We start from the raw sequence: 57,671 nt of genomic DNA on the forward strand, positions 1-57,671 counted from the left end.
CCCCAATTATTCTTATTTGGCATGACTGCGGCCGTGTTTCAAATCACACAGCCGAGCTCATTTACCAATTCAGATAACCGGTTGGTGGCAGATGGTGAACAGCGCAATCGAGGCCTGGAGCTATCTACATTCGGTTAAGCTTTCAGCGGCGTGCGACTGCTCGGTGGGGTAACATTTATTGATCCAGAACAGACAAAAACACTCAATAGCATGAATGACCGTAAAGACGCTGTTGGAGTGCCAAAAGTAAGTGTCGTGATTAATGGTGAATATGATATTTTTGCAGTGCCAGGCTTAACATTGACCGGCCGCATTTCCTGTTTTGGCGAAGCGCAAGCCGATATCGCTAACACACAGAGCATCCCTGGCTGGACAACGGTTGATGCAGGTGCAAGATACTCCACCAAGATCTCGGGCAATAAAGTCACTTTCCGCGCCAACATCATGAACCTGGCGAATAAAGATTACTGGAACTCCGTCTCGCGCAGCTTTATCACCATGGGTGCGCCACGCACTGCATTACTCTCGGCCACCATTGATTTCTGACCTTTGCCCTTTAGTTGACCGTGCCCTTTAAAAGAATGGCAGCCTGCAGGTATCACAGGCTGCCATTTTTCGTTATCAGTCGCTAGACCTTAAACCTGATTACTTCAACTCCAACGTATCGCTCACAGACCTCAGCGCAGGTTTAATTGCGCCGTGATACTCTCCAGATCCCCCCCTGTGCCACGCCTTCTGCTAACTCATACTCTCCGCCAGGCTAAGGCCGTATTTGAAACTCATGCGGCTAGCCAGTCCGACTTGTAGACTGGTATTGGCAAGTCAGCCACCACCCTGCTCTGTGCAGCAGCGGTGCTAAAACGTACCCTCTGCTACCTTCACTACGATGCCACACATTTGAATAACACTTCGTTCACCCGAGGCCGGGTGGCCTGTTTGTCTTCCCATGCCAGCCTGGCTCCTATCCGGCTGAGTATAGTGTTATCACTATCCAGCCATGCTTTTGTTTCACCACTCAGGTGCAGGTCTTTATACTCTTGTACCTGGTAGATCACTTGTGCCTGTGGTTCAAAGGTCATGTGTTGGTTGAGTAAAAGTGGCAGGCCTGCCTGTAGGCTGGCTGTCACACCATGGCTTTTTATGGTGGCGCTATCGCCTCTGCTGATATTGCCTTGGCCATGGTTAAGCTGTAAGGCACTCTTGAGGTAAACCCCTTTGGGTAGTTGGCTATGCAGGTATACCCCACCCAGGTAAGTGGTATGGCTAAGGTTGCCTTCATCACGGTGTGTAGGGCTGCTCAGTTGGCCACTGGCATCACCATGACTATGCAACACTGAACCATATACCCCTAGCTTTTCTCATTACGCCAGAGGTCACTGCCCAAGTGCAGGCCGCTGATCCAGGCGCTATAGCTTGGGTTGACGTTGCCGTCAACGCCTGGCAGGCGTTCCTGGCTGGCGAATAGCCACATGGGGTGCTTGGCAGTAGCATCCGCAGTCGCATCTGAAGAGGTACCAGTTCTGTCCAAGGCCGTTGGCATCACCGACATGCAGCTTGTATTCATATGGCCCCGGCATACACCGGCTGCTTGAGTTTAAAACCATCCTTGGTGATTTGTGCGGTGGCGTCAGCCGTGCCCGCTGCCTCAACCACCAGCATGTCATCCCCCGTCGTCTGTACACCTAATCCGCCATGGTTGCGGATAGCGATAAAAGTAGTGCCGGTGACAGTACCGCCATCGCGGATAATGATCTTTCACCGGGTGTACTGCCATGATCCAGCACTTGATTAAGGGTGACGAGGCCATTCCGGCCATCAATTTTGTCTATACTCAGGGTCTTGGCAACAAAGCCAGTGCCGGGAGCGACGAAGTCGATATGGCCGGTGTCATTAAGGTGAAGCATATTTAGAGCAGAATTGGCGGTCATCTGCCAAGTGGTGGAGAGGTTGGCACCAGCATTTCCGCTGGTACTGCCAGGCTAGTAGTTGATGTAGCCTTGCCATTTGGTACCACTGCTAAATCGAGCCACACCACCAGATTCTACGATAAGGTTTACTAGCATGATGACATCAACACTTTTGGTAGCCGTCGACATGATGCCCCCATTTTGTACCGTGGTATTTTTTGAGGTACCTCCGGGCAGCACCCATTGAAATTCATCTGCTTCGACCACCGTGTTTTCTTCGCGGCCGCCATTATTGACGTATTAACTATTGAGGCTGTTATTAGTCCTCTGCCGCGCACTCTAGTATTAATCGCTGTGCCACTAACACGTTATATATCGCCATTCTCAATCACTGCGTTATCGACAGTTTGACCATCCGGCACATCAGAATCGGATGCCTGGGCGTGGTGACCGCTGAGACCAGAAACCAAAGCCATCAGAAGGCTTTTGACCCTAAAAGAATTATTTTTTGGAGAAGCAAACCCCTTTACTGACACCTGCTTTTTTTGGGGTGGGGTAAAATACCTTTATTTTTAAGATAGTTATCTGCGCTTTTTGCCATGGCTTGCGCCCTTTCAGATGTAAAAACTTAAGAATAAAACTCCAATCAAAGAGGCATTCTCAAACATCTGAAGGCATTGAAGCTGACAAAAACTGGCGCGTCGTAAACGCTTTAAAACTTACCCCTCATCACAAGGAAGGCAGATCCTGCAAAATCACATTACCTTACTAGCCCCATCCTCACCTAAAAACGCCATAAAACAAAAAGACCCAAGGCGTTAACCTTGAGTCTCTCTATAAATGGTGACCTCTCTCTGACTAGCATATGGGACGTTCACTGAGTGTTAAATATTGTCCATTTTTTGTACGGTAGGCATTTATCACTAGGCCCCTCAAACAAATCACTATGGCTGAATTTACAAATAATTTTCTTTTGATCAGGCTCATTGAGTTCCACATCTGAAATTAAGCCATTTTTATATCGTAAGAAAGTAAGCAAGCCCCCATCTTCCAACCAAACCTTTTGACATCCAGTAAAACTCTTAGGCACTGCATCCGGATACACATAAAAATCAATAGCATGTGTCGAATGTACTTTAGCTGACTTAGGAGGCTTATCTAATAAACAAGCATCAAAACTTTCATCAAAACCACAGCCACTTAATAAAAGTATCATGATTGATTGACATAAAACTAAACTTAACAATAGTGATTTACTATTCATCTCAAATTATTAATCGATATATCGCCATAATAAGGCACCGGTTGTTTTTTCTGGAATCGTAGTTCCGATCCTCCCGCAGTCAACCCAGTAACTCCTGGGGCTATTTTATATACATTCATGTTAAGATAATTTTTAAGCTCAGCAGAACTAACTTTATTCTTGAATAAAGTTAGTATATCTGTGGACGCATTTAATGCCTGTTCTGCGCCGGGAACATCTCGCCATGTTCCAAACATTGGTATTTTATCCATCACTCCATGTTTATCAGGAATCTGCTGATCGTAACTTTGGAAGCGTAAAATTGCTCCTTGTTCATTCCGAGTTACGTGAGATAGTGAGTAAGAGTCCTGAACCATATGTAAAATATTACCAACATAGAAGGGATTATTATCCTTAAGTGCCTTTTCGTACCAAGAAACGGCTTGGTTCACAATTAAATCACGCACTTCGGCATTTGTATAACCGCTTCCGTTTGGCGTCATGCTATGCCAAAATTGTTTTGTTCCATTATGTGACTCGTCCACGATAGAACCCGGCTTTCTTGATACCTCATTACTTAACAAGTTCCAGTAACTCGTCTCTCCCGGCTTATCTGATGGAACATCGGGCCAACGTACTCCTTTTTTCAACGCAGAGTCATAACGCACCCCGGCATTCTTTGCCGCCTCTTCGGTGATTGACTCGTGTACCCCACCAGCCCCCGAGATTTTAAAAACAGAGATTAAAGAATCGGTTGGGAAACCGAATGTATTTTCAAGCTTTGAATTCAAACTCGTACCGGTTGAGTCTGAATATCTCTTACCAGTCAATTGCACCGGGTTGATTAACTGTAAATTTGGCTCTCTCACTTCATTTGGTACGCCATCCATGGATGCATACAGCCCTCCATTTTTAACTGCAGAACGCTGAGGAGAGTCTGTCCATGTCACGTCCAATCCACCTTTTTGCACAGGTGACTTCATAATTTCTTCAGTCGATATAGCATTTTCTACCTGGTCAGCATTAAAAGATATGCCTACCCCTGTAGCTTGGCTAAGGATAATACCTTTAGATACATTATTAGAGTCTTGAGAGGCTTTTTGTTTTTTAGCCGCCTTAGTATTTTCTTCTATCGCGTTACTTTCTGCTCGATTCTGAATCAGATTTGTGACAGTATCGGTAGCCACCTGCTGCCAGTTGATCTTGCCACCTTTTATCACTAACTGAGAGAGTGCGAAAGAGCCTGCATCTACAGCAGCCCGACCAAAGTCAGCACCAAACGTCGTTTCATTCGGCTGTATCTGCCCTTGTGCATCAAACTTTGTGAGCCCTACCTGATTGGTTGCAAAAGCAGCAGCAGTTGCGCCAATTCCAGACACAGCAACACTGCTCCAGCTAAAGCCTTTTTGCGTGCCGGTGATATTGCCTACACCTTGGCCTATGACATTACCAACCGCTGCACGCACAGCGATGGCTGTGTAACCAGTCCCAACTACATTTTTGATTGCGTTACCAATCATGCCTGAAGGGTTAGTGGCAGGCCCCAGCAAGCCATCTGCTACCCCTGCAGTAGCAACGGATGTCGCAAAGCTCTTGAAGTCAAATCCCTGTTGTACACCCAGCGCATTGCCTGCGACTTGTCCGGCTAAGTTACCTAATGCTGCGCTGCCTAGCGCACCATAAGTACCATATGTCATGACTGTCACTGCAATGGTGACTGCAGCCACAATCAGCTGTGCGAATCCACCGCATTTCTCTTTCTTCTTGGGTGGCTCAGGTGCTGTAGGCAGTGTTGGATTAACATCTCCAATCGCCTCTCCTGGGTTATATACACGGTAAGTACCACTATTGTTATGGATATTAGTAACCTTGTTAGGGATCACTAATACTTGACCTGCCGTTAGTGTGCTTCCGCTGTCCAGACCATTGGCATCTGCAATCAGGTACCACATGTCTGCATCGCCCCACACGCTGCGCGCAATACTTTGCAGGTTATCACCGCTCTTGACTGTGTAAGCTGTTGCTGCAAAGCTAGGGTAGCTTGGACTGATAGGTTCATAGTTTTGGTCAAAGTCCGCACTGGAGATAGGCTTGAAATTCTTATAATCGATTTTTGCCTGTTGCCGTTTTGCCATGGCCTGTACATAGTCTGTACGCACATCACCACTATTGCCTACATCTCCAACACGCTTTCCATCTACATAATAGTAGCGTTGGACACGATTGATTTGCGTTGTGGTGCCAGCAACCTCATCTCTTGAAAGAATCAGGCCCTGTGCATCACTCACATAACGGAAACTACGATTCTCAAAGTAGTCGTATGCCCCTTTCAAATGACCGTTTACGTCATACTTTAAATCAGAATAGCCAGGTTTCCATGCCTGATTGCTGTTACCAAGTGCAGGGTTATATCCGTTTTCGGTGATCGTTAATTGTTTAGCCTCATCCCAGTATTGATATTGATAGGTGGTATTAACGGTTGTACTACCGTTCACACTCACAATTTTGGCCAATTGCCCGACACCCGCTGTCACCGCAGTACTCACTGTGTCAGAACTATCAGTGTAGTAAGTATAGTTAGTGGTGAAGTTAGTCGCCCCGTCCTTCCCAGTTTCTTTGATTACTCTACTATCTTTGTCGTAATCAATCGTTTTACTGTAGGTCTGGGCATTGCCAGCATTTCTTTCTACATAACTGGTCACGCGCCCTAAAACATCGTTCACACGACTGCTTCTAAGTACTGCGTTACTCTGATTACTTTCTTTAATGTAAACATTCTCTAAATACCCATCGTTGGTATAGGTATAGGTTTCGACACTTCCCCTTTTGGCATTAAATGCACTTACCCGCTGTCCGGCAACGTTGTACATGATAGACACACCATCGCTGTTACTTGCCGTAGTATTAGTGCCTGATGTACCAGTTGTGATTGTTGTGCCTGCAACGCCCCTGGTGCCACTGAGTGTCCCCATGGTGATTAGGAAGCGATTCATGCTGTCATATTTATACCAGTATGTCTGCTCTTGCGGACTGCCATTGGCACCGTCATGATAAATGCTCTTAACCATGCGCCGGTTTCCCACTGCATCATATTCATAAAGAATATTTGCCTTAGGATCCCCCATGCTAGTGATGCGATTCATTGCATCGTATTCAATAACAGCATACTGATAGGAGTTTTTCCCTCCGGCAGCTAAGTTGGATGCGTCATTAAGGCTGATATAGCCTTCAAAGGAGCGATTACCATCCTTATCGTATTCGTAATAAGTGTACATGCCCAAGGCTTTATCGTGTATGGCTTTGATATTGCCGTTGTTGTAGTAGCTATAAACAATATTTTGGCCGCTGTATTGAGAGCCTGATCCCAAGCTGGTCTGGCTTGTAAGCCAGCCTGCCTGGTTGTATACGTAAGTGAACTGATGTCCGCCTAAATCCTGGTGCCAAGTGACACGATTGAACGTGTCAGTCTTGTCAACCAAGGTGCGACCTGTTGCATCGATAGTGGTTTTCTGCCAGCCACCCACTGTTGCACCGCCAACCCCTACAATATTGTTGATATAGGTATAAGAATAATTGGTCTCGAAGTTGTTGGTTTCCAGTTTCATGAAACTGGTGGTTTTGGTGACGCGACCTAAACTATCGTAAAAAGTCTTCTCGGTATCGCCGTTAGCATTTTTATGACTGATACGATTATCAGCTACATCATAGGTATATTCATCAACGCTACGTATACCACTGCCACTACGCGCTTGATGTTCAACTTTAGTCAGCCGATTTTCTTTGTCGTATGTGTAGTCAGTGCGATGAATGGCATCTGCTACTGAGTTACTGAATCCAGTGGCGAGTTCATCAAACTCAGTACGTTTGTTGCCAAAAATATCAAAACCTGCCTTTTTAAGGCCACTATCGGCGTGTTTCTCTAAGGTGATATTGCCATCAGCGGTTGATCCTGCCCGCCATACTTGCGTATTGAGATTGCCATTGGCATCTTTCACCGCAATCACGCGACCAATCGCATCATAAATGTATTCTGTCGTTGGTGTAGCATTCGTATCCACCTCACCATTTTCTTTGGTGATGTTAACTTTAGGTGCGGTCTTTTTCGTCATTGCCCCCATGGTGTTATAGGTATAACTGGTTACATTGCCCCGACCATCTGTTTCACTGACGATTTCGCCAAACGCATTGTAAGCTTGTGAGCGTTTAATCTCGACTATAATGGGCGTTGAGGATGTGGCAGTATTAGTCAGCGCGCCTATACTGAAGTAACCTCCGCTATCCTTGCTCACCACCCCTGCAACTGTACGCAGGATCGCATTGCTACTGTCTTTAATATCAAACTGCACTTCATAGTTGTTACCATTGGCCATGCCACTTAGTCCCGTAGGATTAAGTACAAAACTACCGGCTCCGAAACCCGTGGTGGCAGTGTTGGCAGCAAAGCTAGTCGTTGGAGTGATCCAATCACCGCCAATGTCTTTCAGGCGGTACCGCATGACAACACTCGTAGCGTTTGCTCCCTGATTGATGAGTTGTAACCCAGAGGACATGTTACTAATAGATGTATTGCTGAAGATTGCCCTACCGACGTCTCTAAACTCGATTGGTGCTTGATCTGCCCGTGTTGGTGTAGCAGGGATACTTGTATTCAAGCTGCTGCTTTGCTGGTTCAATATTTGACCTGCACTATTGAGCGCAACATATTCATACTCATAGTTGCCAGCTGGTACTAGTGTCGCCAAATCAAATGCAAATAGCCCACCTATCCTGACGCTTGACATATTAGTCACGTTCGGCACAGCTACAGTGGTATACGGCTGATTAGTCCCCGCTGGCCGGTAAGAAAGTAAAATTTTGTCCGTACTTTTTGCCGAATCGCCTGGCACATAAGGCTGGTTAGCAATATACAACTTCTTAGGAACATTAAAATAGGCAGTTTGATTCAACCCGCCATTAAACGTTGGCGTAGCTAATAAAATATCTCCCTGTAGGCTGCTTTGTATCAGCCTCATGGTGACTGAAAGCGTGACATTCACGTCGTCGAAAGAGCCGATATAAAACGGTGCTAACTGACTTGAAAGGCCCCCCTCTTGCACGATGACTGTGGCATAGCGCGTGTAGCTTGCCCAATTCGTGGCTACCACAGTCATTTCAAGTCTTGTATTTCCAGGCAGACCTAAGGTCTCAGGGATAGTCAGTTTAGGTTTTAAGTAATAATCTTTGACGACAAATCCCTCTCTCTCGCGTCTTTCCCAATCAAACAACACAGATGCAGGGCCATAGCCTAAAGATAAGTTACCTCCGAGTATAGGATTTGTAGTGTAAGGTGTCCTACCACTAACATCGAATTCTGGTTGTATGGTTGTAACACGCTGATTCTTCTTATCATAGACACTATAGGTATACATTACCTGTTCACTTGACAGAGCGCGTATAGCACTTAAGGTCATGCTGCTCACATCCACCGTGCTGGTGATGGTTGCCGTGGCATTACCATTTCTATCGTTAATGTAGACTTTAGTTACACCGTCGCCCGAGTTAGACTTCCACACCTTACCTGCACGGTCATATACACTGTACTCATCCCAGCTTGTTGATGCTGGGGTGGCACCCGTGTAAGTACGCTTACCTGTGATCTGACTAAAGCTGTTGTACTGAACCTCCTGTATCACACCTGTACCTTGGTCAGTGGTCTTTACTTGGCGATTTAACGCATCGTACGTGTAGATAGTCACATCATCTACGCTATCCCCATTCGCATTCACCCTGCCCAGCAGCCTTTCTTTGGTCACATTGCCATTGAGGTCGTACTCATAGGTAGTCACTGCATTAGTGGCATCTTTCTCACTTATTAGACGGCCACCCACACCATAAGTATAGGTCGTGATCTGCTCATCCGTTTCAACCGCATTATCCCGGCCACGGCGCAACTCTCGGGTTAAATTGTTCAGACCATCGTACTCTTTATCTGTACGCGTTCTGACTGCATTGCCTTCAAAATCAGTAAACTGCGGATTGATGACGCTACGCTCACGACCCAGACCGTCAAACTCCCAGTTGGTAATAGCACTGGCTCCATCGGTCTTCTCAATGATGTTGTTTAAGCCATCGTATTTATAGCTGGTGGTTACATCTCTACGTACCGTCACACTGCCAGTAGGCGCAGCGTTACCGCTGGCATCACTCAGATTGCCCGTCACACCATCTACTTGACCATGCAATACATTGGCCACTGTCTCAGTACTGACCCGGTTCAGTTTGTCATAGCCGATAGTGGTGATACGGTCATCAGTGCTGTCAAGCGTGCGGGCCGTATTCAGCAGTTGAGTGAGGGTTGTAGCATTATTAATGGTCAGCGGATTGGTCGCAGCACTCTCTGGCCTGGTTGCATATCGCGTCTCTTTAATTATATTGCCATACACATCCCGATCCCAGATAATCGCATAGCCTTCCGCATCTACCTTGGCAACCACTTGCCCAGCCTTGTTATACCAGCTATAGGTCACATAGCCATTGGCGTCCGTCTGCCTGATGATATTACCCAGCGGATCATACTCAGTCTTAGTTGTGATATTGCTAGTGTCATCTGAATATTCTTGCGTCGCGGTGTTATACGTACCAGTGATGATGCCGCTGATTTTGGTTTCCGTCTGACGGCTTACCTTGTCATACTGATACTCAGTGACGCGATCATTAGCACTGTCGGTAATCACAAACACCGTATTACCGCCCAACGCCGATCCCACTGGCTGAATACTACTTGTCGCAGTCAGTGTTCCAGTGCCACTGGTCTGGATTTTATTGGCGTATTTGGTTTCTTTACTTATATTGCTTAGAGCACCATATTCCCAGACGGTATAGCTACCATCTGCCTTGGCACTGGCTATACGACGGTCTTGTTTGTCGTAGTAAGTATAAGTCCAGTTACCATTGGCATCCTTTTCAGCAATGACATTGCCACGGGCATCATAAGTCTTCTGCGTGATCGCAGGCGCACTCACACCGGTGGTGGTTTGTACACTCTGGTTTGTTCTCTCCAGACGACCCAGCTTGTCATATCCGTAAGCGGTCGTGCGGGTGGTCAATGCACCATCAGCTTCAGTCTTGTTGACTAGGTCACCAAGCCAGTTATAGTTGAAGGTGTTTTTAAGGGTGATGTCGCCTGTGTTAGTTGAGTTTCTAACCAGGATGCCACCAAAGCTTTCCGCCTTCTTACGACTTTGCTTGTCATAAGTGTAGGTAGTGACCAAACCATTACGTGCGGTGTATTTTTCCACATCGCCAAAGGCTGTATAGGTATATTCCTCAGTGTAGTAATCTGCTGTGACAGTGCTGCTAGTCGCCCCTATCCAGGTCTTGACGAAGCGTTTTTGACCCAGCTTATCGTACTCAAAAGTCTGCTTCTGGTCCTTGGTTATATCAATCGCTACGTACACACCATCCGTCGGTGGAGTGCCACCCACCTGTATCTTCGCATTTATACTTAGCGTGCCCGTACCAAACGTCTGAATCTTGCCCGCAAATCGCAAGACCTGGGTCACATTCCCCAGCCCATCATACTGCGTCTGCGTCACCGCCTCTTCAGGGTCCACCTGCAAGGTGACACGTCCTGCGCCATCGGTGAAGAAGTAACCCGCGTTACCCAACGCATCGGTAACTTTCACAATGTAACCGGCTGCGTTGTATTCTGTCTTGGTTTTATTGCCCAAAGCGTCTATGGCTTCAACCTTGCGGCCAGCCTTATCAAAAGTCTGCTGCGTGATACGCGCATCGGTTGTGTTATAGGCTTCGGTCATCTTGACCTGATTGCCTAATGCATCATAGTCATAATGTGTGGTGACGGTTTCTGCTGAACCTGCAGCACGGGTTTCATCTGTTAACCGGTTATTCCTGTCATAACCATATTGCGTAACCTGATCATTACCACTGGTTGCTGGCGCAGGTGCTACGCCAATCGCCGGCAACGTCGTCAACGCTGTTGCGTATTTGGTTTTCTTGATGACATTGCCGGAGACATCGTATTCCAGGCGAGTGACATACTTTTCTGCGTCAATACTGTAAGTAGCACGATTAGCAGCGTCATAGACGGTTTGCTCAATACGGTCAGCAGTATTGTTTGAAACATTCGGCGCTCCGCCTGTCTCAGAGATACCAGCCGCCTTGGTCGCATAACGTGTACGTTTCACTACATTGCCATTGGCGTCGTACTCATTACGTGTGACAGACCATTCGGCATCGGTGGTATAAGTCAGGCGATTGTCCTTGTCATAGCCATAGCGCGTGACTCGGTCATCATTGTTGTCAGAGATATTAACCGTTGCACCGACTGGAGTCCCCTGCAAGCTGCTCAGGGTTGCTGCTGTCAACGGGTTTCTAAACGCACGGGTCTTGATCAGGTTGCCATTGCCATCATAGAAGTTTCGTTCGACATAGCCCAGGGCATCTACCGTATATTCCAGCCGGTCATTCGCATCATAGGTATAGACAGTCTTGTTACCACTCGCATCCGTCTTCAGTACAACATTGTCGTTCTGGTCGTAGATATACTTGGTGGTCAGGTTGAGTTTGTCATTGCCTGGATCCACAATGTTCTCAATCAAGCGGCCTAACTTGTCATATTTGTATTGGGTGTTGCGGGCGGAATCCGTGTCGTAACCTTCAACCAACGTCAGCTTCTTGCCCCTGGCATCATAGGTATAACTAGTCTTCAGATTGAGTCCGCTTGCATTCGCTGTGGTGCCTGTCAGTACAGTGAATGCATTTGAGTTCGGGATGGTAGTCGGATCTGTGGTGACTAAGGTGAGTTGACCCTTCTTGTCATAATCCATCTTGGTCCAGACACCCTTAGCATCTTTAGTCCATATCTGGCGGCCCTGTGCATCATAGAGGTAGCTGGTGACTAAGTTGAGGCCAGATGGATTAACGCTGGTCGGATCTATGGTCTTGCTGAAGACACGGTTGACCGCATCATAACTATATTGTGTGACTGTGCCTTTGGCATCCTTAGTCTGGTACACACGCCCGGCTTTGTCGTAAATTGTCTCACTGGCTAGATTGAGTTTATTGGCACCACTATCTTCTGTGGTGAGGGTGAGCTGCCCATCTGTATTGTATTTATACGTAGTGACGCTGCCACCTCCATCACGGACTTCAACTACCTCACCAAAATGATTCCGGATGGTCACCACACTTATACCCTCAGGGGTGGTCATCGTCATACTACGGTCAGTTGCGTTGTAGCTCCAATTAGTGATGTTGCCTCTTGCATCCACTTGACTCACTTTGCGGTCAAACGCATCGTAAGTCACTGTAGTGTAGTTACTTAACGCATCAGTAGTTGTTACAGTACGGCCTAAGCGGTCGTAGATGAAATTGGTCAGATTGTTACGCCCATCGGTCGTCTGGATCACCCGTCCATACGCATCATAAACTGCTTGGGTAATGCGGTTGATGCCATTAGTTTCGGAGTAATCTTCTGTGGTCTTGCCAAGTAACCCTCGACGGTCATACTCGTAGCGGGTAACGACAGTATTCGTACCCTCTGTCTTGTCTGTACGATCTTTGATCTCACCGAAGGCGTTATAGCTACGGCTATTAACGTTCAGCAGTTCATCAGTTGTGCTGATCAGCTGCCCTCGCTTGTCATAGCCTAGCTGAATATCGCTCGCACCACCGTTCTGCAACGCAGTGATCGTGGCCGCAGGAATCGCAGCCAATCCACCGTTTAAGTTTGCTAATGTCGCCGCAGAAATACGGATATTGTAGCGACGTGTTTTAATAACCTGATCAAAGCTGTTGTATTCCGTACCGGTCACTTCACCCAACGGATTGATCGTGTAGATCAGCTTGCCTTCTTTGTCATAGTAATACAGGGTCCTGTTACCAGTGGCATTTATGCCATTAGGTTCAACTTTGTTAATCAGGCGGCCTGCGTTGTCGTAGATATAGCGTGTACCATATGTGTTCCATATACTGTCTACCTGGGGCTGTTGAGGTGTAGATCCCAGAGCCAGTAACGCAATCACACCTTCACCACTCAACTCGGCAATCAGGTTACCGCGGCTGTCATAATTTCGCATAACTGCACGCTGATTTTGTGATGACCCGCCATACTCCCCTTTCAAAGTAATTAGCAGATTACCCACACTATCATATGCGTAACGAGTCAGCAGCCCATCAGGTTGGATATCCTTGAGCGTTAGTTTTCCATTCATGTCATAGGAATAGGAGACACTATAGTCATCAGCTCTTCTTTCAGGTCGAGTCTGAGCAATAGTATTACCCGCCCAATGAAAAACCCTGGTCCCATAACGTATTTCCTGAACTTTATTACCCGACAAATCATATTCATATTCAGTAAGATAGTTTTCAGCATCCACTACCCCTACAAGCCGACCACTTGCATCATAAATATACTTGGTGGTCAGGTCCCCAAGAGTGTCTTCGTCCGCAGAGAAAACGATATTTCTCAGCGAAGCTAAATCCTCAACTCCCCAGTTAGTTGACGCAATCTTTGGGGCATAGCGGATTTTCTCAAGCTGACGACCTGCCTGGTCATAGATGTATTCGGTCAAGTAACCTTCCGCATCCAAAGTACCTACCAACTCGCCATCTTTGTCATACAGGTTACGGCTGACCCGGTCATTGCTACTGTCTGACACAGAGAGGGTATTACTGTTAGATGGCAGTATCTCAGTCGTTGCTGCATTAATGGCATTCAACTGGGTAGTACTCAATGCATTCGCATATTCAATGGTCTTCAACAGGCGACCCGCACCGTCATACTGGTACTCAGTCACATAACCCAAGCCATCAATTTCTTTTGCCAGGCGACCGGCGGCATCATAAAGCTTATGCGCGATACGGTCATTGGCGGCATCTTTAATTCTGATGCCACTAGTGGTTAGCATGTTAGTCAGTGCAGTAGCAGCACTAAGGGTGGCTGTTACAGGTTTGTTATATTGAATGGTGCGGATGACCTGGCCATTTGCGTTATATACCCACTCGGTCAGGTTCTTGTTCTCATCGATCTCACCTACCTTGCGGTTTGCACTGTCGTACAGGTAATAGGTGATGTTGCCTAATTCATCGGTCACCGTGCGCAGGTTGTTTAGCTTGTCATAAGCGTAGCTGATGGTACCCAGGTTAGAAGTACTGGCCTCGGACTTCTGTACCGACATCAACCTGCCTGCCAAGTCATAGGTGCTTGTAGTAACCAAACCATTGGCCAGAGTCAACGTGATTTGACGATTGCCTTCGTTATAGGCAGTCACAGTAGACACACTTCGAGCTTCCAATCCGGTAGAGTCGTACTGCTTACTCACGGTCAGGCGGTTCAGCCCATCGTAGCTGTAGCTGGTCAGATAGTCATTGACTGTACCCGTAGCCGTACCACGCGGGTCAATCTTCTGGCGCAAGTTACCTGCAGAATCATAGGTGTACTGCGTTACCATCTGGCCGCTGGTTAGACCGACACCTGTGCTTGCATCTGTTGCTGTATAAGTTTTCTGCTGACTGATTTGCCCTAAAAGATCGTACACATAATCAGTACGCTGCAATTTGCTTAAGTCCTGACTATTAACCCAGCTCACCAAAGCAAGTTCCTGTGGCATCATCTGCATCTGCAAATTATCCACACGGATGGTATTCGTAGTTATAGAGGCAGAAGCCGCACCAGGTCCATTGAAGGTCTGCATGGAGAAACTTGGGTTACTGCTACCCAGATTGATTTGACTAGCATAACCAGTCTCTCGGGGTTGACCTTTCTCGTAGAAGTAGAGTGTGCTGTCGCCATTGCTTTCAGTCACAGCTTCAACAACATAGGTGGTGTTGGCCTTTACTGTACCGATGGGGGATGCATAAGAGTTACCGCCAATCCGAGTATCTAGTTGTAAAGAGCTACCATGCAAGGTCACCCATTGACGTCGATAATCAGGAGTTAAATATTGACCGGCAGTGACACCAATACTCAGCAAAAACGGACTTAATGCTTGGGTCGTGACTTCTGCGGTAAATCGCGTACCCAATGGCTGTGACGCCGTACTAAGAAACGGATAGGTAGTTGTCGTTTGACGCTTGGAGCTCACCTGCAGGGCACCACTGACCAGCGCATATCCATCCGGGAGAGGAGACTGAATGAAACCATCGGCATTGCTACTGAAGTCTTGCGATGAACTTGCAAGCGCACTCACATCAAACGTCCCTGCCGCATATTGCAGGGTACTCTCTACCTGACCATTGCTGTTATAGCGGTACTCGGTCACCCGACCTTCTGGGCTGATGCTAAAACGTAATTGGTTCTTGCCATTGGTACTGTATACATAGTAGGTAGTTTGCGCGCCACTTGCTGCCAACACACTATCACTGACATTGGCGTCAGGCGTTGTATAGGTCGTCTGGCTTAATAACTGATTGTTAGCGCCATAGGTCTTAGTGACCGTATTACCCAGGTTGTCCTGGCTGCTTACCTGGTTACCTTTGGTATCGTAAGTGTATTTGGTCCAGTGACCGCGGTTATCGGTGACCTGTACTACATCACCATTGCTGTTGTAAATGTAACTGCTATTCTGTCCACTCTGTGAGGGGCCTTGCAGGTTAGTGAGCTGACCATTGGCATCATAGGTGAGTGTAGTCACCTGACTTACGTTCGCATTATTGGTCGTAGTAATCGTAGTGCTGGAGCTGCCATAACTGATTATGGTGGTGTGACTCTCACTACTATCGCTAGCAGTGTAATCCTTAATCCCGGTGACACGGCCTGAACCGTCATAACTGAAGCCTACTTTAGTGCCGTCACTGTTGCTGATACTGGCTATTTGCTTGCTGGTACTGTCGACATAAGTATAGGTCGTGACATAGGTCTTGCTGTCGCCAGCTGTTTCAGGGGTTAAGTCTGTGGTGACTTGCGATAATCTATTATTGCCGTCATATGCGTAACTGACGCGCGAGGTTGTGACGCTTCCCTGAATAACGTCAATGCGTACAAGCTGCTTGTTATTGTTGTAGATTAACTTGGTGACCTCACCATTCTCTGTGGCCACCGTGTCTATCAGGTCAGTGAGGCCAGTTGTCGTGTTATAACTGTAGGTGAGCCTGTTATTGTCCAGATCAGTAACCGTGGTTATACGCCACTTGCTGGTGCCACTGACTGTGGCGTCTGATGTGCTATAGCTCTCGGTGATCCGGCTATCACCATCTTGCCAGGTCCACACCTTGCTGGCGGAATTATAGCTTAAGGTATCGTAACTACCAGAACCATCTTTACTGATGTATTTACGGCTGACGTCATCATAAGTATAAATAGACGTCGTGCCATCCCCACTTGTGCGGGTGATCGTACTGCCAGCTGTATTGACACCACTACCTGTTAATCCTGATATTTGGCGATAGAGAGATAACTGCCAGTTGTCGCCATTATCGAAGTCCAACGTCCCCTTGCTATTATAGGTCTGGTAGACCCCGATATCAGGACCACGGCCTATCAACAACTCATCCTGGCGCTGGATGATCAGGTTGCCGTTACTGGCATTCACATAGGCGTTCCCTGCAGCTCCTGGTAACTGACCTATCCCTAACTGACCTGCCTGGCCCAATACACTTGCAGAGCTATTACCAAGGCCAACACCATTACCAGTGACTAATGCAACCATACCAACACCTTCCGGATTATTGTTTATCAGTGATCAAGTCGTGCAACACAACACACAACTTCTCCTCTATCAAAACAACTTATCCAGACTTTTTTGAAAATGTTTAGCGAAATATAGAAAATTTTATAAAGAAACTATTTTTACAAAATATTGAGTTACACTAATTCACCAAAAAAATCATTCAAAGTATAGACATGAGTCACGATCAATATCAGCGCTACCTTAATTTTTTGGAGTCCGATCCAAACAACCTTCACTTGATCAGTGAAGCCGCGGACTTAGCACAATCGTTAGCGAAACTGGAAGAGGCGATTGTACTGTGTGACAAAGGGTTATCTATAGAACCAACTTCAACAAGATTACTTTCTGTTAAAGCATTGAGTCTGTTATCGTCAGGTAATATTGATGAGGCTTTGAAGCTGTTTGAGATACTTAATCAGCAGGAGCCTGATAGTCCTGTCATTCGCTACAACCTGGCATATTGCCTGGCGTTAAAACAAGCACCGGCAGCAGCACTTAACTTGCTGAGTGATGCAATTGATCACTATGCAAACCTTCCGCAAATGACACATTTGCAGATTCGCATGCTGTATGAAGTTGAAGAATTAGATCAGGCAATTGATATTGCCAAGCAGGCATTGGAGATTAACCAAGCGGACGGCAAAGTGCACGAGTTACTGTCTTCACTTTACGTAGATAACAATGATTTTTCTGCTGCTGAAACACATGCGGCGTTGGCATTGCAATCCAACCCAGCCTTTGCACTTGCGCATACCAGCATGGGTACTGCAGCATTAAGTAAACAGGACGACTTGCGGGCATTACAGCACTTTGATCAGGCTTTGCAATTAAATCAAAAAAATGGCCGCGCATGGCTGGGCAAGGCCATGACATTCATGATGCAAAATAAGCTACAAGAAGCAGAACAAAGTTTTAACACAGCCATTGAACATATACCCCAGCATTTAGGCACTTACCAGGCGCTAGCCTGGTGCTACATTAGTCAAGGCAATCTGTTAAAAGCGGAACAAACCGTAAAGAAAGCTTTAGAGATTGATGATACATTCTCGGAAAATCATGGCACATTGGCTGTGCTAGCCGTGATGCAAGGTCAACTTCATTTAGCACAAACTGAAATGCAAATCGCTTTACGCCTGGATCGATCTTCCTTCTCAGGCAATTATGCGCGAGCGCTCATTGCGCAAGCGAATGGCAACACAGATGAAGCGAATCAGATTATTGACAATATTTTGGATAACCCGGACATTATCAATAATTTGAGCCTGAGGCAGTTTATTACGCAATTCAAGCAATCAGATCAAACGCTACATTGATAGCTAGCAGTTTTTAGCTCTTGCGACAGCCATGAGCTTCATGCCTTATTCTTACTCGCCACCAACCAGGCTTCAAACTCTGGCTTAGGCAACGGTTTCGAGTAAAAATATCCCTGGATAAAATCGCAGCCCATACTGTTTAACAGTTCCAATTGCGCTTCAGTTTCAACACCCTCTGCAATGACTTTCAATCCTAATTTATGCGCCATCATGATGATGGCTTCAACCAGGGGGAAATCAGTAGATTCAGCGGCTATATTAGTAATGAATGTACGGTCAATTTTCAGGTAATCGACATCAATGCGCTTGATATAAGCCAGCGAAGAATAACCGGTGCCAAAGTCATCAATTGCAACTTCTATCCCCGCTTCGCGGAAACGCATCAGTTGTTTGGCTGTTTTCTGGGAGGCATCCAGCAACACGCCCTCGGTAATTTCTACGCACAGGCAGTTATTGGTATTGGCCGCTGAAGCAAGCAGGGTGAACCATCTGTCGAAATAAGTAGTGTTTTTGAATTGCGTCGGTGAGAGGTTGACGCTGATCTGGAAATCCGGGTGAAATTGGGTACGCCATTTCAGCGCCTGCGCCAAACTCTCTATGAGTACCCAGCTGCCTATTTCATGGATCAGCCCAGTCTCTTCCGCCAGAGGGATAAACTCTGCCGGACTGACCATGCCCATGGTACTGTGCTGCCAGCGGATTAGGGCTTCGGCTTTTGTCACATTGCCGGTTTTAAGATCGACCACCGGTTGATAATAAATTTCGAATTCGTTATTCAGCAATGCGCTGCGTAACTCACGCTTTTGTTCAGAGCGACGGGTTGCCACATATTGCATTTCCCGGGTGTAAAAAGAATACTGGTTGCGACCCAGCTTTTTGGCTTCGTACATTGCCTGGTCGGCATTTTTAATCAGGCTGGAGGCATCGGCTGCATCGTCGGGGTAGACAGTGACACCGATACTGGCCGAGATATAAGTGGCGTGCGTATCGACCATAATCGGCGCCTGCAACAACTCAAGAATAGAGGTGGCGACCTTGATCGCGGTTTGATATTCGTGCACATCGACCAGAGTTACCGTGAATTCGTCGCCACCCAACCGCGAAGTGCAATCCGTCACGCGTATCACTTGGTTAAGCCGCCGCGCGACTTCAATCAATAACTGGTCGCCGCCTTGATGGCCCATGGCATCGTTTACTTCCTTGAAACCATCCAGATCCAGGTAAAGCAAGATGACTTTGGTGCCCAGGCGATTGGCACGGAACACCTCTTGTTGCAGGCGTTCCTGGAATAAACGGCGGTTTGGCAAATGGGTTAGCGCATCGTAATTCGCTTCATACCAGATGCGCTCTTCATGTTTCTTTTTCTCGGTAATATCCGAAAACAGTACCACGCGCCTGAACGGCCGCCCTTTGTCATCGTTAGTGGTGTTGACAGTTACCCAGTTGATATATTCTTCACCGGTTTTTTTAATGCCGCATATTTCTCCACGCCATGAATCGTTATCCTGCAGGTCTTTGCGAATGGCCTCATAAAAATCCCGGTCATGCCTGGGCGAGCCAAACGTGACAGGATGGTGACCGATGACTTCAGATGAGTCATAGCCGGATATCTTGGTGAAAGCCGGATTGGTCGCAATGATGATGCCATTAATATCCAGCACCAGCATGGCTTCACTGGTATTTTTAAAGATAGAATCTGACAGCCGTAACTCTTCTGCAGTACGATGACGCTCGATAGCGATACGGGCCAGGTTGGAAAGATATTCCAGTTGCTCAATATCCGCCGCCAAAGGCGTTTTCGGCGCTTTGTGATAAATCGCGAAAGTGCCCGCCACATCGTTGTCGTCCACAATTATCGGCACCGACCAGCAAGAGGCCAGCCCATACTTGGCAGCAAGTTCTTTGTAACCTTCCCAGCGCGGATCGGTCTGTATATTTTCGACATACACCGGCCTGCCTTCAAATGCAGCAGTGCCACACGAACCTATATCAGGACCAACCTGTAAATTCTCTATCGCTGCGGAATAGCCTGGCGGCAAGCTGGGAGCGACATAATTTTTCAGGAGTTGCTTATTCTTATCCAGCAAATGGATAGAGCAAAAACGTTCAGGATTTTCTTCTTCTACCCCGCGCACAAGATACGCAAGTATGCTTTTCAAAGGGGCATTGTGCGCCACCAGATCCAGCACATGATTTTTGATATGCTCGCGCGTTTCGGCACGCTTACGATCAAAGATAGGCCGCACTACCGCACAGTTATACTCCTGGCCTTGATACTCAATGTAGTTGGAGTTGATTTCAACCGGTAAGAATTGACCATCTTTTTTTCGATGTTGCGTTTCAAATGTCCGCGAACCCAGCGCTTTTAGCCGCTCTAAATGTGCAGCCCAAACCTCAGGTGTGTAACTCAAATCAATATCAAAAATTTTGAGTTTATAAATTTCTTCTTTGGTATAACCAAGCGCTGTATACGCCGCCTCGTTCACATAAATAATGTCGCCTGCGCTATTGATACAGGTAATCCAGTCTTGAATTTTACTCAATGCAAACCGCGAAAATAAAGCAAAGTCCAGAAAGTCTCCATGGTCGGCAACTGGCATGGCAAATCCTCCCAAAGTGCAAAATCTGCTGGCTACAGATCTGTATATATGAGCAACATTTACTCAGCCATAACGACTAGACAATATTTATTCCAATATAGTTGTGTGAAGTTAAACCTGCAATGACAAGGCTAAGCTGCTGGGCAGCTGAGTAAAAGTGAGGTTTGTCCAATTAAAACTAAAAAGCTTTTAACATTTGCGGCAAGGCGATCTATTTGAATGCCTTAGCGTTGGCTGTCTTTAAGAGATATCCCAATACGATTTTCTAGCGGGATCAAGGCAGCGAATAATATTAAAAATACTTTGTCATCCTGATTCCAGCTACGCAGTAGTCTTCTCGCCAGCCTCATCAATGCGCTGAATCAGCATTTCAAAATCTACTGGTTTGACCAGGTGGTGATCAAAGCCTGCCAGAAATGCAGCCTTTTTATCATCCTCCCTGCCATAGCCGGTGACGGCGATCAAAGTGGCATGTGACATGGCTTTATTGGCTTTAATACGTTGTGCAAGCTCATAGCCATCCATTTTCGGCAAGCCTATATCCAGCACGCAGACCATCGGCAAAGTGGCTTCAATCAACTCGAGCGCTTTTAAAGAGTCGTGCTCAACCATTACTTCATGACCATACAACTCTATAAATGAAGCTAGTGTAGTAGCCGCATCTACATTGTCATCAACTACCAGCACGGATATTTTCTTTTGCTGTTTTAATTCAACTATGTCGGTATTGTTCTCGTGCAAAACCTTGTCCTTCCACAAAGGCAACGTGATCGTAAACTGGCTTCCCTTATTGCGCCCTTTACTGAAGCAACTGACGGTGCCGTCATATAATTTCAGCATACTTTCACTAGCGCCAAATCTATGCCAAGTCCACCCTGAGTAGCTTCAGAAGTGGTTGTTTACATAACAGCTCTTGTTATTAATTACGCTTATCAAATCCCATCAAATTCAGGATTGATATTACAAGATAATGTCGGCACGATGGTGTAATACAAAGCTGCTTTGCAGGCTGCACTCATGTATTGCGACTTACCAAGTGCGGCAATATTTTAAAAGAAACTCAAATAACAAGGGAAGGAGAACAGGTAGCCCTTATACAGACGAAGAAATAAAACAATGACTCACACCGGTTTGTTTCTAAAATTATTTTGATGTTAGCCTCTATTAATAATCGCAGTATTCAGTGCGCGAATCACTCGATCCACATCAGTGCTATTAGTGCTGGTTAACGCCTGCTTCTCACCTTCCTCGGTATGAATAACCACAGCATACAGGGTTTGTGCAGTGAACCAGGCCACCAAGCCGAGCGCTATCGAAAAGCCACCGACAAACATGAAGATATCTTCAAAAATCATCAGGAATGATCCTGATAGCACGCAGATGGTTGAGAATGTGCGCTTTGGCTCTATCAATCCATGCTGTACAGCAGCGACTGTATCAATCGCATAGGTTTGCCCATCAGCGATAAACTGTGTATCACTGACTTTAATCCCTTCAAGACTGAAAAATACGGTTTCTGCCATCGACGTTTGAGCTTATCAAGCTGCATCCAAATTGAATTTAAACATACCTTGCAACATAGTTTACTATCTATTAACAAATATTCACATCAAGAGTAACCTCATTTTTAAAGCTTAATTCTCAAAGTTGCATTTATGCCCATGTATAAATAAAAACATCACTTCAAGTGATGCTGCAGACTAGGTGAAAGACCAGATGAAAAAAGTTTAGCCTGATGTATGATGAAGTTTGAGAGCAAATGTGTTTAAGACGAATACCCCACTAAGGATGTTTTGTATGCACCAAAAAGAATTTGTCGCCAAGGATGGCCTAACTTATACGATAAAGCTCGATGCAACGGGCGAAGAGATTTCGGTCTTAAAAGGGACTGAGCTGATAGGGGTGATAGACTTGAAACGCGTAATCAATCCCAGAGGTTCCAACTATTACCTGATCACAGTTTTAGACCTGGAAAAATGCAAAAGAATAGGATTGGGCGAAGCGAGCCTCAGGTACCATCAGGAGGTATTCCGCTTGCCCCTTACCGCCAATGGCGACATAGGCGAAGGCAGGCGATCAAGCAAGGGCCAGATGACCAGGGAAGGCATTGTTTTTATACAGAAAATGCGCGCCAAAGAAGTGATTGAAGCAGAAGACTTTCACAATGCATTCAGCGAAGACGAGTGATTATTTAATAAAAAAAAATCACACTGAACAAACTGACTAATACCAAAGAGACTATCGGAAATAATTTGATTAGTACGTATGAGATCCACACCAGCCTGAGTAGCAGCGAAACACCTGACCAATACAATATTTTAATTACCAGATTTTTATAATCAGACATTGTTATATTTCTTATAGTGTTGTTATATTTCTAGCAAGCTGGCACTAGCGAATCTGCTTTCCCGTCACCAGGTTCTTGCAATCAAGCTTGTTGCAGGCAATCTTTATAAAACAAGAGGCGAATTATATCTTTCCAAATTAATGGCAACGTCTTGGAAATACGGTCTAAATACCCTGTTCATTGCCGGATATTCGGGTAAGTTTGTTTTGTAGCAAAAACTGGCTTAGCCTTGCTTTTACCATGAAACGGTTATGTCTCAAGTTTTGTTTTCAAGCAAGTTCTGGCATTCTGATTTAGCTCAATAGCCCGCAATTATCAATGAATGATGGATAAAAATTAAATCATCTGTGTCAGATAATCTCAATCCTGGACTGCTTCATATCTTCAACTCAGAACCCAGCCGATCACCGCATTAAATATAGACTCTGGTGATTTTCACATGCTTTTTACTACTAGCGAACTGGGCTGGTAGGTAGCGTATTGCCGTAGGCTGATTCTTACCTTTAATCCAGCAAAGTCCTATACTCAACACTAGATTCAGCTCTTATGATGGCTACAGCTTTAAACATTTACCATCATATTATATAAATTATATAAATATTAATACACTATAAAGGAGCCGGAACATGCTTTACTATGCGCTGATATTTTTAGTTATTTCCCTGATTGCAGGTGCGCTGGGTTTTCGCAGCGTTGAGTCTGGTGCAGCAAAAATCTCAAAAGTATTTTTCTTTATTTTCCTGATTCTTGCTATCGGTGTAGCTATTCTGGCTGTCCTCGGTATAAGCCTGTTTGTATAGCAGCTTTACTTTGTTTCCATCAAGCTAGTTTAGGCTTCCATCAAGCTAGTTCAGCGTCCGCAAACGCGTCACTGCCAGAAACTTATCCAGGCATGCGGCCTGGATAAGTCGTAAAATGGCACGATTAATCAGTGATTGCGAGAACCCTTTTCATGTCTTACCTTGATGACCCACGCGTTTACTTTGCTGCCGAGCGCACTTTACTTGCCTGGCAACGCACATCCATTGCCTTGATGGGACTAGGATTTGTAATTGAACGATTTGGCCTGTTCATCAAGCTAATGAATATTGATGCCCGGCTTGCAGAGTCACAAAGCACCGTCTCATTGTTCATCGGCGTTGGCTTTATCCTGATTGGCGCATTGACCGCTTTATTATCTGCGATGCAGTTTGTCGTATTCTGTAAGTCCCTTGGTCAACAGGAAAAACCGCGCGGTCACCTGTTCTGGTTACCACCGGCGGTGAATGTTTTTTTAAGCTTATCTGCTACTGCATTAAGTATCTGGTTAATTCTGGCGCGCTAAATCTGGCAATGTGACTTGCACAGACTAGCTACTCCTGACTAATCCATTAAACGATCAATCTAATAGCCAATGTCATTCAACTCAAATACTTTGAATGGCTTAAATTACTTCGCTGGCTGGGCCTGCTCTTTTGATGGCTGATCAGCTGCGGTGGCTACATTCACCAATGTGCCGTCAGTGACACCATCCGGCGGGTTTTCAATCACCCGGTCATTGGCCGTTAGGCCGGTCTGGATTTCCAGCGTTTTACCCAAATCACGTGCAATGGTGATGGTTTTCAGAGACACTTTCTGGTCGGCGCCAACGGTGGCGACTTTCAAGCCATTCTGGTCAAAAATCAATGCACTGGCAGGAATGCTTAAAATGCCACCGGCATCCTTCATTTGCAGATTCACATTGGCAAAACCGCCCGGCAAAAACTTGCCTGCTGCATTATCAACCAGCAATTGCACCAGCGTTGTACCTGACGAAGTATTAATGGCGCCGGAGGTAGACTGGATGGTGGCTTCAAAACTGCTCTCGGGATACTCGGGCACACTGAAAGTCGCTTTACCGCCAGGTTTGATACGGCTGACGTAATTCTGCGGCACATTGATATATAAACGCAATTTTCGAGTGTTGGACACTTCAAATAATGGCAATGCTGTACTGCCGCTACTACCGGCATTGATCAAAGCACCCGTATCCGTATTACGTGCAGTCACTGAACCATCGAATGGCGCCACGATGCTGGCAAAACCTTTAAGTGCCTGCAAGCGCTGCACATTGGCCTCAGCCGCTTTTACCAGTGCCTGTTTACTTAAATAATCGCCCTGTTTCTCATCGACTTCCTGCCGCGCGATTGATTGGGTCTTCAGCATATCCTGCCAGCGTTTGGCAGTAGTCTCTGCAAGGCTGACGTTTGCCTGCGCACTCGCCAGATCAGCCTTCGCCTGCAATAGTTCCTGGTCAAGGTCTGGCGTTTCCACCTCGCCTAATAATTGCCCGGCTTTGACTGAACCGCCGATATCGACTTTCCAGTTTTTGAGGTAACCGCTAACGCGGGCATAAATCGGTGCACGTGAAAATGCTTCAAAGCGCCCCGGCAAAATCAGCTGACTACCGTCAACCGCTCCACCTGGATGGCTGACACTTACGGTAGGCACCGCCTGCTTGTCAGTCCAGTCTTTAAGTTTGTCATCATGGCTGGCACGGGTAGACATGCCCATAATGACAATGCCTGCGGCAATCAAGGCCAGCAGCAAGCCGCCCAGTTTCAACCGGCGCGATGCGTGGTGGGAGTTAGTGGTCATGAGTCTCTCCTGTAGAGGTGCTGACAGGGGTAAAGTGTGTTTTCCTGTGTATGGCGCTAAAGACCACCGGCACAAATAATAAGGTAGCGACGGTAGCAAAAATCAAACCGCCGATGACCGCGCGTCCGAGTGGCGCATTTTGCTCCCCGCCTTCACCGAGGCCTAATGCCATCGGCGTCATACCGATCACCATTGCCAGCGCCGTCATTAGCACCGGGCGAAAACGTACAAAGCCGGCATCAATAGCAGCTGCGGTAGCATCTTTAAGTTCATCCAGCCTTTCGCGCGCAAAACTGATGACCAGCACACTGTTGGCAGTCGCCACGCCCATACACATAATCGCGCCAGTCAGCGCAGGTACGGAAAGCGGCGTGTAAGTCATGAATAGCATCCAGACGATGCCGGCTAGCGCAGCCGGTAATGCGGTAATGATCACGAACGGATCACTCCAGGATTGCAGGTTAACCACAATCAACAGGTAAATCAGCACGATGGCGCCCAATAAGCCGAAAAATAAACTGGTAAAGGCATGGTCCATGGTATATGCCTGACCGAGCATCACGACACTGGTAGCCTTGGGTACTTTGTCTTTGCTGTTCTCGAGAATCTCGCGAATGTCGGCGGCGACTGCGCCCAAGTCTCTATCCTGGGTACTGGCGTGTATCTGCACCATGGGCTGGATATCGTACTGGCTGACAACCGCGTTACCTACATTGCGTTTGAATATCGCCAGGCCGCCTAAGGTTTGGGTTTGTCCGTTATTGCCACTGACAGGCAGGTTCGCCAGCGTATTCAGACTATCAAGCTGATATTGCGGGGTTTGCAACACGATGGGATAAGTCACGCCATTGGCAGGGTTTAGCCAGTATGTCGGTGATACCTGTGAACTGCCTGCCATATTGATCACCATGCTATTGGTGACATCCCGGGTGCTGATGCCGATTTCCTGTGCGCGGGTTTTATCGAGATTGATATCAAATGCCGGACGGCTGCGCGATTGCTGGATACGTGCATCGACCACGCCAGGCACGGTGCGTATTTTCGCCAGTAACTGATTGGCATACTCAAAATTATCTGCCAGCTTGCCACCACGTATCTGGATATCGATCGGCGCCGGTGACCCAAAGTTCAGGATCTGGCTGACGATATCTGCCGGTGGGAACGAAAATGTCGTATCCGGGAATTGCTTGGGCAAGGTTTCGCGCAAGGTGCGAATGTATTCAGCTGTTGGGGCATGCTCCGGTTTCAGCGCAATCTGGATATCGCCATCCTGCGTACCGATGACGCCGGTGTTGTTATACGTCATATTGATGCTGCTGATAGGCATGCCGATGTTGTCGACGATGGTCAGGATTTCATCCGCAGGAATGACTTTTTTAATCGCTGCCTGGATATTGGCAAAACGGTTGGCCGTCTCTTCAATGCGGGTACCCACAGGCACGCGCGCATGCATCAGGATTTGTCCGCTATCCACCGCCGGGAAGAAGTTACTGCCCAGCATCGGGGTCAGCAAAAAAGATAGCAGTACAATCAACATAAAGCCGCCCATGAACAATCGGCTATGATCAATCGCCAGCTCCAGCAGACCTTTGTAAGACAGGCGCATGCGTTCAAAAACTGCTTCAAAACTGCGCTGGAAACGCACCAACGGGTTGCGGCTGACTGGTCCATGCTCATCACCATGGACATGCGGTTTCAACATGTAATTTGCCATGGTAGGCACCAGCGTACGCGACAGGGTAAACGAACTCACCATCGCAAACATCACCGCCTCGGCCATAGGCACAAACAGGTAACGCGACACGCCTTCGAGGAAAAACATTGGGACAAACACAATGCAGATGCATAGTAGCGAGACAAATGCAGGCGTCACAATTTGCGCCGCGCCATCAAGGATAGATTGCTCTACCGGCTTGCCCTGCTCCAGGTGCCAGTTTATATTTTCTATGGTAACCGTAGCTTCATCAACCAGGATACCAACTGCTAACGCCAGTCCACCCAGCGTCATGATATTTAAGGTTTCACCGGCAATCGATAAACCGATAATGGCACCCAGGATCGAAAGCGGAATCGATGTCGCAATAATCAGCGAAGACCGCCAGCTACCAAGAAAAAGCAATATCATCAGGCTGGTTAAAATGGCCGCCAGCACACCTTCAAACACCACGCCGTGAATGGCGGCGCGCACAAACAGTGACTGGTCGTTGATCGGTGTCGCAACCAGGCTATCTGGCAAGCTGGGCTTGATTTCTTCCAGCTTGTCTTTGATACCTTCCACAATCGCCAGTGTAGAAATCGCGCCATTCTTGAGGATGGTCATCAATACCGAACGGTTGCCATCCACGTGTACGATATTGGTCTGTGGCGGACTGCCATCGCGTACTTGCGCAATGTCGTGCATGTAAATGGTAGTCCCATTGACGACCTTAACCGGGATATTGGCCAGCTCATCAACATCTGAAGCGGCATTGTTCAGGTTAAGTATGTATTCAATGCTACCAATTTTTTGCGTACCCACCGGCACGACCAGATTGTGCGCAGCCAGGGCATTTGACACGTCCTGGGCTGATAATCCACGTGCCTGTAGTGCAGGCGGATTCAGGTCAATCTGAATCTGCCGGCTTTTACCCCCATACGGAAATGGCACGCCGGCCCCGGGCACGGTTACCAGGCGGATGCGCACTGCATTTAAACCCAGGTCAGCCAGGTTTTGCTCGGTGAGGCCTTTGCCGGACAGTGCAATCTGCAAGATAGGCACCGTGGAAGCATTGTAATTAAGGATCAACGGTGGCGTGGTGCCGGTCGGCATTTGCCGGGTGACGGTTTGTGAAATCGCCGATACCTGCGCATTAGCAGTCGCAATATTGACGCCGGGATGGAAAAAGATTTTGACGATGGCAAAGCCGTTAAACGAATTCGCCTCGATATGCTCAATATCGTTGACGGTGGTGGTCAAGCTGCGCTGGTACAGCGTGGTGATACGTCCGGCCATATCATCAGGCGGCAAACCGCTATATTGCCAGGCCACCGCGACAATAGGAATACGGATTTCAGGAAAAATATCCACCGGGCTGCGCACCGCTGACAATGTGCCGACAATCAGGATCAGCAGCGCCATCACCACAAAGGTATATGGCCGCTTGAGGGCAATACCAACTACATTAAACATTGACGCCCTTTGCCGGCGGCAGGCTGATAATATAACCGGCATCCCGCCAGGCATCGATCCCGCCAGTTAATGGCCGGATATTGCGGTAACCGCGGTTGATCAGTTTCTTGGCGACTTTGGCCGCCGTGACTTCATTCGGGCAGGAGCAATACAGGACCACCGGGGCATCTGCATCAATATCCAGCACCAGGTTATCCACATCTTCCAGGGTAATAAACTGCGCGCCTGGAATCCAGCCGTCATCTATCAGGTGGGGAGCACGCGTATCCAGGATCACGGGCGCCGCGCCTTTATCCAGCATTTCGTTGAGCTCTTCAATACTGATACGCGCCATCCGCAGGCTTTTGATAAACCGCTGCCTGTCCCACCACTTGTATGCGATAAATGCGGCGAGTAACGCCAGTACCAGCAATGTGCCCCACTTACCCATCTGCACCAGTGTAGACATCAGTTCGTCAATGGCAGAGCTGAACAGGTTACCTAGCCACAGTGCTGTCCCTGCCCACAATGCAGCGCCCAAACCATCCATGATGACGAAGACCAGGTAACGCGTGCCGGAAGAGCCAGCCAGCGCGCTGGAAATAGAAGCAAAGCCCGGAATAAATTTACACACCAGCAAGGCTGGTGGACCGAATTTCAGGTACAGCGATTCGGTTTGCCTGACACAGGTATCTGGTGAAAGCGAAATCTTGCATAACTTCCCCATCACTTTTTTACCGTATTTGCGGCCCGCCATATACCAGATGGAATCCGCAATCAGGGCGGCGATCACGGCCACTGCCAGCAAAGTGCCCAGACTGTATTGGCCATTGGCAATCAGCACACCCGACAGCAACAGTGTAGGGTAAGCGGGCAGCGGCAAACCTAGCTGCTCTAGCAGCACATTGGCGAATATAATCAGCAGGCCGTATTGTTGAAGTAATTCCAGGAGGGTACTCATCATTCACTCACGCGAACGCCATTTGAATGGCGCTTAATTTTACAAAACTTTCTTGTAGAACTTCATTCTTGTAGCATTTTTTTCTACATGCCTAGCGTTGCCAGCATGGCAAACGCCATAAATAATACAAAATGCGTCATGCCTTCAATGGCATTGGTTTCGCCATCGTGCAAGTTGATGGTCGCGACCACCAAAGTTAAAAATGTCATGACCATCTGCGTTGGCGACAAGCCAACGATCAGCGGTTTATTCTGGATCAGGGCGATCGCCTCAATCACCGGCACCGTCAGAATGACAGTTGAAAGCGTTGCCCCCAGCGCAATATTCACGACCGTTTGCATACGGTCATTCACCGCTGCTTTCAGCGCAGTCAATACCTCGGGGCTGGCAGCAATCACCGCCACGACAATTGCAGCCACAATCGGCGGCACACCACTCCCGTTTAGCCCGGAATCCATGTGCATGCTCATCTCTTCTGACAGCAGGCCTATGGTGATGATGCCGACCAGAATATACACAATCGCCAGCCTGACATCTACGATGGTTTTGCGGGATGCCATCTCGCCCAGCCCGTCTTTATTATGCTGGTCACGGTAGCTGAAATAGTTACGGTGACGGCCTGTCTGCATTTTCAGGAACAGCGCATAAAACACACTCATGGTGATGATCGTAAACATCGAATATATACGCCAGTGTTCAGGCGGCAAAAACGCTGGCAATACCATTGAAATCCCCAGCGCCGTCATGATCATGACAATATAAGTATTGCCCGAGTTAACGTTGTATTCCACCTCGCCATACTTGATACCACCAACGATCGCACATAACCCGAGAATGCCATTGATATCCAGCATCACTGCCGAATAAATCGCATCCCTGGCCAGCGTGGTAGAAGAGGTATGGCTTAACATCATGACGATGATCACCACTTCAATAATGACCGCGCTGATGGTCAGAATCATGGTGCCATAAGGCTCTTTCAGCCGTTCCGCAACATACTCGACCTGGAACGACAGCTGGAATGCCAGGTTGATAATCAACACTACAAAGATAATTGAAACCACCAGCGACTCTTGCTGGCCAATGTGCATCACCTTGTCAATTTGAGTGAGGGAGATGTAGGCAAGAATCGATATCACTAGTGATATCAGGCCCTGAGGAGGTTTTTCTGCAAGCATGCGCTAAGTGGAAAATGAATAGATAACCATCTTAACACCGACCTTTAGTTTATGCCTTCAAACGGCCCAATTTGTATTGCATTCCATGCAAAGCTTTTTGCTTCTTGACTGGCCTGTGCAATTCTTAATGCGCTGACAAAATTCTTAAACTATCTAAATATGGCAAAAGCTAGAGCGCAAATTCAATTGCGCTCTAAACACTATACCGTCTTTAATCTATGCTTTGGCAGCAGCATTGAACGAAGCAATATCAATTACAAAACGGTATTTCACGTCGCTCTTTAGCATGCGTTCGTAAGCTTCGTTGATGTAATTGGCATCAATGATTTCAACATCACTGACGATGTTGTGCTTGCCACAGAAATCCAGCATTTCTTGCGTCTCTGCAATACCGCCGATCAATGAGCCAGCGACCTGGCGGCGTTTGGTGATTAGGTTGGCGCCATGCACTTCCACCGGATCCAGAGGACCAACCAGAACGATAGTTTTGTCGCGTTTGAGCAAGCCGATATAAGGGTTCAGGTCATGCGCCACCGGTACCGTGTCTATGATCAGATCAAAGCTGGCAGTATGTTTAGCCATGTCATCAGCATCTTTTGAAATCAGCACTTCATGCGCACCCAGTTTAGTGGCATCCGCTGCTTTACTGGCCGAGGTGGTGATCATGACAACATGCGCGCCCATGGCTGCCGCCAGTTTCACACCCATATGACCCAAGCCACCAAGGCCGATGATGCCGACTTTCTGGCCCGGCTGCACATTCCAGTGTTTCAGTGGAGAGTACAGGGTAATGCCCGCGCACAATAATGGCGCGACTGCTTTGGTATCCAGGTTTTCCGGTACGCTGACCACGAAATTTTCATCCACGGTAATGCGTTCGGCATAACCGCCAAACGTCAGGCCACCGTGGCGGGTATCTTTTGAGTTGTAGGTAAATACGGACTCATTGCAATATTGCTCTTCACCGGCACCACAGTCTTCGCAGTGGCGGCAGGAGTCGACCAGACAGCCGACTCCAACCAGTTGCCCCAGCTTGAATTTAGTCACATGGTCGCCGACTTTGCTGACGCGACCCACGATTTCATGGCCCGGCACCATAGGGTACAAAGAGCCGCCACCCCATTCGTTTCTGGCCTGATGAATGTCAGAGTGGCAGATACCGCAGTATTCAATATCTATCAGGACATCGTGCGGACCAGGTTCACGGCGGTCTATGCTCATAGGCGCAACCGGGGTGGTTGCGTTTTGTACACCATAGGCGGCTGTTTTAAAAGTGAGTGCCATGTCGCGTTCTCCATATTTTTATTGAAACTTGGAATCACCGCCGGAATCAAGCTCAAGCTTGCCGACAATAACCATTAAAGTCTAAAAGAATCACTGCAATAATAATTGCCAGCTCTTCTTGAATGATTGCCTAAAGCTATGAGTTTTCCTGTCACTAACTCAAGGTCTACTGTTGCACCGTGACATATCTGGCATCCACATCACTCGGGGTAGTAATCAGGGCACTACGTACTGCACTGACCTCTTCCATCGGGCTTTTGCCAAACATACGCTTGAACTCGCGGCTAAACTGCGAGGCACTTTCGTAACCCACCTTGCTGGCCGCCAGGGTGGCACTTAAACCGTCTTGCACCATTAGCAACCGTGCTTTATGCAAGCGGGTCATTTTCAGGTACTGGATAGGTGAAGTAGCCGTCACATCCCTGAACGCCGCATGAAACGAAGGTACGCTCATGGTCGACTCCGAGGCCAGCTTGTCCACATTCAGCTCTTTGTCATACTCAGAATGGATCAGCCGCAACGCCTTGCTGATCTTACCTATATTATTGTGCGTGCTATGCGCCGCCAAAATGGCCGAGGCCTGCGATGTCTGCAAGATTCGGTAATGAATCTCGCGAATAATCGCCTGGCCCAATACCGTTGCTTCGGTTTTCGATTGCAGACATTCCAGCAGTCTGACCACCGCATTTGATAAACGTGCGTCCAGTGGTGTAGATGTGATGCCACTCTTGCCATTAATTTTCATCGGCGTGTCATGCTCAACACTCAATAGAAGCTCAGAGATCATGGCCAGATTGATACGGATGGAAATCGCCAGCAAGGGCTCTTCCAATGAAGCGATGGTTTCACTCTCGAATGGCAGCGGCACCGATAAAATCAGGAACTGTTGCGGATTGTATTGATAAACCTCTCCGCCGAGGTAGCCGATTTTGCGGCCCTGACAAACGAATACAATACTAGGTTCGTAAAAAACCGGGCTACGAGGAATCGACCGATTCCAGCGCATGAGTTTGACGCCATCCAGCGCAGTCAGCGTAAACCCTTCACTGCGAGTCTGGCTGGATAACAGCGCAATAGTTTTATCGCGGTCGTGGGCATACCAACAGTCAGCATTGCTCATATACTTATACTATGTGATTGATTAGGCATAAATAATACCCCTAAATGACTTTATTCACCTAATAAGACATAGAAATAGGCAACGATTTCATATTTTTAAACTTACCAGCGAACCTCAGCCTGCGTAGACTACTCATACCACACTTGTATTGAATGCAATATTTTGGAGAAGAGGAAAACGTGATGAAAAATCAGCTGATAAAAGGCCTGATCGGTTCCATATTCGCAACCCTGTCAATGTCAGCCTGGGCGGATATTCAGGATGTGCGGGACAACTTGAGCAAATTGCGCGTGCCTGACGGTTTCAAAGTCGATGTCTACGCTGAAGTGCCCGGTGCACGCCAGATGACACTGGGTACCAACGGCAACGTCTATGTAGGCACCCGTGGTAATAAAGTGTATGCAGTGGTGGATAAGAACAAAGATCACAAAGCCGATCAGGTAGTAGCGATTCTGGATGACCTGAATGTTGGTAATGGTGTCGCCATGGTAGATGGACATTTGTATGTGGCCGAACAGCACCGCATCACACGTTATGCTGCACCAGACTTTGATCTGACCTTGCCATTTAAGGCCATGCGCGAAGTGGTCTATGACAAATTACCGAATAAAGCGCATCACGGCTGGCGTTATATCGCGACCGGCCCGGATAACAAGTTGTACGTCACTATCGGTGCGCCTTGCAATATTTGCGATCCGACTGGCATTGAAGCTTCCATTATTCGCATGAATCCGGATGGCAGCCAGGTGGAAACATTTGCCAAAGGGGTAAGAAACTCCGTCGGTTTGGATTTTCAGCCTGGCACGAATACCTTGTTCTTTACCGATAATGGTGTCGACTTGCTTGGCGCAGATATCCCGCATGATGAGCTAAATGCGGCACCTAAAGCCGGCCTGCATTTTGGTTTTCCTTACTTTGCCGGCGGCGATGCGCGTGACCCTAACTGGAAAAACAAAACGCCACCTGCAGCGGTGACGAAACCAGTGGCTGAATTCCAGGCACACAGTGCCAACCTCGGCTTCAAGTTTTATACCGGCAAGCAATTTCCAAGCGAATACCAGGGCAATGCCGTCATCGCACAGCACGGTTCATGGAACCGTAAAGAGCCTGTCGGTTACCAGCTGGTCCGCGTGACTTTCGACGAGCAGAAGCAGGTTAAGGAAACCAAAGTATTTATTGATGGCTGGCTAAGTGCCGAAGGTGAAGTATGGGGCCGCCCGAATGACGTACTGCAATTGCCGGATGGTTCATTGCTGGTTTCGGATGACTACAATGGCGTGATTTACCGTGTGAGCTATGATGGTAAAACACTGGGTAAATCTGCCGCGGCCGCCGCGCCCAGCACTCATACAGGCGAGACGACTTTGACCGGATTCGCCATGCCGGAATCTGTATTTGCCGCACCGAATGGAGTCGTTTATATCTCGGAGATTGGTGAATTCGGTAAAGCAGGCGATGGGAAAATCACCCAGATCGAAGCTGATGGCACCCGCAAAACACTGGCAGAAGGCCTGAATGATCCTAAAGGCCTGGATATGTTCAATGGCCAGCTGTATGTTGCAGATGTGGATAGAGTGGTGAGTGTTGACGCGCAAACTGGCAAGCAAACGGTGACTGCTGCTACTTCAGCTTTTCCGCGCAAACCAGTGTTCTTAAATGACATTGAAATCGATGGCCTGGGCAATGTATATGTCTCGGACAGTGGCGATGACAATGGCAAAAGTGCTGGCATCTTCAAAATCACACCCGCCGGTAAAGTGACTGAAGTGCTTAAAGCGAATGCCGGTATCAAACGTCCAAATGGCTTGCTGATGGATGGTGCGGACAGTTTACTGGTGGCTGACTTTGGCACAGGCAAATTGTTCAGGGTACAGTTAGGCGGCAAAAAAGCTTCCGTGACCTTGCTTAACCAGGGCTTTGGTGGTGCTGATGGTTTGGTTCGTGATACGCATGGTCACCTGTATGTGAGCGACTGGGCGGGCGGCAATGTCTGGCAGCTCACTGAGCCTAAAGCGACGCCGCAACGCATCATTCAGGGCTACCAATCCGCGGCAGATATCAGCTTTTCAGCAGATGGCCAATCCTTATTGATCCCTGATATGAAAGCAGGCACATTGCATAGCGTCCCTGTTCAATAAGCATTCATTGCGTACGTTTAAGCCCGGTTAATGACCGGGCTTTTTTATTCCACCCCGATGATCCTGCTCTGTGTCAGAATGGCGTGGTCAGGCTCGCATTCTGGCAGCCTGAATCATTTATCATCATAATTCATAATTTGTTAGGAGAATTTCATGAAAAAACTGGTTCTTGCGCTACTGCTTTCCTCATTCTGTCTTTCAGTTTCAGCAGGCCCGCAACAGGAAAAAATGAAAACCTGCAATGCAGATGCCAGCACCAAAGCGTTAAAAGGGGATGACCGCAAAGCGTTTATGAAAACCTGTTTATCTGCTGATAGTACGGACTCCGGCCTGACTGCACAGCAGAATAAAATGAAGACATGTAACGCAGATGCAAAAACCAAGGCTTTAAAAGGTGACGAACGTAAAGCGTTTATGAAAACCTGCTTATCCGGTAAATAATTCCAGCAAGTATCCCGTCTCAATCACGCCTGCAGTCACGCTGCAGGCGTCTGATAAAAAACTTTTACCTCCACCTAAAGTTTTAAGCCAACCTGCCGTTAATCAAGTTAACTCCTGGTGTGTCTTTTTTTAGCATGGCCTGAGATTCAGTGCCGATAAGGGTTTACCAGGCCATCATTTGCAAATACAGATTGATTGGTATGGATAACCCACTCAAGAAAATCATTCAAACAATGTTGCTCAGCGCTATGCCATTCACCGGTCAGGCGACAGCAGCTACCCTTGCACCAGAAACGTCAGCCACCAACCCGGAGTTGTTTAGTCAGTTGGCAGTTGAAGCTGGCATAACAATACTTGCCCTGGCATGCATGCTGCTGGTGCATCAGCTCTGGCGTTTCTACCAGCGCGCGCAACGGCGTGAAGCCGAGGTACGTCAACAGATCTGGCGGCAAGCCAATTATGATTACCTGACACAATTACCTAATCGTTATTTACTACAGGATTGCCTGGAGAAATCGATTCAGGAATGTCAGCAATCACTACAACAATTGGGCTTACTGCTGATTGACCTGGATGGATTCAAGGATGTGAATGATATTGCCGGACATGCAGTGGGTGACCGCCTGTTGCAGAATGCAGCATTACGCATTCAATCCTGCGTACGAGATGGCGACACCACCGCCAAATTGGGTGGCGATGAGTTTGTGGTGGTGATTCCCAAACTCAAAGATATCAAGGTGCTGCACGACATCGGCGCCAAAATTGTAGAGACTGTGCGCTCGCCTTTTCATATCGATGATAACCAGTATTTTGTCACCGCCAGTATTGGTATTGCGGTGTTCCCTGACCATAGCGACTCTGCCGAAACCCTGATGATGTACGCCGACCAGGCTTTGTACGCGGCCAAGCGTGCCGGTAAAAACCAATACCAGTTCTTTACCCAAACCATGCAGCAGGAAATCAGGGAACGCATTTCCCTGACGCATGACCTGCGCTCAGCCATTGAAAATAACGAGTTGCATCTGGTGTACCAGCCTATTTATCGCCTGCAGGATATTTCGCTGATTAAAGCCGAGGCGCTAATCCGCTGGCAACATCCAACGCGTGGCAACATTCCGCCAAGTGTGTTTATTCCAATTGCGGAAGAATCGGGCATTATTATCGAGATCGGCAAATGGATATTTAATGAAGTGCTGCATGACTTGTCGACCATAGACCCAATGCGTTTGCAGGGTATCCAGATCAGCCTCAACATTTCACCGATACAGTTTGCGCATCCACAGCATTTAATGGCGTTTATCAAACGCCTTGAGCGCTCGAATATTCCTTGTGAACTGTTCTGTTTTGAAATTACAGAAGGGTTGTTGCTCGAGCCTTCAAAAGTGATTCAGGACACTTTAAAAACGCTTAAACAGGCGGGCATTAAATTATCGATTGATGACTTCGGCACCGGTTATTCTGCACTGGGTTACCTTAAAAAATACCATATTGATTACGTTAAGATTGATAAGTCCTTTATCAATAATCTGGGCGTGGATAACTATGACTTTATCCTGTGCCGCTCCATCATCCAGATGGCACATGAGCTGAATATGCAACTGATTGCCGAAGGCGTGGAAAATGCGCAGCAGGAGAGCATACTCAAAGTTATCAATTGCGATTTTATACAGGGTTTTCTGCATGGAAAACCGGCTATGTTCAGCTCATTACTCGAGCAGCTGGATTTGCAGATGCTGCAAGAAAAGACATATCCTATGCTGGGCGCTGAAACAAAAATGGCAGCATTGCAACATGCTGCCACCAAAGCTAACTAACCACTTCAGGATTTAAATCAAATAGTGATCCAGCAATAGCGCTGCAAATATCAGGCTCAGGTAAAGAATAGAATATTTGAAAGTGGTTTTGGCCAGATCGTCAGAATAGCGACGATAGAGGCTGACTACATAGTAAAGAAATACCGCATTCAGGCATGCTGCCGACGCCAGATACAGCCAGCCACTCATGCCTAAGCCATAAGGCATTAAAGACACGACAATCAGGATCACGGTATATAGCAAAATATGCAGCAGCGTAAATTTCTCACCATGGGTTACCGGTAACATAGGCATGCCCACTTTGGCATATTCTTCTCGGCGATATAAAGCTAGTGCCCAGAAGTGTGGTGGCGTCCAGGCAAAAATAATCAGGAACATGACCAAAGCTTCTGGCGACACGGTGTTATTCACTGCTGCCCAGCCAAGTATTGGAGGCATTGCACCTGATGCGCCGCCAATGACAATATTCATAGGCGTTGCCGGTTTCAGAAACACCGTGTAAATAACGGCATAACCGACAAACGTCCCCAATGTCAGCCACATGGTCAGCGGGTTCACCCAGTAATACAAAATACTCAGGCCTATGCCACCGAGCACACTGGCGAATAACAGGGTTTCCATCTGCGATAACTGGCCGGTAGGAATAGGACGCGCACGCGTGCGTGCCATCATGGCATCAATCTTGTGTTCGATTAAACAGTTAAACGCCGCTGCAGCACCTGAGGCAAACGCAATGCCCACAGTTGCCGCTAATAATATCTGTAACGGCACCATGCCAGGCGTGGCCATAAACATGCCGATGATTGCGGTAAAAACAATTAATGCCGTGACGCGCGGTTTGCACAGCGCATAAAAATTGCGCAAGCTCATTTTGGCCGATGTCAGTTGTGTAACCCAAATACTTTGCATGACTAATCCCCCAACTTTTCTAATAAGACGTATTCATTAATCTCGCATTGACTGTCACCAGGCATATACCCAGCAACGCTGCGCCGGCGTTATGCAATACAGCCAAGACTAATGGCAGTTGCAGTAACAGATTGCCGATACCAACACCGATTTGTAACAGCAAAACCAGCAGTAGTGTCCACGCCAAGGTTCTGGCGTTTTGACGCTGTAACAAAATCTTGACGCTGACGATGCCCCAACCCAGCACGACCAGCGCGCCCAGTCTGTGTATCCATTGAATAGCGGTCAAAGCATCTAGGTGCAATTGCCCGCCATCCCGGCTTTCTCCCAGTGCCCGCGTCAGGTGGAATGCATCATGCAAATCCATATCGGGCCACCATAAGCCATGGCAGGTGGGAAAGTCGGTACAAGCGAGCGCCGCATAATTACTGCTGGTCCAGCCACCCAGCATCACCTGTAGAAACCATACCACCAGCGCCAGGCGTAACCACCATTGCTGTGCTGATGGCAAAGCGATGGATGGTTGCGCATTATTGCGTACGGCGATCCAGCATAATAGTGCCAGGGTGGTCATCCCGCCCAGTAAATGTAAGGTCACAATTACCGGCTTAAGTAACAGTGTCACAGTCCACATACCCAGCAGTGCCTGTAAAAAAACCAGCACGACCAGGGCAACAGATAACTGCCATGAAGTTTTTATTTTCAGCCTGTTCACATACGCTAGCCAGGCCAGACCTAAAATAACCAGGCCCAGACTTCCGGCCAGATAACGATGGGCCATTTCTTTCCAGGCTTTCGCGTGTTCTAGCGGCTTATCCGGAAATGCCAGCTGCGCAGAGTGGATTGCGGATTCACTTTGCGGCACGGATAAGGCGCCATAACAGCCAGGCCAGTCTGGGCAACCCAATCCTGCATCAGATAATCGTACATATGACCCCAATACCACGACACAAAACGCCAGCAGCACAGCCACAACACTTAAAGACCTGAACATACTCAACCCGCCCACGAAGCCTTCAGCAGCTTCGTCAAATCTTTGCGTATCCATTTGGCTTCCTGCTCAAGCGGATACTGCATCATGATATTGCCTAGCGGATCAATGAAATATACCCGCTGCGCATCCAGTGTGTTCTGCCCGCCACCACTCAGCATGCGACCCAAGGCGGTTACCTGTGCAGACTCGCCATTGATAATCAACAGATCAGGGTACCGTTCACGAATCTTGCTGGTATCAGCCTGTTGTGTGATAAGCACGCGCTGCACACGGATCATGTCTTTATACAGCGATACATACACTTGTCTTAAGTCATGCAACCGCTGCATACAACGTGTATCGCATTCGCCTGCGATGAGGACAATATTCCATTTATCTTGCCAGAATGTTGGCATGGCCTGCTGTTGATCATTTACCCAATGCGTGCTGGAAGCCAGCGACACTGGCGGTTGAATCAACTGGCCATAACTTTTACCGCTAGGTCGCCAGTCAAACTTGATCATCGCGACGACTACCACCAATGGCACGGTAAAAAATACTGCCAACAATAGAAAAATCATGCGCCCTTTGCGCTGTTGGGCGGCATTTACTGAAACTTTTGACTGTGAATTTTCTTGCACTACCGGGCTACCTTTTTCCTGACCGTTTACTGCCGTTTTTCCAGCATTTGATACACACCAATCAGTATGCTTGCCAAAGCAAATCCAAACCATTGATAGGCATAACTTAAGTGTTTTTCGACCTGCCCGGCCGTGACATCCCAATGGCGGATAAATCCATCTTGCGCTACGTCAGGGTCCAGTTTGAGGATAGCATGCGGCACCAGTGGGTAAGGCAAATGTTTTTGTAAATATTCAAAATCTATCACTTGCTGTACTTTATTCCAATGCTCATCTGTATGGCCCAGTTGAAAGCCGGTTTTCTTTTGATGCCATAGCATCCCTGCCACAGTTTGCTCCCCTACAGTCGTCTTTATCACTGGCAATTGCTGGTGATCAGAAAATCCTGCTACCCACCCTCGATTCACCAAAATTACTGTCCGCTGATCACTGAGTAAAAACGGCGTTAACACGTGAAATCCAGCCTGCCCCTGCTCCACCTGATTATCCAGAAAGAAAGCATATGCTGGCAGGTAATGCCCGGAGAGTTTTACAGCTCGGGTATGTAAAGCTTCTATGCCATTCTCATCCAGCTTGCCATCAGTTACTAGCTCAACCATATTGAGTTTACCCTCAGCCAGGGCAAGGGTAATCGCCTGCTTTTGTTCGGCTTTGTGCCACTGCCACATGCCTAATTTCAAACAGCCAAAAACCATGAGCGCCACCACCATCATGACCACTGGCCGCAGCCTCAAAACATAAGATCCCAAAGGTATTTGCATTTTCTTACTTACAGCCCATAATGTGCCTTCACTATTTACTTACACTTAGCGCAGGATCACACCATGCTTATAAAAATTGCTACTGTCCTTGTACTGCTAGTCATCATCGGCAGTTTGTTTTCTGCCCTGGTTTTTTTATTGAAAGACAAGCGTGGCTCAGATCGTACGGTAAAGGCATTAACCATGCGTATTGGCCTGTCTATCGTCCTGTTTCTACTATTGATTCTTGCTGCACACTTCGGTTATATCGGCCATACGCTGTAATAAATCCGACTGTTAAAAAGGGCGCTCCTGGCGCCCTTTTTTGATGCTAGAGCATGTAGACGAAAATATACAAACCCAACCACACAACATCCACAAAGTGCCAGTACCAGGCAACGCCTTCAAAACCAAAATGATGTTCCGGTGTGAAGTGACCTTTCATACTGCGCAGTAAAATCACAATCAGCATCAATGTACCAATCGTCACATGGAAACCGTGAAAGCCGGTCAACATGAAAAAGGTTGCGCCATAAGCACCTGACTTCAGCGTCAAACCCATTTCAGTGTAGGCATGATGATACTCAGCTGCCTGACAGATCAGGAAAGTAATACCTAAAGCCACTGTTAATGCCAACCCCACAATCAGTTGCTTGCGATTGTTTTTAATCAAACCCCAGTGCGCCCAGGTAATGGTTGCGCCTGAGCTCAGTAAAAGCAGCGTGTTGATTAACGGCAAGCCACTCCAGGTCATCGGGTGAAAGTCTGGATTAGGTTTGAAAGTCTCACCCAGCACCACCCCGCCCGGGCCTTGTGTCGGCCAGGTACTCAGGAAATCTTTGTAGGGCGTGATATCCGGCGCATAGGAAGCAAGGTCAGGCACTGACAGTACCCGCATATAGAACAAGGCGCCAAAGAATGCTGCAAAAAAAGCGACCTCTGAGCAGATAAACACAATCATGCCAATACGGAAAGATTTGTCCTCCCACTTTTTGTACTGGCCTGTCAGGCTTTCAGTGACTACGTCGCTCAACCATTTGAACATCATGAACAGAATGATCGCCAGGCCTAGATACATCATGTATTTGCCGGGTGTCGCCAGAAAATCCAGGGAAGGATTCTTAAGTGAGCCATCACCACGGAGATCAGAGCCGGTGACATTAAACACAAACCCGCTGGCCATAGATAGCAGACCAACAGAAATCAGTGCAGGATAAATACTGCCGTGTGGTACGAAATAATGGTTATCTGAATGACTTGCCATGCCTAACTCCCAATCATTTGATTTTTATAATTTAAATCACAATCATTAATTTGAATCATTTGCTTGCCGGAAAGAATGAGTAGGATAAGGTGAGCTCATTCACTTCTGGCGGTAGATCAGTACTAATAAAAAACCTTAGCGGCAGCTGTTTTACCTGGCCGGGATTAAGCGATTGTTTTACAAAACAAAAACACTCAATCTTTTTCAAGTGAGCAGACGCCTTACCTGGTGTCACACTTGGAATAGCCTGCCCGGCAACTACTTCACTCGTTGTATTCTTTGCTTCAAACATCACTACGGTTACCTGGCCTGGATGGACCTTGATGCTACTTTGTTTGGCATAAAAATTCCAACCTAGCCCAGGCATCACGGAAGAAACGAACTGCACAGTCACTTCACGCGATAAATCTACTTTCTGCTTTGCCGCGGTTTGCGCAACATTGCTTGTTTTGCCATTCAGGCCAGTCACAGAACAAATCACGTCATACAAAGGCACCAGTGCAAATGCAAATACCAGCGCACCTGCGAGAATCCACGCCAACTTGAATGCCAACTTTTTGTTGGCTTCTGATTTATCCTGGTTCACCATGAGCTGGGTTCAACACTAGATATCTTCAAAAACTATTTCCACATGGTGAACATTGAGATTACGTACCATGCGATTGCCAGTCCAGCCAAAATCCAGGCAATCTTTTTATTGTTACTCTGCTTCGGTTTGCTCAAAATCTTTTTCCTGTCACTTTCATGCCTGCATGAGGTTTATCACTAGCCATCCATAGTTAAAATGGATGGCCGGTGATAACGATTACTTCACGACATGTTTATTTCACTACAGGTTGCTCAGTGAAACTGTGATATGGCGGTGGAGAAGGTAATGTCCACTCGAGACCAATCGCGCCTTCCCATACCTTGTCTGTCGCTTTTTGGCCGCCTCTGGCACAACTAATGATGTTGTAAACCAGCAGCAATTGTGACAAACCAAGGACGAACGCACCAATGGTAGAAATCATGTTGAATTCCGCAAATTGCAGTGCATAATCAGGGATACGACGTGGCATACCTGCCAGACCGACAAAGAACTGTGGAATAAAGGTGACATTGAATGAAATGGCCGTTAACCAGAAGTGCAATTTACCCAACTTCTCGTTATACATATGGCCAGTCATTTTTGGCAGCCAGTAATAGACGCCCGCCATGATGCCCATAATGCCACCTGCAAACAGTGTGTAGTGGAAGTGTGCAACCACAAAATAGCTATTGTGGTATTGCGCATCGGCTGCCACATCGGCCAGTACCAGACCAGTCAAACCACCTACACCAAACAGGATAATCCAGCCTACGCTAAACAGCATAGGCGTTTCAAACGTCATTGCACCTTTCCACATGGTGCGGATCCAGCAATAGAATAAAACGGCAAGCGGCAGAGAAATCGCCATGGTGCTATACATAAAGTACAGCAAGGCGGGCACTGGCATACCAGCTGTAAAGAAATGGTGCGCCCACACAACGACAGACAGAGCACCGATAGACCACAATGAATAAACTTGTGCTTTATAGCCATACATAGGTTTACGGCTGAATGTCTGCAAAATTTGTGGGATGAAACCCCAAACAGGCAACAGCAAAATATACACTTCAGGGTGACCAAAGAACCAGAATAAATGCTGGAACATGATCGGGTCACCACCACCGGCAGCATCAAAGAAATGGGTACCGAAATGGCGGTCTGTCAGCAACATGGTGACTGCACCAGCCAATACAGGAATCGTCGCAATCAGCAGGAAAGCAGTGATCAGCCAGCCCCATGCAAACAATGGCATTTTCATCAGGGTCATACCTGGCGCACGCATATTGAAAATGGTGACGATGATGTTGATAGAACCCAAAACTGAAGAAATACCCAGTAAGTGAACCGCGAAAATGGCGAAGTCTACGCCGATACCGCCTTGCACCGAAAGTGGTGGGTAGAAGGTCCAGCCGGTTGCCAATGCGCCATCACCAATACCGAATAATGCCAAGGTAAATGGCAGTGTCAGCAAGATGGCTGAAGGTGGCAGAATCCAGAAACCCCAGTTATTTAACCGCGGCAATGCCATATCCGGCGCGCCCAGTTGTAACGGCAACATCCAGTTGGCGAAGCCGGTAGCAGCAGGCATCAGCGCCGCGAAAATCATGATCAGCGCATGCACGCCAATCAGCTGGTTAAAGAATTCCGGATTCATCAATTGCAAACCCGGCTTGAACAGCTCGGCACGGATGCCAAGAATCATACAGCCACCGACCAGAAACATGACCAGTGAAAATGTCAGGTACATGGTACCGATATCTTTATGGTTGGTGGTCGTCAACCAACGCATAATGCCGGTTGGATGTTCCTCATGCTCGTCGTGATGTGCTACGGAGGTGGTACTCATCGTTGCTCTCCTAAAAATCTTACAAAGTTATTCGCGTGCTGCTTTGACTTGTGGTGGCTGCACCAGGGCATCCACCGACGCTGTATTACCCAGGGCATTACGCTCATAAGTAATCACAGCAGCAATTTCAGTGTCATTCAGGGTCGCTTTCCATGCAGGCATAACTCCTTTGCCGTTCAGTACGCGATCCAGATGACTGTCTTTTTGGTATTTACCATCGGCACCGAAAATCGGGCCTGTCGCAATCTTACTGCCTGTCAACGCCGGGAAGGCTGGTGGCAAACCTGCACCACTCACCTGGTGGCAAACCGCACAGTTTTTCTCGTAAACAGTTTTACCTTGTGCCAGCAACTCTTCTTTGGTTAACTCTTTGACATCACCAGCGGCTTTTTGCTCCGCCTGTTTTTTACCAGCCCAGGCAGCAAACTCTTCTTTGGAGACTGCATTGACGACAACAGGCATGTAGCCATGGCCCTTGCCGCATAGCTCTTTACATTGACCACGATAGACACCGGCTTTTTCGACCTGTACCCATGTTTCACGAATAAACCCAGGAACGGCCACACGTGAAGAACCGAATTGCGGCACCCACCAGTTGTGCAACACGTCAGAAGCAGTCATCAGAATACGGACTTTTTCACCCACAGGCAGCACCAGCGGATTGTCCACTTCGAGCAGATAGTTTTCGCCTTTATCTTCCTTGTTATGCAGCTGGCCGTCAGAAGTCGCCAGGTTGCTGACGAACTTGATTCCCTGAGCATCGCCATCGAGATACTCATATTGCCAGCGCCATTGTGAACCTGTGATTTTGATGACCATGGTGGACTGGTCACGCGTATCCTCCATCATCACCACACTGTGATAAGCCGGAATACCCATGATCACAAAGTCAATCAACAGCAGAATCGCAAACGGGATCAGCGTCCAGAAAATCTCCATCGTGGTAGATGGTGGTTTATCAACAACGGCTTTGTAACCCTTATCGTGACGATGTTTGACGATGGAATAAATCATGATTGCCAGTACCACCACAAAAATCACGGCGGTAATCAGCATGAATTTATTGTGTACATGCAGTGTATCCAGCGCCATCGGTGTGACCGGGTCTGGGAAATTGAAAGTGTAGTCAGCGCGTGCGCTTAATGAATAAAACAGTGCAAACGCACTAGCCCCAAGCTTCTTCATTCCTTGCATCTAATCTGCTCCAAAATCTAGTTATTTAGTTTTTTAGAAGTGTTCGTTTCAGATGCGATACCAGTTCAGCGCGTTGCGCGTTGTTCATGGTGTCGCGACCAAACTCAACTTCTTGATTACGGGACCCGATCCAAAGTGATGTTTTGCCATTCTCACTTTCCCTGAGCGTTATCCGGGTCCAATAGCGTTGAAAGCGGACGTGTTTTATTTTGCCTAAGACACTTTGCTCAATTTCAACATGATCCTCGACGATTGTGATTTTTTCGTAATCATCACTGTGCTTTAACACCCACACAAAAGCCAGAACCACTAACACTAATTCCAAACCAGCAAATGGCAATACCATCCAGGCACCGATATGCACAAAAGCCAGGGCGATCAGTCCAGTCAAAATGCCCAAACTCAGCAACAATCTGCAGACACTTTCAGCGGAAGCGGAAGCGTTTGGCTTTGCAATGCATTGCGTTTCGTATATGGATAACATGTTTGCCAACCCAGAACTGAATCTGTAGCAACTAAATTACGTTTAGTTACAAATTTGTTACACGTTGAACGGTAGCATAAGACGACCTCAGTGACAAGAAAAAAGAATTTTGCTGAGGATTTAAATGCAGTTTTTTATGAACAAGGCTAAATTAAGGGATGACGTAAACAAAGGCTTGCGAGCCAGTAGGGAGGCCTGAAAAATTAAAATAAATCAATGAGATGTGTCATGAATATTTCATTTATTCAACGTAGCTTTTCAATGACATTCACCATAGCTAAATATACAAAATATAATCAATCTGGCGAGATAATTTCATAGAAAATCTTAATATAAAACTGCGGTCACATCCTGATGCGCAGATCTGGACCATGTAAATATGTTTGCTAGCGTTACAACTCCAGCAAACAGTTACATAAAACATCTCATAAAGAGATCTGCGAATATAAAAAAGATGAATAGCGAATTATTGATCGTATTTATTTTGTACAAAAAAATCCCCTGTACTTACCGGAGGATATGGCAAGCACAGGGGTTGGAGAGCAGAACTATCGTTAATGAAAGTGAGGGATAGCCTTTCCGATAATCCTGCCGCATGACACTGTTGTCATTGTTTTTATTCCAATTTAAAAGACACTGGGATAGTGATCTTAAAAGTCTTCTTCCTGAGGCTATCTTTCACACCTAGCTGGCCGATGGCTTTTTTCACCATACGCAATGCTTCGTCATCCAGTGGCGCATGCTTGCTACTATCCGCCAGCGATACTTGCACCAGTTCCCCGCGCACAAACTGCGCCAGGATAGTCACTTCACCCTCGAGATGCCTGCGTATCGCGATTGTTGGATACTGTTTGCTCTTGTTCACCAGCGAGCGCAACTGATCGCCGTAATCACCCCAGGCATCATTGTCACTGGGTGTTAACTCATCCGACTCACTGCTGACTGGTGCACTGACTGCGGGTGCAGCACGCGATTCCTTCGCAGGTGACTCAGCAGGTACATGGCTGGGAGCATCACTTGTACTCACTGATGCTGGCGGACTCAACGTGGGCGCCGGCTCTGCTCGTGCAGGTAAAGCCTGCTCAGGTACCTGGTAACTCGCATCATTGCTGGCAGGTGCCGCGATAACCGATTTTTGGTTTTCGACTGGCGATGCTGTTTGCGGCTTGACAGTCGTCGGCGTTTTTTGTGGCTCAGGCGGAACCGAAGCAACCACTGCTGGCGCAACCTGCTGCTCACTAGGCTTGGAAGCCGGCATTTTCATGGTGAAGAATTCGATTTCCAGCCGATCCGGAATCCTGGGTAATTCAATATGCTTTAATGTGGGATAAATCGCGATGACTAGCGCATGCAGACTCAGTGACAGGATAACTGCCCGCCAAACCTTGGCCTGACTATCATCATCCATGTATACCAGGGCCGTCATGCTAGCTACTTTTCTTTGCAGAATCCGGTGACATCACAAAACTGAACTTGCTGATACCGGCACGCTGTATCGCCGCCAGCACTTTGGCGACAATGCCATATTCGGCATGCTCATCCGCATAGATCTCAACAGCCGGGTCTTGTTGCGCTTTTAGCGTGCCCAGGTTGCTGGTCAGGGTTTCCAATGCCAGTTTCTGCTGGTCGAGGAAGACATCACCCGCATCGGTAATGCTGATATGCGCGGTCTTGGGTACGGTAATGGCGACTTCAGCACTGGCTTTCGGTAGCTTTACTTTCACTGCGTTCATCAGTAAGGGTGCAGTAACGATAAACACGGTCAGTAATACCAGCATCACATCCACCAGTGGCGTGACGTTGATCTCGCTTACCAGGTCCTCCTGTTCTGCATCGCCAAGGATTGCCATGACTTAGCCTTCTACACCGGACTGGGTGAGTAAAGACTGGAAGCGGCTGGCGACTTGTTCCATATCGGCACGGTGTACTTTTTGCCTGCGCATAAAGTAGTTGTAGGCGAGTACTGCTGGTACAGCAGTCGCAATGCCAATCGCGGTGGCGATCAGCGCTTCGCCGATGGGGCCGGCAACCACATCCAGTCCGGCAGAGCCGGTGGCAGTGATGGTCTTGAGGGCGTTCATGATGCCCCAGACGGTGCCGAACAAACCTATGAAGGGCGCAGTCGAGCCGATGCTGGCCAGTACCGCAACACCACCATCCATGCGCTTATGTTCGAGGTAGGCTTGTTGCTTGAGCGAGAGCAGGATCACTTCCTGGCGTTCATTGCGGCGTAACACTGAATTGGCCATGACTTCATTCATTGCATTCATGCCGGCATTACACAGCCGGGCAAAGCTGCTTTCGCTTTGCGATATCAATTTAGGTAATTCATAGATGCTGCGCATCTGTTGCCATTCGGAGAGGAAATCCGTGGATTCACTTTGGGATTTGTACCAGGCCCAGCTTTTGATAATGATGATGGCCCACACCACCACCGAGAGCACGCCCAGCAAATACAGCACTAAATCTACGATGTCAGGTACCAGGTCCACGAAAACACTCCCCAAGAAAAATCAATGCATCAACATAAAACAACATGTCAGGAAAAAACCCCCACCAACATCGGGAATATTTCCTCTTCACGTCCCTACATATATACATCGCTGGGAGCGGAAAAAACCTCATGTTTTTAACTTATTTTTACATTTTAGCTGGGAAATAATATATTCATGTCATATTTTTACGCATTAACTGACTTTTAAAGTCTTGGGGGAAACTTAGATTAAAGTAATCATTAAAGATTTATAGCGGGTTTCTGCCGGAAATAGTTGGCGGCACATAGACAAAATACCATTCACCGTAATAACGCTTGTTGTTCAGGTGCTGTAGCTCTCCACGGTAGCCTTTGATTTTAAACGGCGGTTTATCCGACAGACTGTAAATGCCCATGATGCCGCCACTCGGCGCCTCGACAATGCCCCAGCCTTCGCGCTGGGTGATCGGGTCCAGATAGGGTTTTCGCAAATGCCGACGTGGCGTCGGAAAGCGTTCATCGCTGAGCAAGGCCTCAAACGTACGCGGAAAAGTTTTCACTACACCCGGCGTCTGGTTGTAATAGCGGCCAATGGCATCTCTGTATGCCAGCCCCACGTGGATCAACTCCTGTTCTCTTTCGCGCAAGACTTGTGTTTGCCAGCGCATGGCGGCTTGGGCCATCACCAGCCCGCTCAGCATCACCAGCATAAACATGCCGATCAGCACGAAACCTGAGCGTTGGCGCTTACCAATCGGCATAAGGCGTACCATCACCGGAAACCTGGTTGGATCCGCTATGCACATCAAATACGCTGCCCTGCTCGTCTATATTCGGCGGTAAAGTGATGACCCAGGTATCACTGCGCTCTGTCATCGGGTCAGGCGGAATCGCTTTCAGGTATTGCCGCTCAACCAGCTCTTCGAGTACCTCCGGATAACGGTTTTTATCGCTGTAGAATTTGTCGATGGCATCCCGCATGGTCAGCAAATCATGACGCAACGTGGTCTCTTTAGACCGCTGTAACATATGCATGAATTTTGGTGAGACGATGGTCAGCAACATCGCCAGGATAGCCAGTACCACCAGCATTTCAATCAGGGTAAATCCGCGTTTCATCTGCTACCACTCACTATAAGGTTGCTGGTTGATGCCAAGCGCACCGGAGCGGGATGAAACGTCGTATACATCCTTGGCCATTTCATCTAATTCGCCGTCATATGCACGTATGCGCCAGGTCTGCATATTACTGAGCGTTACATCCGCGGCAAATGGATCACGCGGAATCCGCCGAAGGAAAAACAGCTTTTTCTTTTTCGGATCCTGTGCATTTTCCACTCCGCTGACCAAGATTCTCAGGTTTGGCGGATAGCCACTGCCATCGGCAGTTTTCTTGATCAACCCTTGATCCACCGCATCTTTATAAGCATCTAGCGCATCACGGATTTGCCATAATGCGCGCTTAAGCTCGCGCTCTTTTTCGCGTTTGCTGTTCAACTGCACCACAGGGCTGGCGGAGGTCACCAGCAACGCAAGCAGCGCCAGCGTGACCAGCAATTCCACCAGCGTAAATCCATTTCTGCGATGTGGCACCAACATCATCATGCTTTGCACACGCTTATGGCTGCACAGTGCCAGTATCAGTGCTATTCATAATTTGTGCACCAAAGCCGCCATCACTGCGGGCATTACTGCTTTGCGTGGATTGCGGCGTCACTGCTTGTGGTGTGACAGGCTCTGCCGCTTGCACCGTACGGGCACCACCTGCACCCACCGGATTGGCAGTCGCCGCCACCCCGGACGGAATCAGGCTATACACCGCATTGGCAGGGCTGATGTTATGCATAATGCGCGGCGTAATCAGTAGCACGATTTCATTTTTGCGCTTGTCCTGGTTGCTGTTGCTGAACAGCTTGCCTATAAACGGCAGGTTACCAAGGCCTGGCACCCGGCGTTGTGTTTTCTGCTCATCATCGCGGAACAGCCCTGCCAGGATCTGCGTTTCGTTATTACGTAACTGCAAGGTGGTATTGGCGTTGCGGCTACCGATGGTATACGCAAGCACGCCGGTACTGGTCGTGACCTGGTCGGTAATGTTGCTGACTTCCATGGCGACCTTGATACTGACCTGGTCCTGCATCTGGATCACCGGCTCTACGTCGAGTTTGATACCCACCTCGATGTAGTTCACATTCTGGCTGACAAAGCCCTGGGCGCTGGCGACACTGGTCAATACCGGTATTTTATCGCCGACATGAATCTTGGCGCGATCACGGTTTTTCACACGTATCTTGGGGCTGGCCAGCAGGTTGGTGTCGGTATCCTGATGCAGCAGGTTTAACACAATAGCGGGATCACTGATGGTAAATACACCAAGGTTGCCGTTAAAGTTACGCAACTCTGACAGCGTCAGTTCGCCGCCTTGTGGCTGGGTGCCGCCATTCCCACGCGCATTGCCCTGTACGCCAACACCGATCTGGCTAGGGTACTGTATGCCCAGATTCTCCAGGTTGCGACGGTTGATTTCCATCACTTCCACTTCTAGCATCACTTCCGGCTCATTGAGGTCCTGAGAGGAAATCAGTTTCTCGGCGACCTTGATCCTGTCCATGGTGTCGCGGATCACCAGTGTATTGAGTTTTTCATCGATATAGATATCGCTGGCCCGCAATACGGTTTTCATCATATTCAGTGCACGCTTGGCATCCATATGCGTCAAATAGAAACTGCGCACAAACAGCTCCTCATATTGCGCTGCGCGTGAAATCGGGTAAATCAGCAGGGTGTTGTCATTGAGTACTTTCTTGCCTAGCTGGTGACTGCTAAGGATGACGTCCAGCGCCTGTTCGATCGGCGTATCGCGCAAAAATACGCTGACACGTATCCCTTCGTTTAACTCCTGGTCAAACGAAAAATTCAGGTTCCCGGCTTTACCCAGGTACTCGAATGCATTTTTAATCGGCGTATTTTTCAGTTCCAGCGTCACTTTCTTTTTCAGCGACGATTGCACAGGCCGCACGACACCGACACGCTCACTTTTTTTCTGTTCCAGTTGCTCGAACAGTTTGCGGCCTTCCACATGCGCAGGCTGCTCGGCCAGCACATTACGTAACAAGAATTCACCGCCGGCAAAATCTTCTGCCGCAATGGCGGTTTTGACCAATTCTATTTGTGCCGCATGTTTTTGCATCACTGCCACCTTATGCAAACCATCGCTGGCAGCACGATTGGTGGGTGAAACCTGCAACACCTGCTGGTAGATCACAGAGGCCGCTTCGTACTGTTGTGCATCCAGCAAACTGTCGGCCTGTTGCAGCTGTTTTTGCAGCTTTTTCTCTTGCAACAAAGCCAGCCAGTTCTTGTACTGCGGCTGTCGCGGATTCGCCTCTACCAGCGGTTGTAATAATTTGATCGCTTCATCATCCTGGCCACGCGCGGCATAAATGCGCGCTTGCTCGAGGGTGGCATCGCCGGGTGTAGCGGTGGGGAATACATTGCTACAACTGACCAACAGCACGGGACTCAACAACAGGAAAGGCCTGCTCGTTGCAAAAACCCGTTGCCAAAGATTTTTTTTGCTTTTTATTTGCTTATTCAAAACACCACCCCGTTATCCACCTTATCATCCAGCCTGATCTCGAAACGCTCAGCCGCATGTTGCAAAATGACTTTCTGTTGATCGAGAATTGCCACTTTCCAGCCTTCGGCAAAATGGTCGCCTTCATGTAAAACATACTGTTGCTGGCCGTCGGTCAAAAACACCGTCCAGCGCCCATCTTCCTGCAAACGGCCGGCATAGGTATACGGGCTCACCGGTACCGAAACGGCTTCCACGGCCGTATCCGCAGCCGGCATCACCATTGCACTGAATAAATTCACTCCGCTCGCATCATCGGCAACCACCACATCAGGTGGCACGATCGCAGGGTCATCAGCGAGCAGCACCGGCATCACTTGCGCCAAAGGCAGGCGACGTTGCACGCGCGGAGAGGCGGCAGTTACTGTATCTGCAGGCTGTTCAGCCTGTTCTACCCACCAGCAAGCCAGCAAGGTGAGTCCCAGCGCGCCCAGCATTAACCACCGCCGCATCATTCCGGTCTCCGCTTGCGGGTATACAAACTGAATTCAACATAAGCTTCTATCCCGCTTTGCATCACATCACTACGCTGCAGTTTGAATTGGCTCAACGCCAGGCTGGGGTAAGTCTGTAATACATTGCTCAGGAAGTGCCGCACTTGTGGATAATCGCCTTTCAGCGGCAGTTTGATACGCTGTATCTGCAAGCTGGAATGTTCAATCGGCAGGGATTGAAACTCAGCCCGCTCGAAAATCATGCCCATGGCATCCGCCTGGGCCAGGATCTCGCCGCTGATACGTTCAGCTTCATCTTCTGATGGCCACCGCTGCAGCGACTGGGCAGCCGTTGACAATGCATTAGCGGTTGCAGAGGTTGCAGGCACATTGGCCGGTATTGAAGCTACAGGCAGTTGTTGCAGCGCTTTTTGAAGCTGGTGTTGCCTGAAAAATGCATGCGCGATCAGCGCGGAAAATATCAACACCACGACCAGCAAAGCCGTGACCCAGCGGTGACCCAAGGGACCTTGCTGCCAGTGGAAAAGCAGGCGTTGTACAGGATGGTTCAAAACTGCCATCCCGCCTCCAGGTGCAAGGTTGTCATGATTAATCCGTTCACATCGGTTGATTCACTGGCATTCAATTTGACATCAGCCAGGCCTGCCTGCCGCTTGAGACGCTCGACCAGCGCCCAGCCTTGCTGACGATGCGGTGCCAGCACCGTCATGCGTATATGTTTTCGCTTGGCATCCGGTGCCAACTGCATCCAGTACAGCTGCGGCTGCTGTACTTTTTCCAGTGTATTCAACAGCGGAATCCATGGTGTCTGGATGTTCAGTTGAGCTTCGGCCAATTCTGCGGCGAGCGCCTGATGAGTGGCTAAAGATTGCGCGGTTATAGTTTTTGCCACTGGCGACGTAACGGCCTGACGCGCTGCCAACGCAAGCTTCAGAGCAGCATTCTCATCGGCCAGCCGGATGTAGAAAGCCAATAGCAGGCCTGACAGCGCTAGCAACCCCAGCCCAAGCAAGAGTGGGCCTGGCCCAGGCGCCTTGCCGTGCGCATGATTCAATACCAGCCGCCGCATTACACCAACCTCCTGCGTAATTGCTGGTGAAAAGCTTCACCTAACCAATGCACTGGCGCAACATCAATCAGTGAAAATGGCGCCAGGGATTTGGCGGTGACGCCGCTTAGTTGTGCCTGGGATAAAAATACCGGCAGCGCAGCGCGTTCGGAATGAATCACCTGTTCGCGCAGCAAAAACTGGCTCAGGCTTTCGCGCCAATGCGCATCCACCGGCAAGTAACTTATCTGTTGCCATTCCCCCTGCATCAGGCAGCCGATCGTCAGGCTGTTGGATTCGCGACTGATGAACCAACCATCCTCAGCAAGCTTTTGCTGACGTATTGTATGTAGCGCCTGGTTAGCAGACAGCATCCACGCCGGTGCAATCACGCCCGGCGTCAAATTGAATTCGGCAAACACTGTCTCTAACTGTTCCGTAAGTCCCGGAGGCACCGCATTGACTAATGTATTCTGCCCATAACCGCCTGCCTGTGAGCGCAGTTGCCAACCCTGCATTTCCAGGCCAAATGCCTGCTGCAGGCCATGGCTGTAATAAGCTTGTTTTTCAGCCTCGCTGCGAATTTCGGCTTGCCACGGCAGCACCAGCCAGCGCGTAAACTGGTTGGAAAGCACAATCACCACATGCCAGCGTTGCCCTTTAAACGGTGCAAGGTTGTCGCGTAGGGTTTGCCATAAAGCCTCCGGCGGTAATGTATCCTGAGGTTGTCCCGGCAGAGGAAACTGCTGATGGCTGATTAAAACGCGCGGCCTGCCCGACCACCATTGACGTTCAAACGTGAACAGTTCCAGCGCATCAAAAGTCACGACAATCCGCAACTCTGGCGCTGTAATTGCCTGCCACCAGCGGCAGCTATCAGCGTATCGGCAATCGGAACCGGGGTCAGGATAATGCTGTAACACGGTTAATCTCCTGCAGGGTGGTTTCGCCAGCCTGTACCAAAGCCATGCCAGCTTCACGCATGGAACGGGTGCCGGATTTGGCCGCCAGTGCCTTGATCTGGCTGATGGGTGCTTTCGCCACGATCAACTCGCGCATACCATCATCAAACAACAGCAATTCCGCAATGCCTTTACGCCCTTTATAGCCAGTGCCATGGCATTGGCCGCAGCCCTGGCCTTTTTTAAATTCGTAGTGAGTACTAGCCTTTGCATCCAGGCCGGACTTTGATAGCAATTCCTGATCCGGCTGATCATCTACTTTGCAAAACGGGCAGATCACCCGTATCAGGCGCTGCGCAAGAATAACGTTCACTGCCGACACAAAACTGTAGGCATCTACCCCCATATTGGTAAAACGGCCGATCACGTCAAACACGTTATTGGCATGCACGGTCGTGAGCACCAGATGCCCGGTCAGAGCCGACTGCACGGCAATTTGCGCGGTCTCGCCATCGCGGATTTCACCGACCATAATCTTGTCCGGGTCATGGCGCAAAATTGAGCGCAGGCCACGCGCAAAGGTGAGTCCTTTTTTCTCGTTGACCGGAATCTGCAATACGCCTGGCAGTTGATATTCCACCGGGTCTTCAATGGTGACTATCTTGTCCTGGCCGGTATTAATCTCGGAAATCATGCCGTATAAAGTGGTGGTTTTCCCGCTACCGGTGGGACCGGTCACCAGGAACATGCCATAAGGGGCTTCTGCCTGTGTGCGTATCTGGCTGAGCATGGCAGGTGCAAACCCGAGTACTTCCAGGCTGATGCCCTGCGCTTCACTCAGCGCTTTGCGGTCCAGCACCCTTAACACTGCATCTTCGCCAATCACGCTCGGCATGATGGATACCCGCAGATCGATTTCGCGCCCCAGCGCATGCACTTTACAACGGCCATCCTGCGGGATTCGGCGCTCGGCAATATCCAGTTCCGACATCACTTTGATCCTGGAGATCGCCTGCTCTGCCTGCATCACACCACTCAGGCCGCCGACTTCATTCAGCACGCCATCAATCCGGTATTTCACGCGCAAGCCATGTACGGTGGATTCCAGGTGAATATCGCTGGCACCTGCCTTTAAAGCATCATATAAAGTGGAGCGCACAAAACGCACCACCGGGCTGCTATCTTCGCTGATGGATTTGAGAGAAAGCTGTTCAACCGGCACCTCGTCTTCGTTAGCCAGCCCATCTTCGTTATGCATCTGGTCCAATGCACGCATCTGAGATTCGTGAAACTGCAAACAGGTAGCGATATCATTGCGATGTGCCAAACACCATTGCACTGGTAAGCGCACACTATTCTGCAAACGCAGTTGCAAGCTGTGATCAAAAGGATCTGCAATCACCAGCTTGACCTGCTGGACTTCATTGTCATCCTGACGTTGATCGCGCATCAACACTGCCTGCAAGGCAACCGCCTCGTTAAAACTCAAGCGGTCAAACAAGGGCTGCATGGCATTCAGGTCAAGTGCGCTCACTGGCGGGTAATGCATCAAGCGCGCGAGGGCCTGCACAAACGCATCAGGCAGTAATTCAGCCAACTCTTCCAGCACCTCGATCACAGGGCGCCCGCTCTGCGCAGCCAGCGTCCTGGCTTCAGACAACCTCTCGGCTGAAAGCGGCTGCGCCTCTGTTCCGGCCAAAGGTAAATCCTGCATATTCATTCAATAGCTCCTTTGGTGTTGGCTAGCCTCAATCGATGGCACCTTTGAATCAGGAGAGACGTCATTCAATCGCTCCCGCCAGCTCAAAAATCGGCATATACATCAATACCACCACCAGCCCGACAATCAGGCCGATGAGTACCATCAGCGCCGGCTCCAGCAACTTGCTCAGCCACTCGACGCGCCTTGCCGTATCTTCGTCATAAAATATGCCTATGCGGCCCAGCATTTCATCCAGCTGACCGGTACGTTCGCCGACACGCAACATACGGTTGGCGATAGAAGTAGTCAGGCCATGTGCTTCCATCGACGAGGATAATTGTTTGCCTTCACGCACTTCGCTTATGACCTTTTGCAGTACTTGCTGCAACTCTTGCGGTAGCAGAGACTGCACCATGCCCAGTGCCGTGAGCAAGGGAATTCCTCCCTGTAACAACATCCCCAGCGTGCGGTAAAAACGCGCCAGCTGATATATGCGTAATGCTTCGCCGAGGCTGGGAATACTCCACACGCGCTGCATAACCCATATTTTGCTGGCCGGGCGCGAAAATATCAGCCATAGCAACACGCTGATGCCTATGGTGCCCATGAATACCAGTTCACCATGCCCTTGCAGCAACTGCCCCCAGCGCAATAGCATACGGCTGGCCCAAGGCAGGTTATCGCCTCCACTTTCATAAATGGTGCTGAAACGCGGCACCACATAGCCGAGCAAAAACAACACCACCATCCCGCCAACCACAATCAGCAGTACCGGGTAGATAGACGCAGAAATGATTTTTTTACGGATGGCTTCTACTTGCGCCTGGTAAGCCACATGCCGCCGCAACGCCTGCGCCATATCGCCGGTGCGCTCACTTGCACGGATCAACGCCACGTACAGCGCACTGAACACTTCCGGCTGTAACGCCAGCGCCTGCGACAACGGCAGGCCCTCATATAAAGAAGTACTGAGACGGGTCAGCACATAGCGTGACTGGTCATGCTGTTCTTTCTCGGCCAGGCCTTCGATTGCTTCAATCAGGCTGAGGCCAGAC

At 48.4% G+C, this 57,671-nt stretch carries 46 protein-coding genes (1 of these 46 only partly in view); 9 read left to right on the top strand and 37 right to left on the bottom strand.

Translation table 11 applies throughout. The annotated features are described in order from the left end of the window. Window positions 1-150: 150 nt before the first annotated feature. Window positions 151-546, top strand: a complete 396-nt coding sequence (locus LPA26_RS11145) for a TonB-dependent receptor domain-containing protein (protein ID WP_255659234.1) — start codon at window positions 151-153, stop codon at window positions 544-546. Window positions 547-881: 335 nt separating this feature from the next. On the opposite strand, the gene LPA26_RS11150 is transcribed toward LPA26_RS11145, so the two are convergent. The 6 genes from LPA26_RS11150 to LPA26_RS11175 all read right to left on the bottom strand — a co-directional run bounded on the left by LPA26_RS11150 (window position 882) and on the right by LPA26_RS11175 (window position 16,799). Beyond that, a complete protein-coding gene (locus LPA26_RS11150) occupies window positions 882-1,334 on the bottom strand; it encodes an autotransporter domain-containing protein (RefSeq protein WP_229008408.1) in 453 nt (150 codons plus the stop codon). Window positions 1,335-1,348: 14 nt separating this feature from the next. Then, entirely contained in the window at window positions 1,349-1,564 is a 216-nt protein-coding gene (locus tag LPA26_RS11155) for a hypothetical protein (RefSeq protein WP_229008409.1), read from the bottom strand. Next, complete coding sequence (locus LPA26_RS11160) at window positions 1,561-1,752, bottom strand: hypothetical protein (RefSeq protein WP_370634378.1); 192 nt, start codon at window positions 1,750-1,752, stop codon at window positions 1,561-1,563. The genes LPA26_RS11155 and LPA26_RS11160 overlap by 4 nt, the downstream gene beginning before the upstream one ends. Beyond that, complete coding sequence (locus LPA26_RS11165; RefSeq protein WP_229008410.1) at window positions 1,683-1,904, bottom strand: hypothetical protein; 222 nt, start codon at window positions 1,902-1,904, stop codon at window positions 1,683-1,685. Before LPA26_RS11165 ends, LPA26_RS11160 begins: the two co-directional genes overlap by 70 nt. Window positions 1,905-2,781: 877 nt before the next feature. Next, the gene (locus LPA26_RS11170) at window positions 2,782-3,171 is read right to left on the bottom strand and encodes a hypothetical protein (protein ID WP_229008411.1); all 390 of its coding nucleotides are present in this window, start codon (window positions 3,169-3,171) and stop codon (window positions 2,782-2,784) included. Next, window positions 3,168-16,799, bottom strand: coding sequence for a LysM peptidoglycan-binding domain-containing protein (locus tag LPA26_RS11175; RefSeq protein WP_229008412.1), 13,632 nt, complete (start codon window positions 16,797-16,799; stop codon window positions 3,168-3,170). Before LPA26_RS11175 ends, LPA26_RS11170 begins: the two co-directional genes overlap by 4 nt. A 194-nt stretch (window positions 16,800-16,993) precedes the next feature. Between LPA26_RS11175 and LPA26_RS11180 the strand changes: the two genes are divergently transcribed. Beyond that, window positions 16,994-18,133, top strand: a complete 1,140-nt coding sequence (locus LPA26_RS11180) for a lipopolysaccharide assembly protein LapB (protein WP_229008413.1) — start codon at window positions 16,994-16,996, stop codon at window positions 18,131-18,133. Between the two features lie 38 nt (window positions 18,134-18,171). On the opposite strand, the gene LPA26_RS11185 is transcribed toward LPA26_RS11180, so the two are convergent. The 3 genes from LPA26_RS11185 to LPA26_RS11195 form a co-directional block, all read right to left on the bottom strand. Continuing rightward, window positions 18,172-20,733, bottom strand: coding sequence for an EAL domain-containing protein (locus LPA26_RS11185; protein ID WP_229008414.1), 2,562 nt, complete (start codon window positions 20,731-20,733; stop codon window positions 18,172-18,174). A gap of 321 nt (window positions 20,734-21,054) precedes the next feature. Beyond that, window positions 21,055-21,573: a response regulator gene (locus LPA26_RS11190; RefSeq protein WP_229008415.1), complete on the bottom strand. Its 519-nt coding sequence runs from the start codon at window positions 21,571-21,573 to the stop codon at window positions 21,055-21,057. Window positions 21,574-21,887: 314 nt separating this feature from the next. Next, complete coding sequence (locus LPA26_RS11195; RefSeq protein ID WP_229008416.1) at window positions 21,888-22,256, bottom strand: DUF6232 family protein; 369 nt, start codon at window positions 22,254-22,256, stop codon at window positions 21,888-21,890. A 274-nt stretch (window positions 22,257-22,530) separates the two neighbouring features. On the opposite strand from LPA26_RS11195, the gene LPA26_RS11200 reads away from it, so the two are divergent. The 3 genes from LPA26_RS11200 to LPA26_RS11210 all read left to right on the top strand — a co-directional run bounded on the left by LPA26_RS11200 (window position 22,531) and on the right by LPA26_RS11210 (window position 24,404). Further along, window positions 22,531-22,920 (top strand): hypothetical protein, encoded by a 390-nt coding sequence (locus LPA26_RS11200; protein ID WP_055870240.1) that lies wholly within the window; start codon window positions 22,531-22,533, stop codon window positions 22,918-22,920. Window positions 22,921-23,706: 786 nt separating this feature from the next. Continuing rightward, the gene (locus LPA26_RS11205) at window positions 23,707-23,880 is read left to right on the top strand and encodes a DUF1328 domain-containing protein (protein ID WP_082488040.1); all 174 of its coding nucleotides are present in this window, start codon (window positions 23,707-23,709) and stop codon (window positions 23,878-23,880) included. A 152-nt stretch (window positions 23,881-24,032) separates the two neighbouring features. Continuing rightward, window positions 24,033-24,404, top strand: coding sequence for a YidH family protein (locus tag LPA26_RS11210; RefSeq protein ID WP_055870237.1), 372 nt, complete (start codon window positions 24,033-24,035; stop codon window positions 24,402-24,404). A gap of 104 nt (window positions 24,405-24,508) precedes the next feature. On the opposite strand, the gene LPA26_RS11215 is transcribed toward LPA26_RS11210, so the two are convergent. From LPA26_RS11215 to LPA26_RS11240, 6 genes are all read right to left on the bottom strand, one after another. Next, the gene (locus LPA26_RS11215; protein WP_229008417.1) at window positions 24,509-25,696 is read right to left on the bottom strand and encodes an efflux RND transporter periplasmic adaptor subunit; all 1,188 of its coding nucleotides are present in this window, start codon (window positions 25,694-25,696) and stop codon (window positions 24,509-24,511) included. Beyond that, on the bottom strand, window positions 25,686-28,865 hold the full coding sequence (locus LPA26_RS11220; RefSeq protein ID WP_229008418.1) for an efflux RND transporter permease subunit: 3,180 nt from the start codon (window positions 28,863-28,865) through the stop codon (window positions 25,686-25,688). Before LPA26_RS11220 ends, LPA26_RS11215 begins: the two co-directional genes overlap by 11 nt. Further along, the gene (locus tag LPA26_RS11225) at window positions 28,858-29,805 is read right to left on the bottom strand and encodes a DedA family protein/thiosulfate sulfurtransferase GlpE (protein WP_229008749.1); all 948 of its coding nucleotides are present in this window, start codon (window positions 29,803-29,805) and stop codon (window positions 28,858-28,860) included. The genes LPA26_RS11220 and LPA26_RS11225 overlap by 8 nt, the downstream gene beginning before the upstream one ends. Before the next feature lie 83 nt (window positions 29,806-29,888). Continuing rightward, entirely contained in the window at window positions 29,889-30,983 is a 1,095-nt protein-coding gene (locus LPA26_RS11230; RefSeq protein ID WP_055827698.1) for a calcium:proton antiporter, read from the bottom strand. A gap of 216 nt (window positions 30,984-31,199) precedes the next feature. Next, window positions 31,200-32,267: an NAD(P)-dependent alcohol dehydrogenase gene (locus LPA26_RS11235; protein ID WP_229008419.1), complete on the bottom strand. Its 1,068-nt coding sequence runs from the start codon at window positions 32,265-32,267 to the stop codon at window positions 31,200-31,202. 166 nt (window positions 32,268-32,433) lie between these two features. Next, entirely contained in the window at window positions 32,434-33,387 is a 954-nt protein-coding gene (locus LPA26_RS11240) for an AraC family transcriptional regulator (RefSeq protein WP_055827703.1), read from the bottom strand. A 182-nt stretch (window positions 33,388-33,569) separates the two neighbouring features. Between LPA26_RS11240 and LPA26_RS11245 the strand changes: the two genes are divergently transcribed. The 3 genes from LPA26_RS11245 (at window position 33,570) to LPA26_RS11255 (ending at window position 37,780) form a co-directional block, all read left to right on the top strand. Further along, on the top strand, window positions 33,570-35,525 hold the full coding sequence (locus LPA26_RS11245) for an SMP-30/gluconolactonase/LRE family protein (RefSeq protein ID WP_229008420.1): 1,956 nt from the start codon (window positions 33,570-33,572) through the stop codon (window positions 35,523-35,525). A 153-nt stretch (window positions 35,526-35,678) separates the two neighbouring features. Continuing rightward, on the top strand, window positions 35,679-35,966 hold the full coding sequence (locus tag LPA26_RS11250; RefSeq protein ID WP_055827708.1) for a PsiF family protein: 288 nt from the start codon (window positions 35,679-35,681) through the stop codon (window positions 35,964-35,966). Between the two features lie 200 nt (window positions 35,967-36,166). Further along, window positions 36,167-37,780, top strand: coding sequence for a bifunctional diguanylate cyclase/phosphodiesterase (locus tag LPA26_RS11255; RefSeq protein WP_229008421.1), 1,614 nt, complete (start codon window positions 36,167-36,169; stop codon window positions 37,778-37,780). A gap of 12 nt (window positions 37,781-37,792) precedes the next feature. Here the strand turns inward: LPA26_RS11255 and cyoE are convergent, their stop codons facing one another. The 4 genes from cyoE to LPA26_RS11275 are packed head-to-tail and all read right to left on the bottom strand — an operon-like array spanning window position 37,793 to window position 41,064. Then, the gene (gene cyoE / locus LPA26_RS11260; RefSeq protein ID WP_229008422.1) at window positions 37,793-38,689 is read right to left on the bottom strand and encodes a heme o synthase; all 897 of its coding nucleotides are present in this window, start codon (window positions 38,687-38,689) and stop codon (window positions 37,793-37,795) included. A 19-nt stretch (window positions 38,690-38,708) separates the two neighbouring features. Beyond that, entirely contained in the window at window positions 38,709-39,683 is a 975-nt protein-coding gene (locus tag LPA26_RS11265) for a heme A synthase (RefSeq protein WP_229008750.1), read from the bottom strand. Window positions 39,684-39,685: 2 nt separating this feature from the next. Further along, window positions 39,686-40,303, bottom strand: a complete 618-nt coding sequence (locus LPA26_RS11270; protein WP_055827712.1) for a hypothetical protein — start codon at window positions 40,301-40,303, stop codon at window positions 39,686-39,688. Window positions 40,304-40,329: 26 nt separating this feature from the next. Further along, on the bottom strand, window positions 40,330-41,064 hold the full coding sequence (locus tag LPA26_RS11275; protein WP_229008423.1) for an SURF1 family protein: 735 nt from the start codon (window positions 41,062-41,064) through the stop codon (window positions 40,330-40,332). A 63-nt stretch (window positions 41,065-41,127) separates the two neighbouring features. On the opposite strand from LPA26_RS11275, the gene LPA26_RS11280 reads away from it, so the two are divergent. Then, a complete protein-coding gene (locus tag LPA26_RS11280) occupies window positions 41,128-41,328 on the top strand; it encodes a twin transmembrane helix small protein (RefSeq protein WP_055827717.1) in 201 nt (66 codons plus the stop codon). 46 nt (window positions 41,329-41,374) lie between these two features. Here LPA26_RS11280 and LPA26_RS11285 read toward each other — a convergent pair whose 3' ends face one another. The 18 genes from LPA26_RS11285 to LPA26_RS11370 all read right to left on the bottom strand — a co-directional run. Continuing rightward, entirely contained in the window at window positions 41,375-42,307 is a 933-nt protein-coding gene (locus LPA26_RS11285; protein WP_055827720.1) for a cytochrome c oxidase subunit 3, read from the bottom strand. Between the two features lie 55 nt (window positions 42,308-42,362). Continuing rightward, the gene (locus tag LPA26_RS11290; RefSeq protein ID WP_055870208.1) at window positions 42,363-42,896 is read right to left on the bottom strand and encodes a cytochrome c oxidase assembly protein; all 534 of its coding nucleotides are present in this window, start codon (window positions 42,894-42,896) and stop codon (window positions 42,363-42,365) included. 232 nt (window positions 42,897-43,128) lie between these two features. After that, a complete protein-coding gene (gene ctaD / locus LPA26_RS11295) occupies window positions 43,129-44,721 on the bottom strand; it encodes a cytochrome c oxidase subunit I (RefSeq protein ID WP_055827726.1) in 1,593 nt (530 codons plus the stop codon). Between the two features lie 27 nt (window positions 44,722-44,748). After that, the gene (gene coxB / locus LPA26_RS11300; RefSeq protein ID WP_055870205.1) at window positions 44,749-45,915 is read right to left on the bottom strand and encodes a cytochrome c oxidase subunit II; all 1,167 of its coding nucleotides are present in this window, start codon (window positions 45,913-45,915) and stop codon (window positions 44,749-44,751) included. Between the two features lie 25 nt (window positions 45,916-45,940). Further along, window positions 45,941-46,399, bottom strand: a complete 459-nt coding sequence (locus tag LPA26_RS11305; protein ID WP_082488039.1) for a DUF2244 domain-containing protein — start codon at window positions 46,397-46,399, stop codon at window positions 45,941-45,943. A gap of 616 nt (window positions 46,400-47,015) precedes the next feature. Next, the gene (locus tag LPA26_RS11310; protein ID WP_229008424.1) at window positions 47,016-47,825 is read right to left on the bottom strand and encodes a TonB family protein; all 810 of its coding nucleotides are present in this window, start codon (window positions 47,823-47,825) and stop codon (window positions 47,016-47,018) included. Window position 47,826: 1 nt separating this feature from the next. Then, window positions 47,827-48,249: a biopolymer transporter ExbD gene (locus tag LPA26_RS11315; protein ID WP_229008425.1), complete on the bottom strand. Its 423-nt coding sequence runs from the start codon at window positions 48,247-48,249 to the stop codon at window positions 47,827-47,829. Window positions 48,250-48,252: 3 nt separating this feature from the next. Continuing rightward, window positions 48,253-48,891 carry a MotA/TolQ/ExbB proton channel family protein gene (locus LPA26_RS11320; protein ID WP_156376541.1) on the bottom strand — a complete coding sequence of 213 codons (639 nt, stop codon included), beginning with the start codon at window positions 48,889-48,891 and terminating at the stop codon, window positions 48,253-48,255. 250 nt (window positions 48,892-49,141) lie between these two features. Next, window positions 49,142-49,645, bottom strand: a complete 504-nt coding sequence (locus tag LPA26_RS11325; RefSeq protein WP_229008426.1) for a type II secretion system protein — start codon at window positions 49,643-49,645, stop codon at window positions 49,142-49,144. Beyond that, window positions 49,620-49,991, bottom strand: a complete 372-nt coding sequence (locus tag LPA26_RS11330) for a type II secretion system protein (RefSeq protein ID WP_229008427.1) — start codon at window positions 49,989-49,991, stop codon at window positions 49,620-49,622. Before LPA26_RS11330 ends, LPA26_RS11325 begins: the two co-directional genes overlap by 26 nt. A gap of 3 nt (window positions 49,992-49,994) precedes the next feature. Further along, window positions 49,995-50,474 (bottom strand): prepilin-type N-terminal cleavage/methylation domain-containing protein, encoded by a 480-nt coding sequence (locus LPA26_RS11335; protein ID WP_370634379.1) that lies wholly within the window; start codon window positions 50,472-50,474, stop codon window positions 49,995-49,997. 16 nt (window positions 50,475-50,490) lie between these two features. Continuing rightward, window positions 50,491-52,401 carry a type II and III secretion system protein gene (locus LPA26_RS11340; protein ID WP_229008429.1) on the bottom strand — a complete coding sequence of 637 codons (1,911 nt, stop codon included), beginning with the start codon at window positions 52,399-52,401 and terminating at the stop codon, window positions 50,491-50,493. 65 nt (window positions 52,402-52,466) lie between these two features. Further along, entirely contained in the window at window positions 52,467-52,964 is a 498-nt protein-coding gene (locus tag LPA26_RS11345) for a hypothetical protein (protein WP_229008430.1), read from the bottom strand. Then, a complete protein-coding gene (locus LPA26_RS11350; protein WP_229008431.1) occupies window positions 52,961-53,524 on the bottom strand; it encodes a hypothetical protein in 564 nt (187 codons plus the stop codon). Before LPA26_RS11350 ends, LPA26_RS11345 begins: the two co-directional genes overlap by 4 nt. Next, window positions 53,512-54,033, bottom strand: a complete 522-nt coding sequence (locus tag LPA26_RS11355) for a hypothetical protein (protein ID WP_229008432.1) — start codon at window positions 54,031-54,033, stop codon at window positions 53,512-53,514. The genes LPA26_RS11350 and LPA26_RS11355 overlap by 13 nt, the downstream gene beginning before the upstream one ends. After that, window positions 54,033-54,935 carry a hypothetical protein gene (locus tag LPA26_RS11360; RefSeq protein WP_229008433.1) on the bottom strand — a complete coding sequence of 301 codons (903 nt, stop codon included), beginning with the start codon at window positions 54,933-54,935 and terminating at the stop codon, window positions 54,033-54,035. The genes LPA26_RS11355 and LPA26_RS11360 overlap by 1 nt, the downstream gene beginning before the upstream one ends. Beyond that, on the bottom strand, window positions 54,916-56,634 hold the full coding sequence (locus LPA26_RS11365) for a GspE/PulE family protein (protein ID WP_229008434.1): 1,719 nt from the start codon (window positions 56,632-56,634) through the stop codon (window positions 54,916-54,918). Before LPA26_RS11365 ends, LPA26_RS11360 begins: the two co-directional genes overlap by 20 nt. A 61-nt stretch (window positions 56,635-56,695) precedes the next feature. Further along, window positions 56,696-57,671, bottom strand: the 3' portion of a protein-coding gene (locus LPA26_RS11370; RefSeq protein WP_229008435.1) for a type II secretion system F family protein. The gene runs 218 nt beyond the window's last position; only the last 976 of its 1,194 coding nucleotides appear in the window; the start codon falls outside the window, past its right edge; it ends in the stop codon at window positions 56,696-56,698.

Source organism: Methylophilus sp. Leaf408 (genome assembly GCF_916856905.1).
GTDB lineage: Bacteria > Pseudomonadota > Gammaproteobacteria > Burkholderiales > Methylophilaceae > Methylophilus.

What these genes read in the sequence shown, in the direction of transcription:
- LPA26_RS11155 (WP_229008409.1), bottom strand. Translation starts at nt 1,564, where the DNA reads ATGAATACAAGCTGCATGTCGGTGATGCCAACGGCCTTGGACAGAACT.
- LPA26_RS11165 (WP_229008410.1), bottom strand. Translation starts at nt 1,904, where the DNA reads ATGCTTCACCTTAATGACACCGGCCATATCGACTTCGTCGCTCCCGGC.
- LPA26_RS11170 (WP_229008411.1), bottom strand. Translation starts at nt 3,171, where the DNA reads ATGAATAGTAAATCACTATTGTTAAGTTTAGTTTTATGTCAATCAATC.
- LPA26_RS11175 (WP_229008412.1), bottom strand. Translation starts at nt 16,799, where the DNA reads ATGGTTGCATTAGTCACTGGTAATGGTGTTGGCCTTGGTAATAGCTCT.
- LPA26_RS11180 (WP_229008413.1), top strand. Translation starts at nt 16,994, where the DNA reads ATGAGTCACGATCAATATCAGCGCTACCTTAATTTTTTGGAGTCCGAT.
- LPA26_RS11185 (WP_229008414.1), bottom strand. Translation starts at nt 20,733, where the DNA reads ATGCCAGTTGCCGACCATGGAGACTTTCTGGACTTTGCTTTATTTTCG.
- LPA26_RS11190 (WP_229008415.1), bottom strand. Translation starts at nt 21,573, where the DNA reads ATGCTGAAATTATATGACGGCACCGTCAGTTGCTTCAGTAAAGGGCGC.
- LPA26_RS11195 (WP_229008416.1), bottom strand. Translation starts at nt 22,256, where the DNA reads ATGGCAGAAACCGTATTTTTCAGTCTTGAAGGGATTAAAGTCAGTGAT.
- LPA26_RS11200 (WP_055870240.1), top strand. Translation starts at nt 22,531, where the DNA reads ATGCACCAAAAAGAATTTGTCGCCAAGGATGGCCTAACTTATACGATA.
- LPA26_RS11205 (WP_082488040.1), top strand. Translation starts at nt 23,707, where the DNA reads ATGCTTTACTATGCGCTGATATTTTTAGTTATTTCCCTGATTGCAGGT.
- LPA26_RS11210 (WP_055870237.1), top strand. Translation starts at nt 24,033, where the DNA reads ATGTCTTACCTTGATGACCCACGCGTTTACTTTGCTGCCGAGCGCACT.
- LPA26_RS11215 (WP_229008417.1), bottom strand. Translation starts at nt 25,696, where the DNA reads ATGACCACTAACTCCCACCACGCATCGCGCCGGTTGAAACTGGGCGGC.
- LPA26_RS11220 (WP_229008418.1), bottom strand. Translation starts at nt 28,865, where the DNA reads ATGTTTAATGTAGTTGGTATTGCCCTCAAGCGGCCATATACCTTTGTG.
- LPA26_RS11225 (WP_229008749.1), bottom strand. Translation starts at nt 29,805, where the DNA reads ATGAGTACCCTCCTGGAATTACTTCAACAATACGGCCTGCTGATTATA.
- LPA26_RS11230 (WP_055827698.1), bottom strand. Translation starts at nt 30,983, where the DNA reads ATGCTTGCAGAAAAACCTCCTCAGGGCCTGATATCACTAGTGATATCG.
- LPA26_RS11235 (WP_229008419.1), bottom strand. Translation starts at nt 32,267, where the DNA reads ATGGCACTCACTTTTAAAACAGCCGCCTATGGTGTACAAAACGCAACC.
- LPA26_RS11240 (WP_055827703.1), bottom strand. Translation starts at nt 33,387, where the DNA reads ATGAGCAATGCTGACTGTTGGTATGCCCACGACCGCGATAAAACTATT.
- LPA26_RS11245 (WP_229008420.1), top strand. Translation starts at nt 33,570, where the DNA reads ATGAAAAATCAGCTGATAAAAGGCCTGATCGGTTCCATATTCGCAACC.
- LPA26_RS11250 (WP_055827708.1), top strand. Translation starts at nt 35,679, where the DNA reads ATGAAAAAACTGGTTCTTGCGCTACTGCTTTCCTCATTCTGTCTTTCA.
- LPA26_RS11255 (WP_229008421.1), top strand. Translation starts at nt 36,167, where the DNA reads ATGGATAACCCACTCAAGAAAATCATTCAAACAATGTTGCTCAGCGCT.
- cyoE (WP_229008422.1), bottom strand. Translation starts at nt 38,689, where the DNA reads ATGCAAAGTATTTGGGTTACACAACTGACATCGGCCAAAATGAGCTTG.
- LPA26_RS11265 (WP_229008750.1), bottom strand. Translation starts at nt 39,683, where the DNA reads ATGTTCAGGTCTTTAAGTGTTGTGGCTGTGCTGCTGGCGTTTTGTGTC.
- LPA26_RS11275 (WP_229008423.1), bottom strand. Translation starts at nt 41,064, where the DNA reads ATGCAAATACCTTTGGGATCTTATGTTTTGAGGCTGCGGCCAGTGGTC.
- LPA26_RS11280 (WP_055827717.1), top strand. Translation starts at nt 41,128, where the DNA reads ATGCTTATAAAAATTGCTACTGTCCTTGTACTGCTAGTCATCATCGGC.
- LPA26_RS11285 (WP_055827720.1), bottom strand. Translation starts at nt 42,307, where the DNA reads ATGGCAAGTCATTCAGATAACCATTATTTCGTACCACACGGCAGTATT.
- LPA26_RS11290 (WP_055870208.1), bottom strand. Translation starts at nt 42,896, where the DNA reads ATGGTGAACCAGGATAAATCAGAAGCCAACAAAAAGTTGGCATTCAAG.
- ctaD (WP_055827726.1), bottom strand. Translation starts at nt 44,721, where the DNA reads ATGAGTACCACCTCCGTAGCACATCACGACGAGCATGAGGAACATCCA.
- coxB (WP_055870205.1), bottom strand. Translation starts at nt 45,915, where the DNA reads ATGCAAGGAATGAAGAAGCTTGGGGCTAGTGCGTTTGCACTGTTTTAT.
- LPA26_RS11305 (WP_082488039.1), bottom strand. Translation starts at nt 46,399, where the DNA reads ATGTTATCCATATACGAAACGCAATGCATTGCAAAGCCAAACGCTTCC.
- LPA26_RS11310 (WP_229008424.1), bottom strand. Translation starts at nt 47,825, where the DNA reads ATGACGGCCCTGGTATACATGGATGATGATAGTCAGGCCAAGGTTTGG.
- LPA26_RS11315 (WP_229008425.1), bottom strand. Translation starts at nt 48,249, where the DNA reads ATGGCAATCCTTGGCGATGCAGAACAGGAGGACCTGGTAAGCGAGATC.
- LPA26_RS11325 (WP_229008426.1), bottom strand. Translation starts at nt 49,645, where the DNA reads ATGGTACGCCTTATGCCGATTGGTAAGCGCCAACGCTCAGGTTTCGTG.
- LPA26_RS11330 (WP_229008427.1), bottom strand. Translation starts at nt 49,991, where the DNA reads ATGAAACGCGGATTTACCCTGATTGAAATGCTGGTGGTACTGGCTATC.
- LPA26_RS11335 (WP_370634379.1), bottom strand. Translation starts at nt 50,474, where the DNA reads ATGATGTTGGTGCCACATCGCAGAAATGGATTTACGCTGGTGGAATTG.
- LPA26_RS11345 (WP_229008430.1), bottom strand. Translation starts at nt 52,964, where the DNA reads ATGATGCGGCGGTGGTTAATGCTGGGCGCGCTGGGACTCACCTTGCTG.
- LPA26_RS11350 (WP_229008431.1), bottom strand. Translation starts at nt 53,524, where the DNA reads ATGGCAGTTTTGAACCATCCTGTACAACGCCTGCTTTTCCACTGGCAG.
- LPA26_RS11355 (WP_229008432.1), bottom strand. Translation starts at nt 54,033, where the DNA reads ATGCGGCGGCTGGTATTGAATCATGCGCACGGCAAGGCGCCTGGGCCA.
- LPA26_RS11365 (WP_229008434.1), bottom strand. Translation starts at nt 56,634, where the DNA reads ATGAATATGCAGGATTTACCTTTGGCCGGAACAGAGGCGCAGCCGCTT.